The sequence below is a fragment of the Streptomyces sp. NPDC059009 genome (genome assembly GCF_042740175.1).
GTDB lineage: Bacteria > Actinomycetota > Actinomycetes > Streptomycetales > Streptomycetaceae > Streptomyces.
The window spans coordinates 1-56,265 of record NZ_JBHYJB010000032.1 but is presented as its reverse complement, the minus strand read 5'-3'; the positions used below and the strand labels follow the sequence as shown (position 1 = coordinate 56,265).

General features: G+C 71.9%; 49 protein-coding genes (1 of these 49 only partly in view). 22 read left to right on the top strand and 27 right to left on the bottom strand.

The genetic code is table 11. The features are described 5' to 3' along the window. Positions 1-317: the 3' portion of a hypothetical protein gene (locus tag ACFWYM_RS29045; protein ID WP_384843785.1), read on the top strand. 136 nt of this gene lie to the left of the window's left edge; only the last 317 of its 453 coding nucleotides appear in the window; its start codon lies off the left edge, out of view; the stop codon is at positions 315-317. A 138-nt stretch (positions 318-455) separates the two neighbouring features. On the opposite strand, the gene ACFWYM_RS29040 is transcribed toward ACFWYM_RS29045, so the two are convergent. Continuing rightward, positions 456-1,505 carry an alpha-ketoacid dehydrogenase subunit beta gene (locus tag ACFWYM_RS29040; RefSeq protein ID WP_384843585.1) on the bottom strand — a complete coding sequence of 350 codons (1,050 nt, stop codon included), beginning with the start codon at positions 1,503-1,505 and terminating at the stop codon, positions 456-458. 9 nt (positions 1,506-1,514) lie between these two features. Next, on the bottom strand, positions 1,515-2,528 hold the full coding sequence (locus ACFWYM_RS29035) for a thiamine pyrophosphate-dependent dehydrogenase E1 component subunit alpha (protein WP_384843582.1): 1,014 nt from the start codon (positions 2,526-2,528) through the stop codon (positions 1,515-1,517). A 215-nt stretch (positions 2,529-2,743) separates the two neighbouring features. On the opposite strand from ACFWYM_RS29035, the gene ACFWYM_RS29030 reads away from it, so the two are divergent. Further along, a complete protein-coding gene (locus ACFWYM_RS29030; protein ID WP_384843579.1) occupies positions 2,744-4,792 on the top strand; it encodes an ABC transporter ATP-binding protein in 2,049 nt (682 codons plus the stop codon). Here ACFWYM_RS29030 and ACFWYM_RS29025 read toward each other — a convergent pair. The 4 genes from ACFWYM_RS29025 to ACFWYM_RS29010 form a co-directional block, all read right to left on the bottom strand. Beyond that, positions 4,737-4,919 carry a hypothetical protein gene (locus ACFWYM_RS29025; protein WP_384843576.1) on the bottom strand — a complete coding sequence of 61 codons (183 nt, stop codon included), beginning with the start codon at positions 4,917-4,919 and terminating at the stop codon, positions 4,737-4,739. The genes ACFWYM_RS29030 and ACFWYM_RS29025 overlap by 56 nt on opposite strands. Positions 4,920-5,037: 118 nt before the next feature. Then, positions 5,038-5,721 carry a DUF899 domain-containing protein gene (locus tag ACFWYM_RS29020; RefSeq protein WP_384843573.1) on the bottom strand — a complete coding sequence of 228 codons (684 nt, stop codon included), beginning with the start codon at positions 5,719-5,721 and terminating at the stop codon, positions 5,038-5,040. A 148-nt stretch (positions 5,722-5,869) separates the two neighbouring features. Beyond that, positions 5,870-7,078, bottom strand: coding sequence for a cytochrome P450 (locus ACFWYM_RS29015; protein ID WP_384843570.1), 1,209 nt, complete (start codon positions 7,076-7,078; stop codon positions 5,870-5,872). Positions 7,079-7,143: 65 nt separating this feature from the next. Continuing rightward, positions 7,144-8,649 carry an amidohydrolase gene (locus tag ACFWYM_RS29010; protein ID WP_384843567.1) on the bottom strand — a complete coding sequence of 502 codons (1,506 nt, stop codon included), beginning with the start codon at positions 8,647-8,649 and terminating at the stop codon, positions 7,144-7,146. A gap of 107 nt (positions 8,650-8,756) precedes the next feature. Between ACFWYM_RS29010 and ACFWYM_RS29005 the strand changes: the two genes are divergently transcribed. Continuing rightward, positions 8,757-9,719, top strand: coding sequence for an endonuclease/exonuclease/phosphatase family protein (locus ACFWYM_RS29005; protein ID WP_384843565.1), 963 nt, complete (start codon positions 8,757-8,759; stop codon positions 9,717-9,719). Between the two features lie 96 nt (positions 9,720-9,815). Here ACFWYM_RS29005 and ACFWYM_RS29000 read toward each other — a convergent pair whose 3' ends face one another. Beyond that, the gene (locus ACFWYM_RS29000) at positions 9,816-10,880 is read right to left on the bottom strand and encodes a phosphatidylinositol-specific phospholipase C domain-containing protein (RefSeq protein ID WP_384843562.1); all 1,065 of its coding nucleotides are present in this window, start codon (positions 10,878-10,880) and stop codon (positions 9,816-9,818) included. A gap of 222 nt (positions 10,881-11,102) precedes the next feature. On the opposite strand from ACFWYM_RS29000, the gene ACFWYM_RS28995 reads away from it, so the two are divergent. Next, positions 11,103-11,564, top strand: a complete 462-nt coding sequence (locus ACFWYM_RS28995; RefSeq protein WP_384843559.1) for a DUF3574 domain-containing protein — start codon at positions 11,103-11,105, stop codon at positions 11,562-11,564. 51 nt (positions 11,565-11,615) lie between these two features. Here ACFWYM_RS28995 and ACFWYM_RS28990 read toward each other — a convergent pair whose 3' ends face one another. The 4 genes from ACFWYM_RS28990 to ACFWYM_RS28975 all read right to left on the bottom strand — a co-directional run bounded on the left by ACFWYM_RS28990 (position 11,616) and on the right by ACFWYM_RS28975 (position 17,769). After that, entirely contained in the window at positions 11,616-12,464 is an 849-nt protein-coding gene (locus tag ACFWYM_RS28990) for a nucleotidyltransferase domain-containing protein (protein WP_384843556.1), read from the bottom strand. Between the two features lie 18 nt (positions 12,465-12,482). Further along, entirely contained in the window at positions 12,483-12,923 is a 441-nt protein-coding gene (locus ACFWYM_RS28985) for a hypothetical protein (protein ID WP_384843554.1), read from the bottom strand. 50 nt (positions 12,924-12,973) lie between these two features. After that, the gene (locus ACFWYM_RS28980) at positions 12,974-14,707 is read right to left on the bottom strand and encodes an SWIM zinc finger family protein (protein ID WP_384843551.1); all 1,734 of its coding nucleotides are present in this window, start codon (positions 14,705-14,707) and stop codon (positions 12,974-12,976) included. A 140-nt stretch (positions 14,708-14,847) separates the two neighbouring features. Continuing rightward, complete coding sequence (locus tag ACFWYM_RS28975) at positions 14,848-17,769, bottom strand: DEAD/DEAH box helicase (protein WP_384843548.1); 2,922 nt, start codon at positions 17,767-17,769, stop codon at positions 14,848-14,850. A gap of 220 nt (positions 17,770-17,989) precedes the next feature. Here ACFWYM_RS28975 and ACFWYM_RS28970 point away from each other — a divergent pair, with 220 nt between their 5' ends. The 5 genes from ACFWYM_RS28970 to ACFWYM_RS28950 all read left to right on the top strand — a co-directional run bounded on the left by ACFWYM_RS28970 (position 17,990) and on the right by ACFWYM_RS28950 (position 22,275). Beyond that, positions 17,990-18,955: a metallophosphoesterase family protein gene (locus ACFWYM_RS28970; protein WP_384843545.1), complete on the top strand. Its 966-nt coding sequence runs from the start codon at positions 17,990-17,992 to the stop codon at positions 18,953-18,955. Between the two features lie 12 nt (positions 18,956-18,967). Further along, positions 18,968-20,335, top strand: a complete 1,368-nt coding sequence (locus ACFWYM_RS28965) for an MFS transporter (RefSeq protein WP_384843542.1) — start codon at positions 18,968-18,970, stop codon at positions 20,333-20,335. Beyond that, entirely contained in the window at positions 20,332-21,315 is a 984-nt protein-coding gene (locus tag ACFWYM_RS28960; RefSeq protein WP_384843539.1) for a hypothetical protein, read from the top strand. Before ACFWYM_RS28965 ends, ACFWYM_RS28960 begins: the two co-directional genes overlap by 4 nt. Positions 21,316-21,409: 94 nt before the next feature. After that, on the top strand, positions 21,410-21,838 hold the full coding sequence (locus ACFWYM_RS28955; RefSeq protein ID WP_384843536.1) for a RidA family protein: 429 nt from the start codon (positions 21,410-21,412) through the stop codon (positions 21,836-21,838). Continuing rightward, entirely contained in the window at positions 21,835-22,275 is a 441-nt protein-coding gene (locus ACFWYM_RS28950) for a GNAT family N-acetyltransferase (protein ID WP_384843533.1), read from the top strand. The genes ACFWYM_RS28955 and ACFWYM_RS28950 overlap by 4 nt, the downstream gene beginning before the upstream one ends. 34 nt (positions 22,276-22,309) lie before the next feature. Here ACFWYM_RS28950 and ACFWYM_RS28945 read toward each other — a convergent pair whose 3' ends face one another. From ACFWYM_RS28945 to ACFWYM_RS28930, 4 genes are all read right to left on the bottom strand, one after another. Further along, on the bottom strand, positions 22,310-23,287 hold the full coding sequence (locus ACFWYM_RS28945) for a glycoside hydrolase family 6 protein (RefSeq protein WP_384843530.1): 978 nt from the start codon (positions 23,285-23,287) through the stop codon (positions 22,310-22,312). Positions 23,288-23,494: 207 nt separating this feature from the next. Further along, positions 23,495-24,445, bottom strand: a complete 951-nt coding sequence (gene pip, locus ACFWYM_RS28940) for a prolyl aminopeptidase (RefSeq protein WP_384843527.1) — start codon at positions 24,443-24,445, stop codon at positions 23,495-23,497. A gap of 40 nt (positions 24,446-24,485) precedes the next feature. Continuing rightward, positions 24,486-26,012 carry a YfcC family protein gene (locus tag ACFWYM_RS28935; RefSeq protein ID WP_384843526.1) on the bottom strand — a complete coding sequence of 509 codons (1,527 nt, stop codon included), beginning with the start codon at positions 26,010-26,012 and terminating at the stop codon, positions 24,486-24,488. Then, a complete protein-coding gene (locus ACFWYM_RS28930; protein WP_384843523.1) occupies positions 26,009-27,385 on the bottom strand; it encodes a M20/M25/M40 family metallo-hydrolase in 1,377 nt (458 codons plus the stop codon). Before ACFWYM_RS28930 ends, ACFWYM_RS28935 begins: the two co-directional genes overlap by 4 nt. Positions 27,386-27,529: 144 nt before the next feature. Between ACFWYM_RS28930 and ACFWYM_RS28925 the strand changes: the two genes are divergently transcribed. Next, positions 27,530-27,979, top strand: a complete 450-nt coding sequence (locus ACFWYM_RS28925; RefSeq protein ID WP_384843520.1) for an RNA-binding S4 domain-containing protein — start codon at positions 27,530-27,532, stop codon at positions 27,977-27,979. A gap of 84 nt (positions 27,980-28,063) precedes the next feature. Here the strand turns inward: ACFWYM_RS28925 and ACFWYM_RS28920 are convergent, their stop codons facing one another. Both ACFWYM_RS28920 and ACFWYM_RS28915 read right to left on the bottom strand, forming a co-directional pair. Continuing rightward, positions 28,064-28,774 (bottom strand): class I SAM-dependent methyltransferase, encoded by a 711-nt coding sequence (locus tag ACFWYM_RS28920; RefSeq protein ID WP_384843517.1) that lies wholly within the window; start codon positions 28,772-28,774, stop codon positions 28,064-28,066. A 59-nt stretch (positions 28,775-28,833) separates the two neighbouring features. Then, positions 28,834-29,832: an acyltransferase domain-containing protein gene (locus tag ACFWYM_RS28915; protein ID WP_384843514.1), complete on the bottom strand. Its 999-nt coding sequence runs from the start codon at positions 29,830-29,832 to the stop codon at positions 28,834-28,836. Positions 29,833-29,906: 74 nt separating this feature from the next. Between ACFWYM_RS28915 and ACFWYM_RS28910 the strand changes: the two genes are divergently transcribed. Next, positions 29,907-30,098, top strand: a complete 192-nt coding sequence (locus tag ACFWYM_RS28910) for a DUF6343 family protein (protein WP_384843511.1) — start codon at positions 29,907-29,909, stop codon at positions 30,096-30,098. A 201-nt stretch (positions 30,099-30,299) separates the two neighbouring features. On the opposite strand, the gene ACFWYM_RS28905 is transcribed toward ACFWYM_RS28910, so the two are convergent. From ACFWYM_RS28905 to ACFWYM_RS28890, 4 genes are all read right to left on the bottom strand, one after another. Then, positions 30,300-30,662: a tetratricopeptide repeat protein gene (locus tag ACFWYM_RS28905; protein ID WP_384843508.1), complete on the bottom strand. Its 363-nt coding sequence runs from the start codon at positions 30,660-30,662 to the stop codon at positions 30,300-30,302. 78 nt (positions 30,663-30,740) lie between these two features. Continuing rightward, the gene (locus tag ACFWYM_RS28900) at positions 30,741-31,124 is read right to left on the bottom strand and encodes a DUF3592 domain-containing protein (RefSeq protein ID WP_384843506.1); all 384 of its coding nucleotides are present in this window, start codon (positions 31,122-31,124) and stop codon (positions 30,741-30,743) included. Positions 31,125-31,146: 22 nt separating this feature from the next. Continuing rightward, on the bottom strand, positions 31,147-31,749 hold the full coding sequence (coaE, locus tag ACFWYM_RS28895) for a dephospho-CoA kinase (RefSeq protein WP_384843503.1): 603 nt from the start codon (positions 31,747-31,749) through the stop codon (positions 31,147-31,149). Positions 31,750-31,772: 23 nt separating this feature from the next. Beyond that, positions 31,773-32,711 carry a PAC2 family protein gene (locus tag ACFWYM_RS28890; protein WP_384843500.1) on the bottom strand — a complete coding sequence of 313 codons (939 nt, stop codon included), beginning with the start codon at positions 32,709-32,711 and terminating at the stop codon, positions 31,773-31,775. A 214-nt stretch (positions 32,712-32,925) separates the two neighbouring features. Here ACFWYM_RS28890 and ACFWYM_RS28885 point away from each other — a divergent pair, with 214 nt between their 5' ends. Beyond that, the gene (locus ACFWYM_RS28885; RefSeq protein WP_384843498.1) at positions 32,926-33,915 is read left to right on the top strand and encodes a sheath polysaccharide-degrading enzyme; all 990 of its coding nucleotides are present in this window, start codon (positions 32,926-32,928) and stop codon (positions 33,913-33,915) included. 172 nt (positions 33,916-34,087) lie between these two features. Here the strand turns inward: ACFWYM_RS28885 and rpsA are convergent, their stop codons facing one another. Then, on the bottom strand, positions 34,088-35,596 hold the full coding sequence (gene rpsA, locus ACFWYM_RS28880) for a 30S ribosomal protein S1 (protein ID WP_384843495.1): 1,509 nt from the start codon (positions 35,594-35,596) through the stop codon (positions 34,088-34,090). A 336-nt stretch (positions 35,597-35,932) separates the two neighbouring features. Between rpsA and ACFWYM_RS28875 the strand changes: the two genes are divergently transcribed. Further along, positions 35,933-36,763, top strand: coding sequence for a class I SAM-dependent methyltransferase (locus ACFWYM_RS28875; RefSeq protein ID WP_384843782.1), 831 nt, complete (start codon positions 35,933-35,935; stop codon positions 36,761-36,763). Positions 36,764-36,767: 4 nt separating this feature from the next. Beyond that, on the top strand, positions 36,768-39,311 hold the full coding sequence (hrpB, locus tag ACFWYM_RS28870; protein ID WP_384843492.1) for an ATP-dependent helicase HrpB: 2,544 nt from the start codon (positions 36,768-36,770) through the stop codon (positions 39,309-39,311). A 44-nt stretch (positions 39,312-39,355) separates the two neighbouring features. On the opposite strand, the gene ACFWYM_RS28865 is transcribed toward hrpB, so the two are convergent. The 5 genes from ACFWYM_RS28865 to polA all read right to left on the bottom strand — a co-directional run bounded on the left by ACFWYM_RS28865 (position 39,356) and on the right by polA (position 46,551). Beyond that, positions 39,356-40,354, bottom strand: coding sequence for a DUF3068 domain-containing protein (locus tag ACFWYM_RS28865; RefSeq protein ID WP_384843489.1), 999 nt, complete (start codon positions 40,352-40,354; stop codon positions 39,356-39,358). Positions 40,355-40,367: 13 nt separating this feature from the next. Continuing rightward, on the bottom strand, positions 40,368-40,502 hold the full coding sequence (locus ACFWYM_RS28860; RefSeq protein WP_384843486.1) for an SPW_0924 family protein: 135 nt from the start codon (positions 40,500-40,502) through the stop codon (positions 40,368-40,370). A gap of 193 nt (positions 40,503-40,695) precedes the next feature. Then, positions 40,696-42,414, bottom strand: coding sequence for a lytic transglycosylase domain-containing protein (locus tag ACFWYM_RS28855; protein ID WP_384843483.1), 1,719 nt, complete (start codon positions 42,412-42,414; stop codon positions 40,696-40,698). A gap of 171 nt (positions 42,415-42,585) precedes the next feature. Beyond that, the gene (locus ACFWYM_RS28850; protein WP_384843480.1) at positions 42,586-43,575 is read right to left on the bottom strand and encodes a serine hydrolase; all 990 of its coding nucleotides are present in this window, start codon (positions 43,573-43,575) and stop codon (positions 42,586-42,588) included. A 231-nt stretch (positions 43,576-43,806) separates the two neighbouring features. After that, positions 43,807-46,551 carry a DNA polymerase I gene (polA, locus tag ACFWYM_RS28845; protein ID WP_384843478.1) on the bottom strand — a complete coding sequence of 915 codons (2,745 nt, stop codon included), beginning with the start codon at positions 46,549-46,551 and terminating at the stop codon, positions 43,807-43,809. Between the two features lie 122 nt (positions 46,552-46,673). Between polA and ACFWYM_RS28840 the strand changes: the two genes are divergently transcribed. The 8 genes from ACFWYM_RS28840 to ACFWYM_RS28805 all read left to right on the top strand — a co-directional run bounded on the left by ACFWYM_RS28840 (position 46,674) and on the right by ACFWYM_RS28805 (position 56,215). After that, positions 46,674-48,968, top strand: coding sequence for an FdhF/YdeP family oxidoreductase (locus tag ACFWYM_RS28840; protein ID WP_384843475.1), 2,295 nt, complete (start codon positions 46,674-46,676; stop codon positions 48,966-48,968). 77 nt (positions 48,969-49,045) lie between these two features. Continuing rightward, a complete protein-coding gene (locus ACFWYM_RS28835) occupies positions 49,046-49,528 on the top strand; it encodes a PaaI family thioesterase (protein WP_384843472.1) in 483 nt (160 codons plus the stop codon). 146 nt (positions 49,529-49,674) lie between these two features. Beyond that, positions 49,675-50,127 carry a hypothetical protein gene (locus tag ACFWYM_RS28830; RefSeq protein WP_384843469.1) on the top strand — a complete coding sequence of 151 codons (453 nt, stop codon included), beginning with the start codon at positions 49,675-49,677 and terminating at the stop codon, positions 50,125-50,127. Between the two features lie 432 nt (positions 50,128-50,559). Then, complete coding sequence (locus tag ACFWYM_RS28825; RefSeq protein ID WP_384843780.1) at positions 50,560-51,765, top strand: branched-chain amino acid ABC transporter substrate-binding protein; 1,206 nt, start codon at positions 50,560-50,562, stop codon at positions 51,763-51,765. 94 nt (positions 51,766-51,859) lie between these two features. After that, positions 51,860-52,789 (top strand): branched-chain amino acid ABC transporter permease, encoded by a 930-nt coding sequence (locus tag ACFWYM_RS28820; protein WP_384843467.1) that lies wholly within the window; start codon positions 51,860-51,862, stop codon positions 52,787-52,789. Between the two features lie 5 nt (positions 52,790-52,794). After that, on the top strand, positions 52,795-54,588 hold the full coding sequence (locus ACFWYM_RS28815) for a branched-chain amino acid ABC transporter permease (protein ID WP_384843464.1): 1,794 nt from the start codon (positions 52,795-52,797) through the stop codon (positions 54,586-54,588). Positions 54,589-54,593: 5 nt separating this feature from the next. Further along, complete coding sequence (locus ACFWYM_RS28810) at positions 54,594-55,502, top strand: ABC transporter ATP-binding protein (RefSeq protein WP_384843777.1); 909 nt, start codon at positions 54,594-54,596, stop codon at positions 55,500-55,502. Continuing rightward, complete coding sequence (locus tag ACFWYM_RS28805; RefSeq protein ID WP_384843461.1) at positions 55,499-56,215, top strand: ABC transporter ATP-binding protein; 717 nt, start codon at positions 55,499-55,501, stop codon at positions 56,213-56,215. Before ACFWYM_RS28810 ends, ACFWYM_RS28805 begins: the two co-directional genes overlap by 4 nt. The last annotated feature ends 50 nt before the right edge of the window (positions 56,216-56,265 follow it).

The following is a 56,265-nucleotide window of genomic DNA, read 5'->3' as shown; positions in this document are numbered from 1 at the left end:
CGCTGGGCTGTGACGCGGTGGCGGTGCCCAAGGCGTACGGGCCGGAGTTGATGGCCCGCCTGCCCCGGGTGGGCTGCGTGTACGTGGACGGCACCCACTGGTGGTGGATCGTCCCCGCCGACTCGGACGTGGCTCTGGAGTGGCCGCCCGGCGTGCACTACGCCGCGGGCGCCGTCCTTCCCGACCCGCGCACCGCCCCCGTACTCCTGCACCAGCCGGACGAGCCGGTGCCCTACACCCCGCCGCTCCCCCTGTACGTGGCGCTGTGCCGGGCGATGGGGACGACGCCGGGGTGGTCGCAGCCGGTGCGGGCGTGAGCGCGCTCTCTCGTCCGGCACGGCGTCCCGGGCAGCGCGCCTCTCGTGTAACGGAGACCAACTCCCCGTCACACCGGCCCCGTTGACCTCATGGTCGGGGGCGACGCCCTCCCGCAGGCGCCGCCCCGCATCTAGCTTCTACCCATTGCGGCCCGCCTTCCAGCCCATGGCGGCCACAACTGCGGCCGCGACCCGTTCCGCGTCGGGCAGGTAGAGGTCCTCCAGGACCGGGCTGAAGGGCACCGGCGTGTGCGGTGCCGTCACCGTGCCGACGGGCGCGCGCAGGGAGTCGAACGCCTCGCGGGCGACGAGGGCCGCGATGTCCGCCGCCATGCCGCAGCGCGGACCGGCCTCGTCGACGACCACCAACCGCCCCGTGCGCGCCACGGACCGCAGGATCGCCGTCTCGTCGAGCGGGCTCGTGGTGCGCGGGTCGAGCACCTCGCACTCCACCCCCGCCGACTCCGCGAGCCGCTCCGCCGCCGCGAGCGCGACCGGGACCATCCCGCCGAGCGCGACCACCGTCGCGTCGTCGCCCGCACGCACCACCCGCGCCTGCCCGAAGCCGATGGTGTAGCTCTCCTCGGGGACCTCACCGACCGTGTCGTAGAGCGCCTTGTGCTCGCAGAAGATCACCGGGTCGTCGTCCCTGATCGCCTGGGAGAGCAGGCCCTTCGCGTCGTACGGGGACGAGGGCAGCGCCACCTTCAGGCCCGGCACCGCGGTGAACACGGCGTGCAGCGACTGGGAGTGCTGGGCGGCGGCGCGCAGGCCCGCCCCGTACATGGTGCGCACCACCACCGGCGTGACGGCCAGGCCGCCGAACATGTAGCGGAACTTCGCCGCCTGGTTGACGATCTGGTCGAGGCAGACCCCGAGGAAGTCCATGAACATCAGCTCCACGACGGGCCGCAGTCCGCGCGTGGCCGCCCCCACCGCCGCGCCGATGAAGGCGGACTCCGAGATGGGCGTGTCCAACACCCGTCCGGGGAAGCGTGGTTGGAGCCCCTTGGTGACGCCGAGGATGCCGCCCCAGGCGTCGCTCGCGCCGGGTGCGCCCGCCCCGCCCGCGTTGTCCTCGCCGATGACGAGGACCGTGGGGTCGCGCTCCATCTCCTGGGCGAGGGCCTCGTTCAGGGCCTCCCGGTAGGTCAGGGCGCGTGGTGTCGTCCCTGTCGCCTCGGTCATCGCATCCCCCTACCGGTACGAGACATAGACGTCGGTCTCCAGGTCGGCGGCCGTCGGCGGGGGTGCCGCCATGGCCTCGCTGACGGCGTCGTCGACGAGGCGGGCGGCCTCGGCGTCGATCGAGTCGAGCTGTTCCAGGGTGAGTTCCCGGGCGCCCGTGACCTGCTGCCGAAAGCGGGTCAGACAGTCCCGCCCGGACCGGGCGCGCGCCACCTCGTCCGGGGCGCGGTAGGTCTGCGCGTCGCCCTCGAAGTGCCCGTAGTAGCGCTCGAGTCGGACCTCTATGAGGGTGGGTCCGCCGCCCGACCTGGCCCGCGCCACGGCCTGGCCCGCCGCCTCGTACACGGCGAAGAAGTCGGAGCCGTCGACGGACTCCCCGGCGATCCCGAAGGCCGCCGCGCGCGCCGCGATGGAGCCTCCGCCCACCGACCAGCCGGCCGCCGTGGTCTCCGCATAGCCGTTGTTCTCGGCCACGAAGACGGCGGGCAGGTGCCACACCGAGGCGAGGTTGAGGGATTCGAGGGTGGTGCCCTGGTTGCTGCCGCCGTCGCCGAAGAAGGCGACGCCCACGCCGCCGTCCCCCCGCACCTTCGCGGCGAGCGCGGCGCCGCAGATCAGCGGGGGTCCGCCGCCGACGATGCCATTGGCCCCGAGCATGCCCCGGCCGAGGTCGGCGATGTGCATGGAGCCGCCCTTGCCGTGGCAGACCCCAGAGGCCCGGCCGTAGATCTCGGCCATCATCGCCTTCACGTCGACGCCCTTGGCGATGCAGTGGCCGTGCCCGCGGTGGGTGGAGGCGAGGACGTCCCGCGCGTCGTCGAGGTGCGCGCACACCCCGGCGGCGGACGCCTCCTGGCCTGCGTACAGGTGCACGAACCCGGGGATCTCCCCGGCGGCGAACGCCTCGTGCAGCCGCTCCTCGAAGGTGCGGACGGTGCGCATCGTGCGGTACGCGGACAGCAGCGCGGCTGCGTCAGGACGCGGTAATCGGGCGGCCTCGGTTGTCCGAAGTACGTCGGTCACGGGATAACTCCTTTGCCGGTGCGGGTAGGGAGTTGCGTCCATGGTGTGCCATGCGGGCGGGAGGCCGGGCAAGGGTTGCCCGGGGTTGCACGGCTCATGTCACCGCGAGCGCCCCGGGCGTGCTCCGGGTACGCCGTGGCGGAGTGGGCGCGCGCCCTGCCCCCGCCCGGCGGCCACCGCGATAGTGGCCGTCCACTCCGGCGAGCGGAGGTTTGATGGACGAAGCCCACGAAACACCCACCGACCAGCAAGGGAGCACCATCAACACACCACCCCCACCCGGGACTTCGGAGTCCGAACAGCTGCTCTTCGGCGGACCGCTGCGCTACGACACCGGCTGGGCGCAGCACGAGGAGGCGTTCCTGCAGCTGGGTCTGCGCTCGATGCTGCGCCGGCTGCCCGCCCTGCTCGGCGCCAGCTTCCGGCTCGCCTGGCGGGCCGACCGGCAGGCCGCCCGCATCGTCCTCGGCGCCGAGGTGGCCCGCGGGCTCGCCCAGGCGGTGAGCCTGCTCGCGGTCAACAGCGTCCTGGCCCGCCTGATGACGAACGTGCCGATCGCCGACCGGCTGCGCGGCGCGGCGCCCGCCCTCATCACGATGGCCTCGGTGCTGCTCGTCTCGGCGCTGCTGCGCGCCGCGTCGACGTATGCGACGGGCCGTCTGGAGCCGAAGGTCGAACGGGTCGCCACCGAGCAGTACTTGGAGCGCGCCGCGGCCGTGGAGCTCGCCGCCATCGAGGACGAGGCGTTCCACAAGCTCCTGGACACCGCGCAGTACGGGGCGGCCTCGGCCCGCCGCATGATCGCCATCGCGACGCGCGTGGTGAACGCGGCGATCTCGCTGATCGCGGCGGCCAGTGTGCTCACCGTCCTGCACCCGGTCCTGTTACCGCTCCTGGTGACGATGACGCTGCCGAGCGCGTGGAGCGCCCTGACCATCGCCCGGCGCCGCTACCGCTCCTTCCACGCGTGGATCCAGCACGCCCGCGCGGGCCGCCTGATCAGCGGCCTGCTCACGGAGGCGGCCGCGGCGCCGGAGATCCGGGTGCACGGCGTGGGTCCGTTCCTGCTGCGGCACTTCCGCTCGATGTCGGAGGCGGCGGAGACGGAGCAGGCCCGGCTCGCCCGGCTCGCGGCCCGCACCGGCCTGATCGCGGCGGCCTGGACGGGACTCGCGACGGCCGCGACCTACGCCACGCTCGGGCTGCTGCTGCTCGCCGGGGCGATGGCCCTGTCCGTGGCGGGCACCGCCGTCCTCGCGATCCGCAGCGGCTCCGCGAACCTCGACACCCTCGTCCTGGAGATCAACTCCCTGCACGAGGACGCCCTGTTCGTCGGCGATCTGGACCGGCTGTACGTGGAGGCTGCGCGCCGCGCCATCCCGGAGGGCGGCACCGAACTGCCCGCGGAACCACGGGAGATCACGTTCGAGCACGTCACGTTCCGCTACCCGGGCAGCAAGAGCCGCAGGGACGCGCTCAGCGACGTGTCGCTGACCCTGCCCACCGGGAAGATCATCGCGCTCGTCGGGGAGAACGGCTCGGGCAAGACGACGCTGGTGAAGCTGCTCGCCGGGCTCTACGCCCCGCAGCACGGCCGGATCCTGTGGGACGGCGTGGACGCGGCGGACGCGGACCGCCGCCGGCTCGCCGAGCGCATCGCGATGGTGGCGCAGGACTTCAAGCGGTGGCCGTTCACGGCGCGCGTGAACATCGCGATCGGCCGCTCCGACGCGGAGCGCACGGAGGACCGCCTGGGCGCCGCCGTGGCCGAGGCGGGCGCGGGCGACGTCGTCGCGGACCTGCCGCGCGGCCTGGACACGCTGCTCGCCCGCGCCTTCACCGGCGGCCACGAGCTGTCGGGCGGCCAGTGGCAGCGCCTCGGCATCGCACGGGCCGCCTACCGGCGCGGCAGCATCCTCGTCGTGGACGAGCCGACGGCCGCCCTGGACGCCCGCGCCGAGCTCGAAGTCTTCGAGAAGATAAGGGCGTTGGCGGGCACCGGGCAGACCGTCATCCTCATCACGCACCGCCTCGCGTCCGTGCGCCACGCGGACCTCGTGCACGTCCTCGAAGGGGGCCGCGTGGTGGAGTCCGGCACCCCGGACGAGCTGCTCGCCACCGGCGGGGTGTACGCGGAGCTGTACGGGCTCCAGGCGGAGCAGTTCACGAGGCCGGCGCAGGTGCCCGCCGAGGTGCCCGCCGCGGGTGCTACGCCGCCACGGCCTCCTCGGGCTCCCGCACGATCACCAGGAAGGCGTCCGTAGCCAGGTCCATCACCACTTCGGCGTCCCGCCCGGCGCAGCGCAGCTCGTGCGCGCACTCCTCCGCGGGCCACGAACCGCGCGGCCCGCCCGCAGGAAACCGCTGCACCACCACTCGCTCGTTCATCATCACGTTGTCCCTGTCCCCCGTGTCGCTCGGTTCTCTCGTACGAGAACCGTTCTACCGATGAGAACGCACCGAGCCGTCACGAGAGCTCTCAACGTGACCAAACCGACACGGAGTTGAGTCAGTCCTCGTACTCGTCGTGGTATCGCACCCGTGGGCTGCCCGCCGGGGCGCCGAGGCCCGAGGCGCGGCCCGTCGGCATCTCCCACTCCTCCTGCCGCCCGAGCGCCGTGAGGTCGAGCAGGCTGGTGGTGGAGCCGAGTCCGTCCAGGCCGCGGGCGAACGTCGCGTACGTGTGGAAGACGCGGTCGCCGTCCCGCAGGAAGCAGCTGATCGCGGGAACGTCGTGGGGCTCCTCGCGGTACGAGGCGCCGAAGTCGTAGTTGAAGTCGCCGCCGTCGGTCGAGAACCACGGCACCGTCCAGCCCATACGGGACTTGAAGTGCAGGAGCTTGGTGTACGGGGCGCGGGAGACGGCCACGAAGTTCGTGCCCCGGGCCCGCAGGTGCGCGAGGTGCCCGATCTGGTCGAGGAAGCCGGAGCAGCTGGTGCAGCCCGCGTCCCACTCGGGGGCGAACATGAAGTGGTAGACGACGAGTTGGTCCCGGCCGTCGAAGAGGTCGAGCAGCGTGGCCTTGCCGTCGGATCCGTCGAAGTAGTACTCCTTGCCGACCTCGACCATCGGCAGCCCGCGCCGCTCGGCGTTGAGCGCGTCGCGGGCACGGGTGGCGGCCTTCTCCTTGGCGAGCAGCTCGTCCCGTGCGACCTGCCACTCCGCGCGCGAGACGATGCGGGGAAGTCCCATGGTGTGTCTCCTGAACCCTTCGGGGACGTACTCCTTCGAAGGGGTGGACCGGCGGGCTTGCCCGAACTCATCGCTCGCGGCGGAGGAATTCCAAGAACTTTCCCGAAGGCCGAGGACGGCAGACGGCAGACGGCAGACCACGAACTCTTCAGAAGACCACGGGGAGGGCGGTCAGCCCGCGCGCCCGCATCGAGGGCCGCCAGGCCAGCTCGTCCGGCTTCGCGTCGAGGGCGAGGTCCGGGAAGCGTTCGAGGAGCGCGCCGAGGGCGATCTGTGTCTCCAGGCGGGCCAGCGGTGCGCCGAGGCAGTGGTGGACGCCGTGCCCGAGGGTGAGGTGACCGCTCGCGTCCCGGCCGAGGTCGAGCCGGTCGGGGTCCGCGAAGCGGTGCGGGTCGCGGTTGGCCCCGGCGATCGAGAGCAGGACGGTCTCACCGGCGGGCACGGTGACCCCGGCGATGCGCACGTCCTCGACGGGGAAGCGTCGGATGGCGAGCGGCACGGGACCGTCGTAGCGCTGCAACTCCTCGACCGCGGCGGGGAGTCGGGACGGGTCCGCGCGCAGGACGGCGAGCTGTTCGGGGTGGCTGAGCAGGGCGAGGACCGCGTTGCCGATGAGCTGGACCGTGTTCTCGTAACCGGCGAAGAGGATGAGGAACGCGAGCGACATCAGCTCGTCCTCGGTGAGCCGGTCGCCGCCCTCGTCGCGCGCGGCGATCAGGTCGGAGAGCAGGTCGTCGCCGGGGTGGGCGCGCTTGTCGGCGAGCAGCCGCGTGAAGAAGCCGAGGATGGCGCCGACCGCCTCCTTCGCGCGGGCCCCGGCGTCCGGCTGCGCCGGGTCGGGGGCGATCACCGCGTCCCACCACTCCCGGAAGTCGCGCCGGTCCCCCTCGGGCACGCCGAGGAGGTCGCAGATGACGACGATGGGCAGCGGGGCGGCGTACGCGGCGATCAGGTCGGCGCGGCCGAGGGGTGCCATCGCGTCGAGCAGGGCGTCGGCGGTGCGCCGCACGGGGGCGCGCAGCTGCTCGACGCGGCGCCGGGTGAAGGCGCGGGCGACCAGGGACCGGATGCGGGTGTGGTCCGGCGGGTCCATGTTGAGGAGGTTCGCGTCGAGGGCGGGCGGCAGCGCGAGACCCTGGTAACTCCCGGGCAGCGCATGCCTCTTGTCGAGCGAGAGCAGCGGGTTCGCGAGCCCCTCGCGCACGTCCTCGTACCGGGTGACCAGCCAGGCGAGCCGTCCGTCCGTCCCGGTGACGCGCATGACGGGAGCCGTGTCGCGCAGCCGGGCCGTGGTGCCGTACAGGTCGTGGAGGAGGCCGTCGGCGGGGTCTTCGGGGGCGTGGTGCGAGGTGGTCATGTTCCCCACCCTAGGTCGCGCCCTCGGCACCCCGGCCCGCGCCCTCAGCACCTCCGGCCGCCGCCTCAGCTCTCGTACTGCTGGATCCGCCGCCCGTGCCCCCGCTCCACGAGGGCGGGCAGCCGCTCCTCCAACTCCCTTGCGGTCTCCGGCACATCGACGGTCAGCAGCTCCCCGTCCCGCATCAGGATCCGACCGTCGACGATCGTGGTGCGCACGTCGGCGGAGCGGGCGCTGTGCACGAGGGTCGCGGCGAGGTCGTGCACGGGACGGGTGTGCGGTCCGGTGAGGTCGACGAGGATGATGTCGGCGCGGCGCCCGGCCGCGAGGGAGCCGATGTGCCCGCCGAGGCCGACGGCGCGGGCGCTCTGCAGCGTTGCGTGGTGCAGGGCTTGACGGGACGTCAGCCAGGTGGGGTCGCGTTCGGCGTGCTTCTGGGTGAGCGCGGTGAGGGCCATGGACTCCCAGACGTCGAGGGAGTTGTTGGAGGCCGCGCCGTCCGTGGCGAGCCCGACGGGGACGCCGATCCGGGCGAGGGCGCGCACCGGGGTCGGGTCCCAGCCGAAGCGCAGATAGGTGCGGGGCGCCGAGGCCACGGCGACGCGTCCGGCGGCGCGGGTGAGCACGGGCAGGTCGCGCTCCAGGATGCCGGTGCCGTGGGCGATGAGCAGGTCGATGCCGGTGTCGGTGCTGGTCCCGGTGCCGGTGCCGGTGCCGGTGCCGCTTTCGCCGTTACCGTCGCCGTCGCCGTCGCCGTCGAGCAGTCCCGCGCGGGCGAGGACCTCGATGGGGGTGAGGCCGTGCCGGGCCAGGCTCTGCTCGGTCTGGGCGCGGTCCTCGGCGGCGTGCAGATGGACCGGCAGGCCGTGTTCGCGGGCGAGTCGGGCGGTCGCGGCGAGGTCGGCGTCGTCCACGGTGTACGGGGCGTGCGGCGCCAGACACGTCGTGACGCGCCCGCCGGCGTCCCCACGCCTGCGCAGCGCGAAGTCCAGCGAGGCGGCGCGCCCCTCGGGCCCCTGCGAGGAGAAGAACGCCTGCCCGAGCAGCGCCCGCATCCCGCTCTCGGCCACCACGTCGGCGACGGCGTCCATCGCGAAGTAGTGGTCGGCGAAGCAGGTGACGCCGCCCCGGATCAGCTCGGCGCAGGCGAGCCGCGCGCCGAGCGTCACGTCGCGCTCGGTGAGGTTCGACTCGACGGGCCAGATCAGCTCGTTGAACCAGGTGTCGATCGGCACGTCCTCGGCGAGTCCGCGCAGGGCCACCATCGGGCTGTGCGTATGGCAGTTGACGAGTCCGGGGAGGGCGACCAGGCCGCGGCCGTCGAGGTGCTCTACGGCGTCCGGGGTGTCCGGGGCGTGTGGGGTGTCCCGGGTGTCCGGGGTGTCCGGGGCATCCCGGTTCCCGGGGGCGGGCGGCGCGTCGCCCCCGGCTGTCACCGATTCGATCACCCCGTCCCGTACGACGACGGTGGCGTCCTCGACGAAGCCGACGCGCTCCTCGGCGTCGTGCACGAGGGCCGTGCAGCCCGTGATGACGAGGTCGGCGGGGCCGGGTGCGGGATGCGGCGTCATGCGCTCACGGTACTGGGGCTACGCATCCGCGCCGCCCGGCTGGGCGGCGGGCGCGTTCGCGAGCACTCTGGCGGTGCGGCGGTCAACTACCGGACAGGGGACCCGACATGCTCATCGGCACCTGGAACCTGGAGAACCTCTACCGGCCCGGCGGCGCGTTCGGGCCCAAGGACAAGGTCACGTACGAGCGGAAGCTGACCTCGCTCGCAGCGATGCTGCGCGCCCTCGACCCGGTGCTCCTGGGGGTGCAGGAGGTCGGCGAACCGGCGGCCCTCGACGACCTCCTGGGCCTCCTCGACGGCACCTGGCACGCCACGCTCTCCCAGCACCCGGACGCCCGGGGCATCCGCGTCGGCTTCCTCAGCCGCACCCCGCTCGCCGTCCTCGCCGACGAGCCCGCCTTCCCCGCTCCCCTGCGCCCGGTCCAGACGGACGACTCCACGACGGACGTGGCGCGGCTCAGCCGGGGCGCGCTCTCGGTGAGCCTGCTGACGCGGGCCATCGCCCTGGACGCGACCGTCTGCCACCTCAAGTCGAAGCTGCTGTCCTATCCGGGCGGCCGGTTCCAGCCGCACGACGAGGGCGAGCGGGCCAGGTTCGGCGCGTACGCGCTGTTCCGCAGGGCCGCCGAGGCGACGGCGGTGCGCGGCCTCGCCGACCGGATGCTGCACGGCGACGGCCGCGAGCACTCCTGCGTGGTCCTCGGCGACCTCAACGACGAGGCGGCCGCCGCGACCACGCAGATCCTGCTCGGCCCGCCCGGCTCGGAGCTCGGCACCCCCGGCTTCGAGCACCCGGACAAGGGCGACCTGTTCCGCCTCTGGAACGTGGCCGAGCTGATCCCGCCGGGCCGCCGCTTCTCCCGGGTGCACTCCGGGCGCCGTGAGCTGATCGACCATGTCCTGGTCAGCAAGCGGCTGTTGGGGCAGGTGACGGAGGCGGGCACGGGCGCCCCGGACGCGCCGGTCGCCCCCGAGCTGCCGTCGGTGACCGACGAGCCGCAGGAGCGGCGGGACGCGCCCGCGTCGGACCACGCGCCCGTGTGGATCAGGGTCCGGCCCCCGGTCTGAGCCCGCACCGGACGCGGCTCGGCCCCGGCTCGACCCGGCTCGGCCGCGGACTGCTTCCTCAACCACGGACTGCTTCCTCAACCGCGGGCTGCTTCCTCAGCCGCGCGGCAGGACGGAGCCGAGCACGCCGGGCAGCGGATACCAGTCGGCCGACACGACGCTGGCGTTGGCGCGCGCGAGCAGCGCGACGCGCTCGCGCGCCTGGGCCTCGGTCGGGTGGACCCCGTCGATGGCCGGGGGCACGTTCTGGGCGTCGGTCATCACGAGGAGGTAGCGCCGGTCGAGGTACCAGCGGGTGTCGATGGTGCCGTTCGCGTACGTGGCGGCGTCCCCGTCGAAGACGACGAACCAGGGCCTGATCGAGGCGTCCTCGTACCGCGTACGGGGATCCCCCGCCGCCGCGCCGAGCACCGCGGGGAACGCGGCGGCGTCCCCGATCCGCCCCGCGCTCGCGAGGTCACGCAGATGCGTGGCGTACTCACGGTCGGTCCACAGCTTGTCGGCGGGGTTGCCCTGCTCGACGGTGCCCGGGATGAGGTCGAAGACGAACTTCCCGGCGAGCGCGCTGCGCGAGGGCCAGCCGTCCGCGCGCACGGCCTCGTCGAGGGTGGCGTGCCGCCCCGCGGTGAGGTCGGCGGGCCGGTACAGGGCGTCCCCGAGCTTGCTCCGCAGCAGCGCGTCCAGCTCGGCGGGCCCGCGCCCGTTCCTGGCCTGGAACCCGTCCTTCATCTCGACCTTGACCAGGATCGGCCGGTGCCCGGGGTGGGCGTCGTGCCAGGCCCGCAGGTCCGCGAGGCATCCGTCGAGCCGCTGGTCGCGGGGCTTGGTGCGCAGCTCGCCGGGACCGGCGGCGTTCTCGCAGTTGTTGTCGTTCCCGATCGGGTTGCTGTGCGAGACGCGCCAGCCGCCGCCGAACACATTGGTCCACACGTCGAGTTCGAGCATCCCGGCGCCGGAGTCGAGGGCGTCGGCGAGGTAGGGGTACTTGGCCTTCTCGTAGGCGTTGTGCATGCCGACGGCGGTGGTGGCGGAGTAGGCGTCGTCGGCGGCACGGGTGCGGGTTGCGGTGGCTGCGGTGGCCTCCGCCGGTCCGGGCAAGAGCGTGGCGCCCGCCGCCGCGAGGGCGACGAGAACCGCTCCCGTACGTGTACGTGTGGTCATGCGCACCGTGCGTCTCCTCCGCCTCACGGGATGGTTCAAGTCCCGTGCAACGTACGGGAGTCGGGTGACGCGTGGGAAGACGACGGCTTACCACCAGGGGGGAGGAATCCGGTCGTGCTCCGGCGATCACGGATGCGGGGTGCCCGGCCTCCTCTAGCGTGTGCGCTCGCACCGCACCGGCGTGTCAGTACGCGCGTCACCACCAGGAAAGGGAACCGCCCCATGGCCCTCACCCTCACGCTCACCGGCCCCCGCATCGCCGCCCTCGCCACGACCGCGGTCCTGGCGATCGGAACCCCGACGGCATACGCCGCGCTGGACTCCGACTCGGGTTCGGCGACGGCGAAGCGGGGCGCGCCCTACGTCGAGACCCGCCTCTTCTTCGGCACGGAACGCCCCGACGGCGGCCCCGCGGTGACGGACAAGCAGTTCATGTCGTTCGTCAACGAGGAGGTCACGCCGAGCTTCCCCGACGGGCTGACCGTGCAGAACGGCCGCGGCCAGTGGCGGGACTCCAACGGAAAGATCGAGCGCGAGCGTTCGTACGAGCTGATCCTGATGTACCCGACGGCCGAGGCCGCCAAGAGGGATCCTCAGATCGAGACGATCCGCAAGGAGTACCGGCGGATGTACGCGCAGGACTCGGTGGCGAGGTCGGACGACCGGACGCGGGTGGACTTCTGACCTGCTGGTCCTCGCCGGACTCCCCTTACTGGTCCCCTTGGACCGCCGCTCCTACTGGACCCCTTGGACCGCCGCCTCGAACAGGGCCCGCGCCTCGTCGACGGTGGCGGTCAGCTCCTCCGCCCCCGGGTTCTCACCCATCCCCGCAAGGACGGCGTCGACCCCGCGCAGCCCGGCCCGCTCCAACAGCCGCTTCTCGTTGGTGACCCACTCCCCGCGCGCGGCGAGCACCGCGTGGGCGCACTCCAGGGCGGCGACGGCGAGCGCCCCCGAGACCTCGGTGCGCTGCCCGCGCGGGGCGCTGTTGTCGCGCGCGTACTGGAGGGTCTGCCGGGCCCGCTCCCACCACACGCCGGGCGCGGCTTCACGGAGGGCCTTCGGATAGCCGTCGATCACGGGCAGCTCCCCCGCGCCCCGCAGCACGCGGTTGACGGCCAGCTCGGCGACGAGGAGACAGCCGGGGATCCCGGCGAGGTGGAACATCAGCGGCTCCCACCGGAACCGCCCCTGCTCCGCCTCCGCCAACTCCCGCTCGACGGCGTCGAGATCGCGGTAGTGCACATCGACGCGGCGCCCGTCGACGGCGAGCCAGGCACCCCCGTTGAAGACGCCCCCGCCCCATGCGCCGAGCTCGGAGACCTCGCCTTCCCACCCGATGGCTCGCAGATCGGCGGGGTCGAAGGGGGCAGAGGAAGCGGAGGGAGCGGAGGAAGCGAAGGTCTCGGCTCGCTGCCCCGCGCCCCGGTAGTAGACGGCAAGATCCCAGTCGCTGGCGTCGGTGTGGGTCCCCTGGGCGCGGGACCCGCCGAGGGTGACGGCGCGGACGCCGGGGAGGGCGGCGAGGCGGTCGGCCACGTGGTCGAGGAAGTCGGCGTCGTCCGCCCAAGTCCTTTTGTTCATACGCGGATTCTCACGCGCTCACTGCCGCGGCGGCCGCCCAATATTCACGTTGCTGAACGTGTGCCCCTGAAACACCGTGCCGTGCTGCACTCCACCGCTGACGGTGTTGTGCACGTCCCCGCCGCCCTGAGCCTGCTCGCCGCTCCCCAACTCGTCCAACAACGCCCGCAGTTCACGAGCCGCCTCCGGGTCGGCCCGCAGCGTCCGGCGCATCCGGCTCCGCCACTCCGCCAGGACGTCGGCCTGGGCGTCCTCGTCCTCGGCGTCGCGCGCGGCGACCAGCTCGTCCCTGGCCTCGTCCAGCTCCCCGGCGACCCCGGCGCCGTCCGCGTCGCCCTCACGCCCCCGGGCCAGCACTCGGGCCATCCGGTCCCGCACCCGCGTCCAGCCGTCGGTCACCATCTGCTGCACCAGGGCGGTCGCGCCGGCGGTGGCCAGGGCGGTCAACTCCGGGTCCATGGGGACTCCTTCGGCTCGGCCTCGGCTTCAGCTTCGGCTCAGCGGGCGTCTCACTCGCCACCGTATCCCGCCTCGCCCCTCGCGAGCAGTCCGTTCAGGACCCGCACCAGGTCTTCCCCGGCCTCCCCCTCCGGCCACCAGTCCTCCACCCCCGTCTCGCCGCGGTACGGATACCAGCGTCCGTCCCGCCCATAGCGCAGCTGCACCGAACCACCCTCGTCCGTCAGCCAGTTGTGCCGGACCGTCATGCGGGGCAGGCCCGCCGCGGCGAGGGTGGAGCGGGCGCGGTCGAAGGGTCCTGCGGGCGGGGCCCAGGGGGATTCGAGGGTGGCGAGCCCCTCTTCGCCGCCCTGCCTCCAGGCCGCTGCCGCGCGGGTGAGGTCGGTGGGGGTGCGGCCCACCGAGCGGGCCAGCTCGGCGAAGGGGCGGCTGAAGCTGCGGCGGCCGGTGAGGCCGGGGTGGGAGGCGGCCAGGCGGACCGCGTCGTGCCAGGGGTCGGGGGTGGCGAAGGGGGCGGTGCCTGCGGTGAGGTACGCGTGGGCGCGGGCCACCGCGTCCGTGGCGAGGAACTCCAGGGCGGCGGGGGCGGGGCCGCCCGCGACGTCCGGGTAGGCGGGGGCGGTGCCCGGGTGGGCGGGGGGTTCGAGGGGCGGCGGGAGCGGGGGGCGGTAGTCCGTGGCGAGGGCGGTGCGGGCGGGGGTGCCGGGGAGGGTGAGGGTGGTGGGGGCGTCGGAGGTGGGGACGTCTGAGGTGGGGACGCTGGGGGAGGATGCCGTGGGCGTGGAGGCCGAGGGAGTCGCTGTCGAGGGAGTCGCGGTCGGGGGCGTGGCTGTCAGGCGCGCGCCTGGCGAAGGCGCGCCTGCCGGGGACGCAGCTACCGAAGACACACCTACCGGAGGCCCAGCTACCGGAGACACGCCTACTGGGGACACAGCTACCGAAGACTCAGCTGCCGGGGACGTGCCTACCCGAGGCACGGCCGACGGGGACGCGGCCGCCGGAGGCATGGCTGCCGGAGACGTAGCTGCCATGGGCCCGGCCGCCGGAGACCCGACTGCCAGAGACTCCCCCACCGGAGACGCGGCCGCCACGGGCTCGCCCGCCGGAGACGCGGCGGGCAAGGCCGCAGCCGACGGCGACCCGGCTGCCCGGGTCCTGGCGTCCGCGGCCCTGGCCTGCTCCTCCGCCGCCGACCTCACCGCGTTGCGGTGCGCCAACTCCTCCAGGACGTCCGCCTCCTCGCCACCGCGCAGGAGCAGCAGGACGAAGGGGTCGGCGTCCAGGAGGCGGGCCGTCTGGTAGGCGAGGGCGGCCGCGTGCTTGCAGGGGTGGCCGCGGTCCGGGCAGGTGCAGGAAGGCTCCAACTCCCTTGCGGTGGGCAGGAGTTTGACGTCGGCCCGGACCGCCGCCCCGTTCAGGGCCTGCGGCACCTCCTTGTCGAGGAGGGCCAGCGTGTGGGCGGGGTTCTCGGTCACCACGTCCAGGAGGCGGGTCCAGCCCTCGGGGGTGAGGGTGCGCAGGCGGAGCTCGGCGCGGTAGGGACGGGGGCGGCTGCCGTGGACGTACGCCACGATGCGGCCGGGCGCGACGGTGATCGTGTCCACCGCGCCCTCCCGCGCATACGTGCGCCCGCGCGCAAGGCGGGCCTGGTCCAGGGCGCTCTCCTCCAGCGCGTCGATCCAGGCGTTGCCCCACCAGGAGGTCGAGAAGGGCGACTTGGGGTCCGCGCGCGGAGGCAGCGGCGGGAACACGCGTCCGCTGCCCATGCGGCTCGTCTCGCTCATGCCGTTGGCCCGCCCGAGGCCGTGCGGGCCCGAGCCGGTGCCGCGACCGGGACCGCGACCGAGGCCGGGGCCACGACCGGGGCCGGGGCCACGACCGGGGCCGGGGCCGGGGCCGGAGCCCACTTCCGAACCGGCGCCGTTCATGTCGCCCTCCGCAGTGACACCAGGTCCGCCAGCTCCGCGTCCGACAGCTCGGTCAGGGCCGCTTCGGCGCCGTCGCCCAGGATCGCGTCCGCCAGCGCCTGCTTGGCCGCGAGGAGTTCGGCGATGCGGTCCTCCACGGTGCCCTCGGTGATGAGGCGGTGGACCTGGACGGGCTGGGTCTGGCCGATGCGGTAGGCGCGGTCGGTGGCCTGCTCCTCCACGGCCGGGTTCCACCAGCGGTCGTAGTGGATGACGTGGCCCGCCCGGGTGAGGTTCAGGCCCGTGCCGGCCGCCTTGAGGGAGAGCAGGAACACAGGACTCTCGCCCGACTGGAAGCGGTCGACCATCTCCTGCCGTCGCGCCACCGGCGTGCCGCCGTGCAGGAGTTGGTGGGTGATCCCGCGCGCGGACAGGTGCGTTTCGAGGAGGCGGGCCATCTCCACGTACTGCGTGAAGATCAGGGTGGAGCCGTCTTCGGAGAGGATCGTGTCGAGGAGCTCGTCCAGGAGCTCCAGCTTCCCCGAGCGCGGGGCGCCCGCGCGCGTGGTGAGCGCGCCGTCCTTCAGGTACTGCGCCGGGTGGTTGCAGATCTGCTTCAGCGCCATCAGGAGCTTCATGACCAGGCCGCGGCGCGCCATGCCGTCCGACGCCTCGATGCGCGCGAGCGTCTCGCGCACCACCGCCTCGTAGAGCGACGCCTGTTCGCGGGTGAGCGGCGCGGGGTGGTCGGTCTCGGTCTTCGGCGGCAGCTCGGGGGCGATGCCGGGGTCGGACTTCTTGCGGCGCAGGAGGAAGGGGCGGACCAGGCGGGCCAGGCGCTCCGTCGCCGCGTCGGCCTCGTCCGAGGGCACCGTGCCGCCGCCCTCCACCAGGCGCGCGTGCCGGGACCGGAACGCCTTGAGGGGGCCGAGCAGTCCGGGCGTCGTCCAGTCCAGGAGGGCCCACAGCTCGGAGAGGTTGTTCTCCACGGGCGTGCCGGTGAGGGCCACGCGCGCGGGCGACGGGATGGTGCGGAGCGCCTTCGCGGTGGCGGCGTGCGGGTTCTTGACGTGCTGCGCCTCGTCCGCGACCACCAACCCCCAGTCCCGCCCGGCCAGTTCGGGCGCGCTCGTGCGCATCGTGCCGTACGTCGTGAGCACGAAGCCGCCGGTCACCGGCTCCAGGCTGCGGTCCGCGCCGTGGTAGCGGTGGACCGGGACGCCGGGCGCGAACCGCTCGATCTCCCGCTGCCAGTTGCCGAGCAGCGACGCCGGGCAGACCACGAGCGTCGGCTCGGGCCGCGCGCGGCGCAGGTGCAGGGCGATCAGCGTGACCGTCTTGCCGAGGCCCATGTCGTCGGCGAGACAGCAGCCGAGGCCGAGGGACGTCATGCGGTCCAGCCAGTCCAGGCCCCGGAGTTGATAGTCCCGGAGGGTCGCGGCGAGGCCGGGCGGGGGCTGTGTCGCACCCAGGGTGCCCGGCTCGGCGGTGACGCGGTCGCGGAGGCGGGCCAGGGCGCCCACGGGCACGACCCGCACCCGCTCGCCGTCCACGTCGGCGGCGCCGGTGAGCGCCACGGACAGGGCGTCGACCGGGTCCAGGAGACCGAGGTCCCGCTTGCGCGCCTTGCGGACGAGGTCGGGGTCGACCAGGACCCACTGGTCGCGGAGCCGGACGACGGGGCGGTGCGCCTCCGCGAGGAGGTCGAGCTCCGCCTCGGTCAGCGGCTCGGCGTCCGCCCCGATCGCCACCTCCCAGCGGAACTGGAGCAGTTCCTCCGTCTTGAAGAAGTCGAAGTTGTCCGCGGAGGTGCCGGGCGCCGCCCGCACCACGGCGGTCGCGGTGAGCCCGCGCGTGAGGTCGCGCGGCCAGTGGACGGTGACCCCGGCGGCGGCGAGCCTGCTCGCGGCGGCGCCCAGCAGCTCGTACAACTCCTGCTCGCCCAGCGGCAGTACGTCGGGCCGGGGCCGCTCCAGGATCCGGCCGAGCGGCGGCCAGACGCGGGCGGCGCGGCGCACGGCGAGCAGCGTGTCGACGCGGGCCCGGGGCCCGAAGTGGTCGGCGCCCGCCCAGAGCGCGGCGGCGTCCACGACCAGCGTCGGGTCGGCGAGGCTGTGCACCTGGAGCACGGCGGCGGCGACGCTTCGCCCCTCGGCACCGCTCCGCCGCTCCTCCCCGCCGTCCCTCTCCTCCCGGTCGTCCCCCTCGGCGTCGAACACCTCCGACGCCTTCAGGTCAAGGCGCAGCGAGATCCGCACGCCCGCGTCCGCCCCCGCCGCGACCTCGGCGGCCCAGTCCCGCGCGCCGGGCAGCCGCTGGGGCGCCCGGGCCGCGAAGGGGACGCCCGCTCCGGTGCGGGAGGTGAGGGCGCCCGCGGCGTGTTCGGCGGCCGGGGTGCGGGGCAGGCAGTCGGCCACCGCGTCGACGAACGCCCGGACCAGCGCGGTCGGTTCGGGCAGGAGCAGCGGCCTGCTGCCGGGCAGCGGCACCGCGTGCGACGCGGCGGGCAGCGCCGCGGCGATGGCGCGCAGGTGCGCGGCGTCCGCCGCGTCCAGCGGTCCGGCCCGCCACGCGTCCACGTCCCCGGCGGTGAGCCCGGGCAGGAGCTTGCCGCGCGCCGCGAGGTGCAGGGCGTGCCGGGCGACCGCGGCCCAGCAGGCGGTGCCGGGGTGCGGGCGGGCGGCGCCGAGGAGCAGCGGCAGGGCGTCGGCGACGGGCAGGAACAGGGCGGGCACGGTGCGCCTGCGCACGCCCTTGCCGTGCGGCCTGACGACGGTGAGCTCCCCCTCGTGCGCTCCCTCGTACGCTCCCTCGGACCCGCCCGCCGAAAGCACCTCACCGAGCACCTCACCCAGCGGCTCACCGTCCGGCCGCCAGAACGCCAGCCGCCCCTCCCGCGGCACCTCGGCCGGAAGGAAGACGGCGGCGCACGAACTCAACGACCGCACATCCCTCACCTCCCTGACCGGCACAAGTAACTCTCGGGCAACCCTAGGTCAGCACACTGACAACGCCGCCCCGCCAGCTCCCCGGCGCCGCCGTCAGCCTCCAGTAGGAAACTTTCCTAACAATTCTCGCCCGCACTTATTGACGCGCACATGCCGCATCGACAGGATGCCTCCCGAGAACGGCACCCCCACGCCGACCCCAGGAGACGACATGTCCCCCACGCGTCACCGCTCCAAGAACCCCGTGAAGAACCCCCGCATCGGCATCCCCGTGGCTGCGGGTGCCGCCCTCGCCCTCGTCGGCGGCGCCCTCCTCTGGTCCCCGGCGGAGAAGGCCGACGCCGCGCCCACGAAGGGCGCGCAGGCGCAGCGGGCCGCCGGTTTCACCGCCGTCGCCGCCGGCGACATCGCCGAGCAGTGCACCGCCGACGACAGCGGCTGCAAGCACCCCCAGACCGCGGCCCTCGTCAAGAAGATCAACCCGTCCTTCGTGATGACCATGGGCGACAACCAGTACGACGACGCCCGCCTGAAGGACTTCGAGGAGTACTACGACACCACCTGGGGCGCCTTCAAGGACAAGACGCACCCCATCCCGGGCAACCACGAGACGTACGACCCGGACGGCGAACTCGAGGGCTACAAGTCCTACTTCGGAGACGTCGCCTACCCCCAGGGCAAGCCCTACTACAGCTACGACCAGGGCAACTGGCACTTCATCGCCCTGAACTCCAACAGCTTCGACGACTCCGCGCAGATCGACTGGCTCAAGAAGGACCTCGCCGCCAACTCCGGCAAGTGCGTGGCCGCCTACTGGCACCACCCGCTCTTCTCCTCCGGAGAGCACGGCAACGACCCGGTCAGCCGCCCCGTCTGGAAACTCCTCTACGACAACAAGGCCGAGCTCGTCCTCAACGGCCACGACCACCACTACGAGCGCTTCGCCCCGCAGAACCCCGACGGCAAGGCCGACAAGAACGGCCTCGTCGAGCTCCTCGGCGGCATGGGCGGCGCCAACCCGTACAAGATCGAAGAGGTGCAGCCCAACAGCGAGAAGCGGCTCACGAAGACCTTCGGAGTGGTGAAGCTCAACTTCACGGACACCGGGTTCTCCTGGGAGCTGGTCGGCACCGACGGGAAGACGAAGGACACCAGCCCGTCGTACGCCTGCCACTGATCGGACCGGGACATGTACCTGTCCACCACCGACGCCGTCGCCCAGGCCACACAGGCGAAGCGGGCCAAGGGGGCCAAAGAGGCCACGGAGGCGCAGCAGGACGAGGCCGGGCGGAAGGGGCGGGTCCGCGTCGCCGGGCCCGTCCTCGCCCTCGGCGCCGTCAGCCTCGTCACCGACATCTCCTCGGAGATGGTCTCGGCGGTCCTGCCGCTGTACTTCGTCGTCGGACTCGGCCTCTCCCCCTTGCAGTTCGGCTTCCTCGACGGGCTCTACAACGGCGCCACCGCGGTCGTGCGGCTCCTCGGCGGATACGCCGCCGACCGCGGCGGGCGGCACAAGCTCGTCGCGGGCTCCGGCTATCTGCTCTCCGCCCTGTCCCGGCTCGGGCTGCTCCTCGCGGGCGGTGCGACGGCCGGGATCGGCGCGGCCATCGCGGCGGACCGGATCGGCAAGGGCGTGCGCACGGCGCCGCGCGACGCGCTGATCTCGCTGAGCAGCCCGCCCGACGGACTGGGCCGCGCCTTCGGCGTGCACCGGGCGATGGACACGACGGGCGCGCTGCTCGGCCCGCTCGCCGCGTTCGCGCTCCTGTGGGCCACCGCCGACGCGTACGACGCCGTCTTCGTCGTCAGCTTCTGCGTGGGCCTGATCGGCGTGCTGATGCTCGTCGCCTTCGTGCCGGGCCGCGACCGGCTGCCCCCGCCGAGCACGCCGGCAGCCCGCCGGGGCAAGGCACTTGAGCTGCTGCGCGTGCCCGCGTTCCGGCGGGTCTTCGCGGCCGCCGCACTGCTCGGCGCCGCCACCATCGGCGACGCCTTCCTGTATCTGCTGCTGCAGCGGCGCCTGGACTTCGCGGAGAGCTGGTTCCCGCTCCTTCCGCTCGGCACGGCCGCGGTCTATCTGCTGCTCGCCGTGCCCGTGGGCCGCCTCGCCGACCGCACCGGCCGGCGCCTGCCGTTCCTCGCCGGGCACGCGGCGCTGCTCGGCGGGTACACGCTGCTGCTCACCCCCGCAGGCGGTCAACTCCTCCTCATCGGCGTGCTGTTGCTGCTCGGCGTCTTCTACGCGGCCACCGACGGCGTCCTGATGGCCCTCGCCGCGCCCGTCCTGCCCGAGGGGCGGCGGGCGGGCGGCATGGCCGTCCTGCAGACCGGCCAGGCCCTCAGCCGCCTGCTCGCCGCCGCCGGGTTCGGCGCGGCGTGGACGCTGTGGGGCGTGAGCGCGGCCATGGCCTGCGCGGCCCTCGCGCTCGCCGTGGCCCTGTCCGGGGCCGCGCTCCTGCTGCCCCGCACGGAACCGACGGAAAAGACGGAACCGACGGAAAAGACGGGATCGACGGAAAAGACGGGATCGACGGAACCGAAAGAAGGGCAGGCATGACCCTCCGCTCCCGGATCATCGCCGTCGCCGCGGCCGCCGCCGTCCTCCTGGGCGTCGCCGTCGCCTACACGGTGCGCGCCGCCCAGCAGGCCGAACCGGCCACCACCGCCTCGGAGTTCGCCCTCGACGACAGCCATCTCTACTTCCGCAGTACGGGTGCCGGGCCGGGCCGCGTCGCCCGGCTGCCCCTCTCGGAGCGCAGCACACGCCGCACCACCGACGGCCCGTCCTGCGAGCGCTTCTACGCCGCCGCCCGCACCGCCCTGTGCCTCCAGCGCCGCCCCGGCATCCCGCCCCGCTCGTACGCGGTCGTGCTCGACTCCCGGCTGCGCGAGAAGCGGCGCATCGCGCTCACCGGCATCCCCAACCGGGCCCGGGTCTCGGCATCGGGGCGGATGCTGTCGTGGACGATGTTCGCGACCGGCGACTCGTACGCGGGCTCGTCCTTCTCCACGCGTACGTCGATCCTGGACACCCGCACCGGATACCTCATCAAGAACATGGAGGAGATCCCCCTCACCCTCGGCGGGCACCGCTACCACGCCCCCGACGTCAACTACTGGGGCGTGACGTTCGCCAAGGACGACAACACCTTCTATGCGACCGTCTCCACGAAGGGAAAGACCCACCTCGTCCAGGGCGACATGAAGAAGTGGGCCGCACACGACCTGCGCACGAACGTCGAGTGCCCGTCCCTCTCCCCCGACAACACCCGCATCGCCTTCAAGAAGCGGGTGCGGAAGGGGACTTCGGACCCCTGGCGGCTCCACGTCCTCGACCTGCGCACCCTGCGCGAACACCCCGTCGCCGAACGGCACAGCGTCGACGACCAGGCCGCCTGGCTCGACGACGACACCCTCGCCTACGCCCTGCCGGGGCGCTCCGGCCGCAAGAGCGACATCTGGACGGTACCGGCGGACGGTTCGGGCACGCCCGAGCTGCGGGTGCCGGACGGGAGTTCACCGGCGGCGGTGCGCTGAGGAAGAAGCCGGGAAGGCCGCTGCGGAAGCCGCCGCACAGGCCACTGCGGAAAATGAGGTGCGGCGGCGGGCCCGGCATGTCCAGGATGGGGTCATGTCTGCCTCCCCGGCCCCGCGCACCGTCGTCCCGTCCCTCTTCCCGCCTCCCGGATACGCCCACGCCGCCGTCGTCGAGGCGGGCACCCGCCTCGCGTTCATGGCCGGTTCCGTACCGCTGGACGCGGACGGCAACCTGATCGGTGCGGGCGATCCGGCGGCCCAGACCCGCCAGGTGATCGCCAATCTGGACGAGGCGCTGCGCGCGATCGGCAGCGACCCGTCCCAGGTGGTGGCCTCCACGGTGTACGTGGTGGGGGACGAACCGGGCGTGCTCAGCGAGGTCTGGGAGGTCGTCCGCGCCTCCGGCCTGCTCACCGAGGTCCCGCACACCTCGACACTCCTGGGCGTCACCGTCCTCGGCTACCCCGGTCAGCTCGTCGAGATCACGGCGACCGCCGTCGTACCGGAGGCGGCGGCGCGATGACGACGCTGCGCGCTGCCACGGTCACGGACGCCCCCGCCGTCGCCGACGTCTATCTGGCGTCGTTCGACGCCGCCCTGCCGTCCGTGCGCCGCGCCCATACCGACGACGAGGTGCGCGCCTACATCCGTGACGTCGTGGTGCCGAGGGGCAGCACCTGGGTCGCGGAGGAGGCGGGCGCCGTCGTCGGCCTGATGGTGCTCGACGGCACGCTGCTCAACCAGCTGTATCTGGCGCCGAGTTGGCGCGGCCACGGCATCGGCGACCGCTTCGTGGCGCTCGCCAAGGAGCTCAGCCCGGCCGGGCTCGACCTGTGGACCTTCCAGGTCAACGGGCCCGCCCACCGCTTCTACGAGCGCCATGGCTTCGTCGCGGACCGGTGGACGGACGGGGACAACGAGGAGGGCGAGCCGGACGTGCACTACACCTGGCAGCCCTGAGGCGGGGCAGGCGCTGAGCGGGGGCTCGGCCCGCTCAGCCCCGGGCCCGGCTCGCGAGCCCCAGCGCGTACTGCGGCCACCAGCGCCCGGCGGGCGGCCCGCCCCGGCAGGTCCCGTCGGACTCGCCGGGCCGCTTGATCCACAGGTAGGCGTCGGCGGCCCGGTCGCCGGTGCGGGTGGTGGGCGGGGCGCCGAGGGCACGGCCCGGCGGGTTGCACCAGGACTGGGGGCCCGCGTAGGGGCCGTTGCCGTTGCGGCTGGTGTCGATCACATAGTGCTTGCCGCCGCCCAGCGCCTTGGCGAGGCGCCGCGCGTACGCCGAAGTGGCCCGGGTCGTCTGGTAGTTGGAGACGTTCAGGGCGAAGCCGTCGGCCTGCGCGATGCCCGCGGCGCGCAGCGGGCCGACCAGGCGCCGCTCGTCGGGGATCCAGCTGGCGTTGCCCGCGTCGAGGTAGACCTTGGTGTGCGGGTGCCGCTTGATGCGCCGTACGGCGTAGGCGAGCAGCCCGAACCGCTCGCGCGGGTCCGCCCGGGTGCACCCGGCCTCGGTCTGCGCGACGGCGTCCGGCTCCACGACGACGTACGCGCCCCGGGTGCCGAGCCCGGAGGCGAACCCGTCGATCCACCGGCGGTAGGCGGCGGCGCTGTGGGCGCCGCCCGCCGAGTAGTCGCCGCAGTCGCGGTGCGGGATGAAGTAGGTGACGAGGACGGCGGTGCGGTGCGCCGTGGCGGCGGCCTCGACGTAGCGGCGGACGACGGCGCCCGGCCGGTTCTTGTTCAGCCACTCGGCCTGCGGGCGGCGCGCGATGCGCTCGACGAGACGGGCGTCGGCGCCCCGCTTCTGGGCGCGCCAGACGGCGGCCTGGTGGGAGGCGGCGGTGTGCGGGTTCACCCAGAACGCGACGGGGGCGCCGCCGGCTTCGGCGCCGGCGGCGGGGGCGCAGGTGGTGACGAGGGCGAGGGCGGTGACCGCGAGGCGGAGGAGGCGGGGACGGGCGAGGAGGTGGGGCACCTGTGACTCCCGGGGACTCGGGGTGTTTCCGGGAGTGTGGGCTCGGGGCGCCTCGGCAGCGGGTCACAGCGGCTGTCGGGCGCCTGAAGATCACCCCGACGGCGGGGGGAGATCGAGCCTGTCCGGCGATCGAGGACGAGCCCGAAGGGCGATCAAAGCCCGCCCCGGGAGAGGGCACCCCCGACTCGAAGATGACCAAGGACCAGCTCAGCCGCGGTAGCGGTCCGTGGCCCGGACCAGCTCCGCCGCGATCCCCGCCGCCCCCGCGTTGTGCCCCACATCGGACACCAGCACCAGCTCACTCCCCGGCCACGCCCCCGCGAGCCGCCACGGAATGCCCAGCAGGTTCCCGAAGTCCAGGGCGCCCTGCACCAGCGTGCCGGGGATGCCCGCGAGGGAGCCCGCGTCGCGCAGGATCACCTCGTCGCCGCCGAGCCAGTGGTCGTGGGCCCAGTAGTGGGTGACGATGCGGACGAACGCCTCGCGGAAGACGGGGTCCTCGTAGCGGGGCACGGACCGCGGCGGGGCGGAGGCGAAGGCGGTCTCCCAGTCCGTCCAGGCCCGCGCGGCAGCGGCCCGTACCGCCGCGTCCGGCGACTCCATGAGCGCGCCGTAGGCCGCCGCCAGGTCGCCGTCCCGCGCGTCCTCAGGCACCGCGTCCCGGAAGTCCGCCCACGCCTCGGGGAAGATCCGGCCGAGCCCCCGCGTCATGAGGTCGACCTCCGCCCGGCTCCCGGTCGCGAGGCCGGTGAGGACGAGTTCACTGACGCGCTCGGGGAACGTCTGCGCGTACCGCAGGCCGAGCACGGACCCCCACGAGGCGCCCCACACCAGCCACCGCTCGATGCCCAAGTGCCGCCGCAGCAGCTCCAGATCGGCCAGCAGGTGCCGGGTCGTGTTGAGGCTCATGTCGGTCGCGGGGTCGCTCGCGTGCGGCGTGGAGCGGCCGCAGCCGCGCTGGTCGAGGAGGACGATGCGGTACGCGTCCGGGTCGAAGTAGCGGCGGAAGTGCGGCGTGCAGCCGGAGCCGGGCCCGCCGTGCAGGACGACGGCGGGCCTGCCCACCGGGTTGCCGCAGACCTCCCAGTACACGCGGTTGCCGTCGCCGACGTCGAGCATGCCGTGGTCGAAGGGTTCGATGTCCGGATAGAGGCCCATCGGCGCACCCTAACCCCCGCTCCCGGCCGCCCGCCCCGGCTCAGGTCATGGCTGCGCCGAGGCCCACGAACACGCAGATCAGCACGAGCAGGATCGCGAGCAGCGGCCAGACGAACCGCAGGTACTTGTTGTAGCCGACCTTCGCCAGGGCGACGCCACCGATGGTGACCGCGGTGGTCGGCACCCACAGGTTCATCCAGCCGCTCGCCGCCGCCCACGCGGTGACGACGACCGCGCGCGAGACGTCGGCGAAGTCCGCGAGGGGCGCGAGGATCGGCATGGCGAGGGTGGCGTGGCCGGAGGTGGAGGGGATCAGGAAGGCCAGCGGCAGGTTCACGAGGAAGACGATGATCGCGAAGAGGCCCGACGAGGTGCCCTTCACGACGCCCTCGATGGCGTCGAGGACCGTGTCCGTGATCTTCGAGTTGTTCATGATGACCGTGACGCCGCGCGCCAGCAGGATGACGAGCGCCGGGGACACGAAGTCGGCGGCGCCCTGGATGATCGTCGAGCTGAGCTTCTGCTCGCCGAGCCGCGCCACCACGCCCACCAGGACGGCCGCGCACAGGAAGAGCGCCGCCAACTGCGGGAAGGACCAGTCCAGTTCGAAGCTGTAGGGCTTGGCGTCGGCGTTGCCGGTGAGCGCGCTGGACCAGGGCACCACCGAGAAGATCATGAAGGCGAAGACGAGCCCCATGACGACGAGCACCGACTTGTGGGTGCTGGTCAGCTGCGGCGCCTCGCCGGTCTCGGCGGCGGCCTGCTCCCGGTCGCCGGGCAGGAAGCCGGAGAGGGAGCGCTCCGGATCCTTCTGTACGCGCTTCGCGTACCGGATGACGTACGCGACCGTGACCCCCGTCAGCACGACCCACATGACGAAGCGCAGCGCGATGCCGTCACCCAGGGAGATCCCGGCGGCCGAGGAGGCGACGCCGGTCGCGAAGGGGTTGACCGTGGAGCACAGCACCCCGATGCCCGCGCCGAGGATGATCGCGCCCACCGCGGTCATCCGGTCGTAGCCGAGCGCCAGCATCAGCGGCACGATCAGGCCGTAGAAGCCGAGCGTCTCCTCCGCGAAGCCCTCCACCGTGCCGAGGACGGAGAAGACCACCATGATGCCCGCGATGAGCAGCGCGCCGCGCTCGCGCAGCCGGTGCGCGAGGCGCTCGATGCCCCGGTCGAGCGCGCCGGTCGCGAAGACGACGGTGATGAACGACCCGATGGCGAGCACGAACAGGAAGACGCCCGCACTGCCGTACAGGGAGCCGGAGTTGTCCGGCGCGACCAGGGAGGTCTTCTCGTCCTGGATGCCGTAGAGGCCGTTGACCGGTGCGAGGAAGAGGTCGTTGAGGCGGTCGACGAACGACTGGTCGTTGCTGACCCGGTGGTAGGTGCCCTCGACGGGGGCGCCGGATTCGTTGCGGTCGTACTGCCCGGAGGGGATGAGGAAGGCGAGCAGCCAGACCGCGACGGTGACGACGGCCAGCACGGTCAGGGCGCTGGGAAAGGTGAACTTCCGCTTCCCTGACGGCTTTTCGGGGGCGGGGGTCTCGGTGTCGGTGCTCACGAGCGGCCTCCCGCCTCGAACCCGGCGGCGTACTCCCGCACGAAGGCGCACATCGCGACGACCGTGTTGCGCAGCTCCGAGAAGAGGACGCGCTCGTTCGGGGCGTGCAGGTTGCACATGCTGTCCTGGGCGCCGAAGAGCAGCACCTCGGCGCCGGGCGCGGCCTTCGCGAGCCCGTTGACCAGTGGGATGGAGCCGCCGGTCGCCACGTACGCGGCGTCCTTGCCCCAGGCTTCCTTGAGGGCGGCGAGCGCGGCGCGGTAGGCGGGGCCGCCGGTGACCGCCTCGTAGCCGGGTCCGGTGTCGCCGGGGGTGACGGTGAGCGGGACCCCGAAGGGCTTGAGGGAGCGCAGGTGCTCGACGAGCCTGCGCTGCGCCTCCTTGGGGTCCTGCTGGGGGTGGAAGCGCAGGTTCAGCTTGGCCCGCGCAGACGGCACCACCGCCGACGCCGCGCCCTCGACGCTCGGCGCGTCCAGGCCGATGACGGTGATCGCGGGCCCGCTCCACAGCCGCTCCCCGAGGCTGCCGCTGCCGATGAGCGGCACCCCGTCGCGCACCCCGGCGAGCGAGCGGAACTCGTCCTCGGTGTAGGTGGTGCCGGTCCAGTCCTCGCGCCGCAGCCCCTCCACGGCGACGTCGCCGTGCACGTCGTGGAGGGTGGCGAGGGCCTTCAGGAGGGCGAGCAGGGCGTCGGGGGCGGCGCCGCCGAACTCGCCGCTGTGGCGCGGCTCTTCGAGGGTGCGGGCCTCGACGACGACCTCGCAGGCGCCGCGGAGTCCGGTGGTGAGGGTGGGGGTGCCGGGGCGGAGGTTGCCGAGGTCGGCGATGACCATGGCGTCACAGGCGAACCGGGCGGCGTCGGTGGGCGGGTAGTCGTCGAAGGGGCTGCCGTACTCCTCCTGCCCCTCGAAGACGATCTTGATGCCGACGGGCGGGCGGCCCTGGAAGGCCCGCAGCATTCCGAGGTGCGCGATGACGTTGGACTTGTCGTCCGCGATGCCCCGCGCGCGCAGTCCGCCCTCGATCGGCGTCGGTTCGAAGGGCGGCGACTGCCAGAGGGCCTCGTCGCCGGGCGGCTGGACGTCGTAGTGCGAGTAGAGCAGGACGGTCGGGGCGTCCGGGCTCGGCGGCGGGATCTCGCCGAAGATCACGGGCGCGGTGTCGGGCAGGTCGATCCGGTCGACGCGCTCGACGCCGACGTCCCGGAGGAGGCCGACGAGCAGGTCGTGGGCCTCGTGCACGGGCTCGGGCGGGAAGCCGGGGAAGGCGATCGAGGGGATCGCGGCGAGGCGTTCCAGGTCGGCACGCAACCCGTCCATCAGTCCGTCGACGGTGACTTCGAGCTCTTCGGGCTTCAGCTCTTCCGGCTTCATGGGCAGCACCCCTGCGTTCGAGTTCGGGCGGTGGCATGGCGTTTGCCTTTTGCGGTGATTAGCCCGAATTATCGAGTGCGGGGGTGGAGGGATCCGGACGGCTCGCCGGGGCCCCGGAGCGCCCGGCTGAGTATGGTCGGGGGCATGGCTTCGGAGACTTCGGGCGGCGCGAACACGGACTCGAGCGGCGGCAGCGTGCGCGTGGACAGCTGGATCTGGTCCGTACGCCTCGTCAAGACGCGCTCGATGGGCGCCGCCGCGTGCAAGGGCGGCCATGTGCGGGTCAACGGGGAGCGGGTGAAGCCCGCCTACGGCGTGCACGTGGGCGACGAGGTGCGGCTGCGGCAGGCGGGCGGCCGGGAGCGGGTCGTCGTCGTGAAGCGCGTGATCCGCAAGCGGGTCGGGGCGCCGGTGGCCGTGGAGTGCTACGTCGACAACAGCCCGCCGCCCCCGCCGCGTGCGGCGGTGGCCCCGGCCGGGGTGCGGGACCGGGGCGCGGGCCGCCCGACGAAGCGGGACCGGCGGGAGATGGAGCGGCTGCGGGGTGCCGGTACGGGCCCCGGTCCGGGCGCCCGGCCGGGCCCCGGCATGTGATCAACGACGGGCCGCGACGAGCCGCGCGGGCACGCCGATCGCGTACGGCGCGCGGACCGAACTCATCGCACCCGCCCCCCCGGGTCAGTCGGCCGCGACCGCCCGGACCCAGATCCCGTCCTCCGTCAGGTAGGTGTCGACCTTCAGGCCCGACTCGGCCAGGGCCGTCTCGAACTGCTCCTTCGTGAGCGGCCTGGCCAGGAACGTCTGGGTCCAGACGGCGTCCGGGAAGATGTACTCCGCGCGGACCGAGTTCACCCCGTCCCCGACCGGGTCCGCGGAGACGATGCGCACCGTGTACCCGCCGCGGTCGACGCGCTCACGCGGCAGGTTCGTGTGGTAGTCCGCGCCCTCGCGCTGGATCAACACCACGCCGCCGTCGGCCACATGGCGCCGGCACGCGTCCAGCAGGCCGCGCCGCACCTCGACCTCGGCCGTGTGCACGAGGAACGACCCGAGCATCACGACGTCGAAGGTCTCGCCGAGGTCGAGCGACTCGATCGGGGAGCAGACCGTGCGCTCCACCTGCACGCCGTCCAGCGCCTCGACCTTCTCCAGCATCTCCGCGGACTCGTCCACCGCGGTCACGCGGAAGCCGCGCTCCAGGAGCGGGCGCGTCACGCGGCCCGCGCCACTGCCCAGTTCGAGGATGTGCGCCCCGGCGGGCACCGCGGCCTCGATCACATCCGGTTCGTCGCCCACGGTCAGGCGCTCGTAGAGATCCACCGCGCAGCCGTCCGGAGTGATCGCCCCGGGGCCCGTACCCTCATGTCCCGTACGCATCTCAGTGCTCATGACCCGCCAACGAGGCGTGCCACAGGCCCAGTTCCCGCCCCCGGCCCCGCTCCCGCCCGCTACAGCGGGAACCAGCCATGCCCGCCGTACCAGTGGCCGCCCGCCCGCAGATGGTCCCCGACCGCCCGCTCCAGCCGGGTACGGCGCGGCAGTTCCGTGACGGGCAGCTCGGGATCGCCGAAGACGAAGGCCACCGGCCCCTGGTCGTCGGGCTCCGTCTCCCGCCGCACTGTCCGAAAACGGTCCTGGAAGCGGACGATGTTGGACTCCGGCGGCAGATGGTCGCGCAACTGCGGGTCGAGCAGCCAGGAGTGGCACGTGGCCACCGCATAGTGCCGCTCCGGGTGGTGCCGGGCGAAGAACTCCCGCGCGCGGGACAGCGATTGGTCGCACGCCTCTGGGGTCAGCGGCCCCAGGAAGTCGGGTATGTGCAGGTTCAGACAGAGATCCCCTTCCGACGCCACCCCGGCCTCCGCCAGCGCCGCGCCGGTACGCGCGCCGAGCGTGGCGTGCTGGAACTGCAGCCGCCCCAGCTGGTACAGCAGCCCGCGCAGATGCAGCACCAGCCACGACGGCACCAGCACCCCTACGGATCCATACCGTCTGCGGTGCAGCGCCAGGTTCCGCCCGATGTCCGCGAACGTGCTCCGCGCGACCTCGTCCGGAACCCCGATGCCCCGGTGGTACGCGCGCGTGTACGGCAACGCGGCCACCAGGACGTACGCGGCGAAGCACCGCCCGAACGCGCCGAGTTCCGCCGGGAGTTGCGGCAGGAAGCGCGGCGGCACCGCCTCCTCCCCCATCCCGCGCACCACCGCGCCCACGCACCGCCGCAGCAGCCACCACGCCCCCGGGTCGTCCGCGAACCGGCGGCGCAGCGCGAGGAGTTCGGCGATGTCCTCGTGCGGCACGGCGAGCTCCAGGAGTACGTCGGCCAGGTCGGCGCCGTCCGGCAGCGCCACGTCCTCGGGCAGGTCCGGGTCGTCCGGCAGCCCCCGCAGCCACGCCGCGAGCGCCTCGTCCGCCTTCAGCACGTCCAGCAGGCCCTGCTCCGCCATGCGCCACCCGTCCTATCCTGAGAGGGAGGAAGTGAACTCTCATGTCACCTCACGCACGCACAGGCAGTGAACCGGTGACCGCACGCAGTCCGCTGCGCATGCGCTTCTGGTTCAGCGTATGGGGCCTGCTCTGGGCGGCCGGGGGCACCGTGCTCTTCGCCCTGGCGGGCCGCCCCGGCTGGGCGGCCGCCTTCGGGGCGCTGCTCCTTGTCGTCACCGCCGACCTCGCGGTGATCGTCCACCACCTTCATGAGGACCGGGGCTAGGGCCTGTCCGGCGGATCAGGCCGCATGATTCCGAGCTGTGCCGTCCGTCGCCGGTGAGCGGGCTGTGGTGCGTCGAGATGCAAGGCGGAGGAGGGCGACAACGCGGAGCGTTGGCAACCGACGACAACGCCGCAGATCGGCGTGGAACAGCCCGCGACCGCGGCAAGATCCGCCGGACAGGTCCTAGGCCGTCGTGTCCGGCTACTCCTCGAAGCGGGCCGCCGCCAGGTACTCCGGCTGCGGGTCGAGCGCGGCCGCGAGCCGGAAGTGGCGGCGGGCCTGCTCGGGCTTCGAGGCGCGCTCATAGGTGCGGGCCAGGGCGAAGTGCGCGAACGCGTTGTCCGGCTCGCGCTCCAGGACGATGGTGAACTCCAGCTCGGCGGCGCGCAGTTGGGCGGCGGCGAAGAAGGCACGGGCGCGCAGCAGCCGCGCCGCGGTGTGCTCCGGGTACGCCGCGATGACCGTGTCGAGCAGCTTCACGGCGCCGCGGGGGTCACGGGCGGCCAGCAGCTGCTCCGCCGCGCGGTAGTCGATGACGTGCGTCTCCGGGGTGATGTCGGGCACGCCGGTACTCCTTCCCTCACTGCGCTCTCGTCACGCTCAACGCACTGCGTACGCCGGTGTATTCCGTGGCGCTCCGGCTCAGCCGGCCACGGCGGCGAGCACGGCGCCCAGGACGATGAGCGCGGCGCCCGCGACCACGAAGGCCCGGTCGGCCGCCCTGCGCTCCCGGCCGAGCAGCACCGTCTCGGTCGGGTCCTGCCCGTCGTACGCGAGACGTACGTGATCGCCCGCCTGGAGGGGCCACTTCCGGGTCGGCGGCACCGGGGAGACGACCTCCACGACCCGGCCGTCCTCCGTCTCGAACTGCAGCAGCGGCCGGTCCGCCCCCGGCTGCACCTCCTTGACCAGCGCCTCCGCGACGACGCCCGACTCCGTGATGGCCCGGGTGCGCCGCAGCCCGTAGGCCCCCGCGAGCAGCGCGACGAGCCCGCCCAGGGCGGTGATCAGTGCCAGTACGCCCACTCCCCCGCCTCCCCGCCCCGTCCTACGCGGCCCGCGCCCGGCGCACGAGCTCCGCCCACACGGCGTCGACGCGCTCGCCGAGCCCCTCCAGAGGGCCGTCGTTGTCGATGACGACGTCGGCGATCTCCAGGCGCTTCTCGCGGGTGGCCTGGGCGGCCATCCGCGCGCGGGCGTCCTCCTCGGTCATCCCGCGCTGCCGCACGAGGCGGTCCAGCTGGGTCTCGGGGCGGGCGTCGACGACGACCACGAGGTCGTAGAGCGGCGCCAGGCCGTTCTCCGCGAGCAGCGGCACGTCGTGCACGACGACGGCGTCGGGGGCCGCGGCCCGCTCCAGCTCCGCCGAGCGGGCCCCGACCAGGGGGTGCACGATCGCGTTCAGGGCGGCGAGCCGCTCCGCGTCGGCGAAGACGACCGACCCCAGCTTGGGGCGGTCCAGGGAGCCGTCCGCGGCGAGCACGTCCGGGCCGAAAGCCTCAACGACGGCGGCGAGCCCGGGAGTTTTGGGCTCCACCACCTCACGGGCGATCCTGTCCGCGTCGATCAGGACCGCGCCGCGCTCCACCAGGAGCCGCGACACCTCGCTCTTGCCCGCGCCGATTCCGCCGGTCAAACCCACTTTCAGCATGAGCGGCAGCTTAGGCCCTGCTGTTAGGCGTCGCCCTCGCGTTCCGCGAGGAACCTCTCGAATTCCTGGCCGATCTCGTCCGCCGACGGGATGTCCAGGGGCTCGGCGAGCATGTTGCCGCGCTCCTGGGCGCCCGCCGCCGCGTCGTACTGGTGCTCAAGTCCCTGCACGAGCGCGACCAGTTCCTCGTCGCCCTCCTGGATCTGCCGGTCGATCTCCGTCTGCGTGCGGTGCGCCTCGGTGCGCAGCGAGTGCGCGGCGGTGGGCAGCACCAGGCCGGTGGCGGCCGTGATGGCCTCCAGGACGGTCAGCGCGGCGTCCGGGTAGGCGGAGCGCGCGATGTAGTGCGGGACGTGCGCGGCGACGCCGAGGACGTCGTGGCCCGCCTCCAGGAGGCGGTACTCGACGAGGGACGCCGCGCTGCCGGGCACCTGCGCCTCATCGAAGGGGCTGCGGTGGCCGGGCACCAGGTCGGTGCGGTTGCCGTGCGGGGTGAGGCCCACGGGCCGGGTGTGCGGGACGCCCATCGGGATGCCGTGGAAGTTCACCGAGAGCCGCACGCCGAGGCGCTCCACGATCTGCTGGACGGCCGCGGCGAAGCGCTCCCACTCGATGTCCGGCTCGGGTCCGGACAGCAGCAGGAAGGGTGCGCCCGTGGCGTCCTGAAGCAGCCGCACGTCGAGCGTGGGCACCTCATAGTCCGTCCAGCGGTCCCGCTTGAAGGTGAGCAGCGGGCGGCGGGCGCGGTAGTCGACGAGACGGTCGTGATCGAAGCGGGCCACGACCTGGCCCGGGAGGCTGTCCGTCAGTCTCTCGACGATCTGGTCGCCGGTCTCACCGGCGTCGATGTACCCGTCGAAGTGGTAGAGCATGACAAGTCCGGCCGACTCCTGGGCGAGTGCCATGTCGACGACGGCGAGACCCTTCGGCTCCCATGCGTACAAACCCTGCGGATCATGCACTGTGACCGCTCCTCCTCGTGTTCGTAGAGAAGAACGCGGGGCGGGGCGCGCCCATTCCCCGACGCGCCCCCTTCACAGCGTCCACTTACCTGACCCCCACCCCGTCTTGACGCGGCCATGCCGTGCCCCTACGTTCATGTTCCCGCCCGCAGTTCATGTCACTGAACCCTCGCTCGGGCAGAACCGAGCGAACAGACGGGAAGGCCACCCCCACATGCGCACGCGACGCATTCGAAACACCCTGCTCACGGCCGTGTTCACGGCGGCAGCCGGCTCCGGGACCCTCACGGCGGCGGCCATGGCGACCCCCGCCCCGGAGTCAGCCGGCGCGGCGGGCACGATCGAGGTATCCACCTCCGCGGAGCTCAAGTCGGCCCTGGCGAGCGCCACTTCGGGCGACACGATCCACCTCGCGGACGGCACCTACTCCGGCAACTTCAAGGCCACGAAGGCCGCGAGCCAGGACTCCCGCATCACCCTGACCGGCTCCGCCGAGGCGGTCCTCACGGCGGGCAGCGGCTACGGCCTGCACCTCGACGGCGCCTCGTACTGGACGGTCAAGGGCATCACCGTCACGGGCGGCCAGAAGGGCATCATGATCGACTCGGCGCGGGGCGTCGTCGTGGACTCCGTCACGGTCCACGGCCTCGACATGGAGGGCGTCCACTTCCGCAAGTCGAGCAGCGACGGCGTCATCAAGAACTCCCGTATCTACGACACCGGGAACGACGACCGGGGCATGGGAGAAGGCGTCTACGTGGGCTCCGCGAACACGCTCTCCGACAAGAGCGACAACGTCCAGATACTCGGCAACACGATCGGCCCGGACGTGGGCGGCGAATCCGTCGACCTCAAGGAGGGCACGACCGGCGGCAAGGTCTCCGGCAACACCTTCGACGGCAAGGGCCTCACCGGCAACAACTACGACGACTCCTGGGTCGACGTGAAGGGCAACGACTACGTCATCGAGAACAACACCGGCAAGAACACCACGAACAACGGCTACGAGACCCACACCCAGCAGTCCGGCTGGGGCTGCGGCACGGTGTTCCGCGCCAACAAGTCCGACCTGACGGGCGCATCGGGCGACAAGCAACTGGCGATCAACGTGACGAACAACAGCGGCAGTTGCGCGACGAAGGTCTACGCGAGCAACACGGTGACGGGCGGCAAGGGCCTGACGAACATAGAGGTGACCCCGTAGCTCCCCCTTCCGCAGAGGGCCGCCTACAGGGGCGCGGGGAACTGCGCGACAAGCCACGGCGGCCCGGGCCAAGGCGCCGAAGGCTACGAGGCGGCAGAGGCCGAAAACACTGTGGGCCCCACCTCCGAAGAGGTGGGGCCCACAGTGTCAGTTACTGCCTAGCGGCGAGCGTTCAGCTCTGGCCGCCGGCCAGCTTCTCGCGAAGCGCGGCAAGCGCCTCGTCCGAGGCCAGCGCACCGGAGTTGTCGTCCGACTCCGCGGAGGAGTACGAACCGCCACCCTGGCCGCCCGCGGCCGGAGCCGCACCGGCCGCGTCGCCGCCCTCGGCCGCCGCCTGGGCGTCGGCCTCGCGGGACTTGATGACCTGGGCCTGGTGCTGCTCGAAGCGCTGCTGCGCCTCGGCGTACTGGGTCTCCCAAGCCTCGCGCTGGGTCTCGAAGCCCTCGAGCCAGTCGTTGGTCTCGGGGTCGAAGCCCTCGGGGTAGATGTAGTTGCCCTGGTCGTCGTAGGACGCGGCCATGCCGTACAGGGTCGGGTCGAACTCGACGGCCGACGGGTCGGCACCGAAGGACTCGTTGGCCTGCTTCAGGGACAGCGAGATCCGGCGACGCTCGAGGTCGATGTCGATGACCTTGACGAAGATCTCGTCGTTGACCTGGACGACCTGCTCCGGGATCTCCACGTGGCGCTCGGCCAGCTCGGAGATGTGGACCAGACCCTCGATGCCCTCGTCGACGCGGACGAACGCACCGAACGGAACGAGCTTCGTGACCTTACCCGGGACGACCTGACCGATCTGGTGGGTCCGGGCGAACTGCTGCCACGGGTCTTCCTGCGTGGCCTTCAGCGACAGGGAGACGCGCTCGCGGTCCATGTCGACGTCGAGGACCTCGACGGTGACTTCCTGGCCGACCTCGACAACCTCGGACGGGTGGTCGATGTGCTTCCAGGACAGCTCGGAGACGTGGACGAGACCGTCGACGCCACCCAGGTCCACGAAGGCACCGAAGTTGACGATCGAGGAGACGACGCCGGAGCGGACCTGACCCTTCTGCAGGGTCGTGAGGAACGTCTGGCGGACCTCGGACTGGGTCTGCTCGAGCCAGGCGCGGCGGGACAGGACCACGTTGTTGCGGTTCTTGTCCAGCTCGATGATCTTGGCCTCGAGCTCCTTGCCCACGTAAGGCTGGAGGTCGCGGACGCGGCGCATCTCAACAAGGGAGGCCGGCAGGAAGCCACGGAGGCCGATGTCGAGGATGAGACCACCCTTGACGACCTCGATGACGGTACCGGTGACGATGCCGTCCTCTTCCTTGATCTTCTCGATCGTGCCCCAGGCACGCTCGTACTGAGCGCGCTTCTTGGACAGGATGAGGCGGCCTTCCTTGTCCTCCTTCTGGAGAACCAGGGCCTCGATCTCGTCACCGACGGCGACGACCTCGTTCGGGTCGACGTCGTGCTTGATGGAGAGCTCGCGGCTGGGGATGACGCCTTCGGTCTTGTAACCGATGTCGAGCAGGACCTCGTCCCGGTCGACCTTCACGATGACGCCGTCGACGATGTCGCCGTCGTTGAAGTACTTGATCGTCTCGTCGATCGCGGCGAGGAAGGCTTCCTCGTTACCGATGTCGTTGACCGCTACCTGCGGAGTGGTGGCGGTGGTCTCGGTGCTGCTCGTCATGTGGGAAAGGGCTCCGGTACGGACATTGAAGTCGTAGGTACTGCTTACGCCGGAGCCCGTTTCGCTCTGCAGAAGCCGGACAGCCTAGGAAGCGCCGACCTGAAGATCCAGGATGGCGCCTCGACAACCGAGGGGACATACAACAGACGCGAGCGCAGCCTGCTATGTCTGAGGAACGCAGGCTCGCAGCGCAACTTGTAGCATACGGGGGCTGCCGGACAGGGTCAATGCGCGAAGGCGCACACCCGGGGGCGGACCACCGCATACCCGGCACAAAACTTGTTACATGAGGCCACATGGGCCGCACTGCGCTCTGTGGACCGGAAGATCACGACGATGGAGCCGATCATCCAAGAGTCCGAGCCGACCGAGCCGCCCGAGCCGGAAGCCACGCGGCGTGACGCAGATGTCACCGAGAGCAGTCGCGCCAACCGCGGCTGGTGGGACCGGAACGCGGACGAGTACCAGATCGAGCACGGCACGTTCCTCGGGGACGACCGTTTCGTGTGGGGCCCCGAAGGGCTCGACGAGGTGGAGGCGGAGCTGCTGGGTCCGCCCGAGGACCTCAAGGGCAAGGACGTCCTGGAGATCGGCGCGGGCGCCGCGCAGTGCTCGCGCTGGCTGGCCTCGCAGGGCGCGCGCCCGGTGGCGCTCGACCTCTCGCACCGCCAGCTCCAGCACGCGCTGCGCATCGGCGGGGGCGTGCCGCTGGTGCAGGCCGACGCGGGCGTCCTGCCGTTCCGCGACGGCTCGTTCGACCTGGCGTGCTCGGCCTACGGAGCGCTGCCCTTCGTTGCCGACCCGGTGCTCGTCCTCAAAGAAGTGCATCGGGTGCTGCGGCCCGGCGGCCGGTTCGTGTTCTCCGTGACGCACCCCGTCCGCTGGGCGTTCCCCGACGAGCCGGGCCCCGAGGGGCTCTCCGTGTCGGCGTCCTACTTCGACCGCACTCCTTATGTGGAGCAGGACGAGGACGGGAACGCCGTGTACGTGGAGCATCACCGGACCGTGGGCGACCGGGTGCGGGACGTGGTGGCCGGGGGCTTCAGGCTGGTCGATCTCGTGGAGCCGCAGTGGCCCGCGTGGAACACCCAGGAGTGGGGCGGCTGGTCGCCGCTGCGCGGCAACCTGATCCCCGGCACGGCGATCTTCGTCTGCGTGCGGGACTGAGGGCGTGACCGGCCGGCCTCGCGACGCCCTGCTGAACCTGCCCGTCCGCTCGGCGCTGCCCGCGCTGCGGTCGGCCCTGGACGCGGACGGTGCCGCGGTGCTCGTGGCGCCGCCCGGCACCGGCAAGACGACGCTGGTGCCGCTCGTCCTCGCCGGGCTCCTGGAAGGTCCGCACGAGGGCGCCGCCGAGCGCCGTGTGGTCGTCGCCGAGCCGCGGCGGATCGCCGCGCGGGCGGCGGCGCGGCGGATGGCGTGGCTGCTCGGCGAGAAGGTGGGCGAGCGCGTCGGGTACACGGTGCGCGGCGAGCGGGCCGTGGGTCCACGCACGCGCGTGGAGGTCGTCACGACCGGCGTGCTCCTTCAACGTCTGCAGCGGGACCAGGAGTTGAGCGGTGTGGATGCCGTGCTCCTGGACGAGGTGCACGAGCGGCATCTGGACGCGGACACGGCCACGGCGTTCCTGTGGGACGTGCGGGAGACGCTCCGGCCCGATCTCGAGCTGGTCGCGGCGTCGGCGACGACCGACGCGCAGGGCTGGGCGCGGCTGCTCGGGGGTGCGCGGGTCGTCGAGGCCGAGGGGATCGCGCACCCGGTGGACGTGGTGTGGGCGCCGCCCCCGCGCGCGGTGCGGCCGCCGCACGGAATGCGCGTCGACCCGGCGCTCCTGACGCATGTGGCATCGGTGGTGCGGCGGGCGCTCGCAGAGCGCGACGGCGACGTGCTGTGCTTCCTGCCGGGCGTCGGTGAGATCGCGCGCGTGGCCGGTCGGCTGGGCGGCCTCGGGGACGTCGAGGTGCTCCAGGTGCACGGGCGGGCGCCGGCCGCCGTGCAGGACGCGGTGCTCGCTCCGGGGACGGGGCGGCGGGTGGTCCTGGCGACGTCGGTGGCGGAGTCGTCCCTGACGGTGCCCGGGGTGCGGGTGGTCGTGGACGCGGGTCTGGCGCGGGAGCCGCGCGTGGATCACGCGCGCGGGCTGAGCGCGCTGACGACCGTACGGGCTTCGCGGGCGGCGGCCCGGCAGCGGGCGGGCCGGGCCGGGCGGGAGGCGCCGGGCGTGGTCTACCGGTGCTGGGCCGAGGCCGAGGACGTTCGGCTCCCGGCCTTTCCGGCGCCGGAGATCCAGGTGGCCGACCTGACGGCGTTCGCGCTGCAGACGGCGTGCTGGGGCGCTCCCGACGCGTCCGGGCTCGCTCTGCTGGACGCGCCGCCCGCCGGGGCGCTGGCGGCGGCCCGCTCCGTCCTTGCGGCGGTCGGCGCGGTGGACGCCGCGTCGGGCCGCGTCACCGGGCGGGGCACGCGCCTGGCCCGTGTGGGGCTCCATCCCCGGCTTGCGCGGGCCCTGTTGGACGCGGCGCCCGTCGTGGGCGCGCGGCGGGCGGCGGAGGTGGTGGCCCTCCTGAGCGAGGAGCCGCCGCGGGAGTACGGGGACGACCTGGCCACCGCGTGGCGGGCCGCCCGGCGGGGCGGGGACGGGTACGCCGCCCGCTGGCGGGCCGAGGTGCGCAGGCTGAGCTCGGCCGTGCCCGGCGGCGGGGACGGCAGGACCGGCCCGGGCGAGGACCAGGCGGCGGGGCTCGTGGCCGCCCTCGCCTACCCCGAGCGGGTGGCTAAGGCGCAGCGGGACGGGACGTATCTGATGGTCAACGGCACGCGCGCGGAGGTGCGTTCGGGCTCCGGGCTCACGGGCGCCGCGTGGGTCGCCGTGGCCGTGGCCGACCGGCCGGTGGGCGCCGGGCACGCGCGTGTGCAGCTCGCCGGGCACATCGACGAGGACGTGGCACGGGATGCGGCCGCCTCGCTGCATGAGGACCGCGACGAGGTCGTCTGGGACGGCGGCGCCCTGGTGGCCCGGCACGTGGAACGGCTCGGCGCCGTCGAGCTGGCGGTGCGCCCGCTGAAGGACCCCGACCCCGCCCTCGTACGAGAAGCCCTCCTGGAGGGGTTGCGGGAGGAGGGGACGGGGCTGCTCAACTGGTCGCGCGGGGCGCGGGAGTTGCGGGAGCGGCTGGCGTTCCTGCACCACCATGCGGGGGCGCCCTGGCCCGACGTATCGGAAGTGGCGCTGCACGCGCGTGTGGACGAGTGGCTGGAGCCGGAGCTGTCGCGGGCGCGGCGCCGGGCCGACCTGGGGCGCATCGACGCGGGGCAGGCGCTCGCGCGGCTGCTGCCGTGGGCGTCCGGGGACGCGGCGCGCCTGGACGAGCTGGCGCCGGAGCGGGTGGAGGTGCCGAGCGGGTCCAGGATCCGGATCGACTACGCCACCCCCGAACAGCCCGTCCTGGCCGTGAAGTTGCAGGAGCTGTTCGGCCTCCAGGAGACGCCGCGCGTCTGCGGAGTGCCCCTTCTGGTGCATCTGCTGTCCCCGGCGGGCCGCCCGGCCGCCGTCACCGCCGATCTGGCGTCGTTCTGGCGCGAGGGGTACCGGGCGGTGCGGTCCGAGCTGCGCGGCCGCTACCCGAAGCACCCGTGGCCGGACGACCCGGCGACCGCCGAGCCGACCCGGCACACGAAGGCGCGTCAGCAGGCTCAACAGGGCAGGCGGGCTTAGGCGTTCGGGCCCTCAGCCCTTCTGGCCCTCAGGCGTTCTGGCCCTCAGGCGTTGACGGGTTCCGGCTCCGGGTCGTGGTCCGCCTGCTCGGTGGGCTCGCCCGGCCTGCGGCTGCGGGCCTCCAGCCACAGGGACAGCGCCAGGAGCAGGACGCCGAGGATCAGGAAGCCCCAGGGCAGGTACGAGGTGAGCAGGAGCACCAGGACGCGCTGGGACTTGACCTGGTCGACGATGTCCTTGATGTAGTCCTCGCGCATCTTCACGTGCCCGTTGAACACGGTGACCTTGTCCCGGTCGCCGAGGAGGGAGCCGCCGCGCAGCTCGTTGTTCATGATCTCTTCGCCGTAGACGGGCGCGCCGGTGGTCGGTTCGACCCAGAACTTGCGGGTCGTGGTGTACCAGCGGGTCGTGCCGGACGCGGCGAGCGACTTCGCGGTGACGCCCTTGACCGGCATCGTCTTGGGGTAGGGCACCTTCTGCCACGGGATGGTCTGCTCGAAGTAGTAGACCTTCAAGCCGCGGAAGTTCCGGGTGCCCTTGTAGTGGATGGGCTTGGTGACGCGGGCCTGTGCGTCGTAGTACTCGTAGTCCCGCTTCTCCGTCAGGAAGGGCCACTTGAACTCGATGCCTTCGCGCTTGACGGTGTCGCCGTCGACGGCCTCGGTGTTCGTGTGGACGGGGGCCTGGCTGTGGGCGTCGAAGATGTACCGCTCGGGGATCTTGGAGACCATCTTGCCCTGGGGGTCCACGACATAGGAGAGCGCGTCCCAGACGACGACGTCGCGGCCCGCGGTCTTCTCGACCTTCTCGGACTCCTCGACGTTGCCCTTGAGGGTCTGCACGATCGTGACCTTGGGGACCTTCTTCGCCTTCATGGAGGCGTAGTCGATGAGGGTCGGGTTCTTCGCCTCCAGGACGGCGTTCTGGTACTGGTTCGGCGGGATCTTCGCCAGGCGCGGGAAGGCGTACCACCGCATCAGCGGGGACAGGGCCGTGAAGAACACGGCGAACGCGAGCAGGATCAGGCTGGCCTTGCGGCGCACGCTGGGGCCCTCCCTACGGGTGCTTGGGGACGGTGGTGAGCAGCGGCTTCGGTGACGTCTCGCCGGGAGGCGCCCCGATGGCCGTGATCGTGAAGATCAGGGCGAGGGCGACCACGAGGCCGCCGGCGGCGGCGATGAGGGCACGCATGCGGGCCTCCCGTTGACGGCGTGAAGTGATGGCGTGCACCAGGAGCGTGAGCTCATGGCGCGAACACGGAACCTGATAGGTCGTCAGGGCGGGCACCGTAGCAACGCCGGGGCGAGATGAGAACACGTTGCACACAGCGGACCGCCCCCGCTGCCGGGTGCGGCAACGAGGGCGGTCCCCAAGGGTGTTCGGCTCAGGCAGCGGCCACCTTCAGTTCCACGGTGACCGTGGCGCCGCCGGCCGTGGTGACGCGCAGGAAGTACGTGCCCGCCGCGTCGTCCGCGTACATCTTCGGCAGCAGCAGCGCGCCGTCCTTGTCGGTCTTCAGGCCCTTGAGGGTGCGCACCGGCTTGCCGTCCGCGTCCTTGAAGTAGGGGCCCTTGGCGGCGGCCGCCGCGTCGGCGGCGGCGTCGGCAGAGGCGACGAACGTGGCGGTGGCCGCGACGCCGTCGGCGGCCTCGCCCTTGTAGGTCGCCTTCAGCTCCACCTGGTCCGCGAAGGTGCCGCCGGGCACGCAGGTCAGCGCCTTGTCGCCGGTCCGCGCGAGGGCGTCGGCCTGCCGCTCGATGACCGTCGCCTTGTAGTCGAGACCGGGCAGCGAGCGGCCCACGACGGTGGCCCGGACGGTGAACTCGCCCGTCTTCTCGCCCGCCTTGATCTCCGGCGCCGTGGCCCGGCCGGTGGCGCTGGTGGCGAGCGTGACGCTGGTGGCGCCGCCCGCAAAGCGCGCGTCGGTGTCGCCGACGATCGCGAACTTCACCTTGGCCTTCGCCACCGGCGTGCCCGAGGCCCGCTCCGCGCGCACCGTGACGCGCTCCGCGAAGGCGTCGCCCGCCTGCGCGGTGAGCTTGCCGGTGCCGCCGTCCTTGAGGCGGGCCACCGACTCGGTGGGGGTGGGCGTCGGGTTCGGGGTGGGTGTCTCTGAGCCGCCGCCGCCCGGCTTGGGCGGAGTGGGCTTGGGAGTCGGGGTGCCGCCGGGCTTGCCGGAGTCGCCCGGCTTCGGGCTCGGTTTGCCGCTCGGCTTGCCGCTCGGCTTGGTGGGCTTCGGGGTCGGCGTGGGGGTGGGCTTCGCGCTCGCGCCGCCGCCGGAGAGGTCGCCGTCGTCCGGGAGGCCGCCCGTGCCGTCGGGAATCTCGTGGGTGCCCTTGCGGTAGTACTCCAGCCACGTCAGGACCGTGTTCAGGTACTCCTGCGAGTGGTTGTAGCTGAGGATCGCCGCGTGCAGTCCGGGCTTGGTGGACAGGTCGCGGCCGTCCGCGCACAGATAGCGGCCCGCGGCGAGCGCGGCGTCGTAGATGTTGTTCGGGTCCTTCTTGCCGTCTCCGTTGCCGTCCTGGGCCCAGGTGTTCCACGTCGACGGGATGAACTGCATGGGGCCGACCGCGCGGTCGTGCGTGCTGTCTCCGTCGTACGCGCCGTCGTCGGTGTCGGTGATCTTCGCGAAGCCGTTGCCGTCCAGGACCGGGCCGAGGATCGGCGTGAGCGTCGTGCCGTCCTTGGTGACGCGCCCGCCGCGCGCCTGGCCCGACTCCACCTTGCCGATGGCGGCGAGGAGTTCCCAGGGCAGCCGGCAGCCCGGCTTGGACTCGGCGAGGGACGCCTCGGCCTTCTTGTAGGCGTCGAGGAGCGTCGCGGGCAGGCCCGCCTCGGGGTCCCGGCCGCCGGTGGCGGGGTCACCTATGACGGGGTTGGACGGCGTGGTGTTCAGGGGTGGAAGGTCCGTGTAGTACGGGGAGTTGCCCGTCGCGGAGTCCTCCGCGGGCGGGGGCGTGGACTCGGACGTGGCCCGCTCGTCGCGGGGTGTGTTCGTCACGCCCGGTGCCTGCGACGCGGCGAGCGCCGCCACCGCAGCCGCCGCCACCGCGGTCGTCACCGCGCCCCTGCGCAGCCGCCTGCCGAATACCGCCGCCATGTCCGTGCACCCCTCCCGCCGACGCCTTGGCCCGCCGCCGCCCGCACACGCGTGCGCCCCATACGGCGACCCAGGCGACACTACGTCAACTTTCGGCGCCCAGGCACCCCGTCGTGCCCGTTTTTAACCGGTTGGCCAGGTCACCGTCGCACGCTACGGGCAATGCCACAGTTATGGCTCGGGGTTGTTGTCAAGAGGTGACGAAGTGTCCGGAATCGCACCCGGAACCGACCCGTCGGAAATCTCACTGATCTCGCTCTGCGGAGTCAGCCCCTGGCCCGCCGCACGGCCCTTGTTCAGCGCACGGTGCACCGCCTGCGCGATCCGCTCGATGGTCCGCACCCCGTACGCCATCGTCGGGTTGTCGTGGGAGAGGACCGCAAGCCGGTAGGTGCGCCCGCCCCCGGTGAACGCGCCGACGCTGTGCACCCGCCAGCCGTGCGTGGCCCGCGGCAGCCAGCCGTTCTTCAGGTGCGCGGTGATGCCGCGCGGCATGCCCGCGGGCACCCCCCAGCGCTGGTCCCGCCGCACCTGGCTCAGCAGATTCAGACCGTACGCACGTGAGCTCGCGCGCAGCACGTCACGGGCGCCGGTGAGCACACCGAGAAGACGCAGCTGGTCGGCGGCCGTCGTCCGGGTCAGGCCCCAATAGCCGTCGTAACCAAGCGTGGTGGCGGTCGTGCCGACGCGGCGCAGGAACCGGGAGAGCGTGGTGTGACCCAGGTCGGTCCAGAGCCGCCAGGCCGCCCCGTTGTCCGAACGCATGATCATGGGGCGGGCGTTGCGCTGCTCCCAGCCGGTGAGCTTGCGCCGCCAGGACTCCGCGCGGCGCAGGGCGGTCTCCAGGATCAGGACCTTCGCCACGCTCGCCGCGTCGTAGCGGCGCTGCCCGGAGAGGTCGCAGGTGAGACCGGTGCGGTCGTCGTGGAGGGAGACCGAGACGGTGCCGGATCTGTGGGCGAGGGCGGCCTTGAGGTCGCGGGAGAGGTCCTTGGCCAAGGTGGGGTCCTTGGCCGCCGTGCAGGGGGCCGCGAGAGCGGATCCCTGGGTGCCCTGGCCCGTGCTCGCGGCGGCGGCGGTCGCCGGGGGTACGGGGGTGAGCAGGGCCGAGGTCAGGGCTGCGGCCACGGGGGTGCGCCAATGGCGCGGGTGTATGCCCATGCGGTCATCGTGGCCGGGGGTGCGAGGGGTGGGCTCGGGGGCGGGGGCCACCTGGGTGACCTGCCTTTTTTGATTCCCCGAGCCCGCCCCTTCCCGAAACCATGGGCTGCGCCCCTGGACCCCGACCTGGGGCGCCCTTCCCGGGGCTTCGCCCCTAGACCCCCATCGGCCTGAACGGCCTCGTCCTCAAACGCCGGACGGGCTGAATACCTCGCCGGACAGGGTGAGAACTCAGTGCGCCGCCGACTCCCAGTCCTGGCCCACGCCCACCGAGACGTCCAGCGGGGCCCTGAGGTCCGCCGCTCCCGCCATCTCCTTGCGGACGATCTGCTCCACCTTCTCGCGCTCCCCCGGCGCGATCTCCAGGACGATTTCGTCGTGGACCTGGAGGAGCATGCGGGACGTGAGCTTCGCCTTGGTGAGGGCGCGGTCCACGTTCAGCATCGCGATCTTGACGATGTCCGCCGCCGTGCCCTGGATCGGGGCGTTCAGAGCCATGCGCTCGGCCATCTCGCGGCGCTGGCGGTTGTCGCTGTTCAGATCCGGGAGGTAGCGGCGGCGGCCCAGCATCGTCTCCGTGTAGCCCGTGGCGCGGGCCTCGTCGACGGCACGGCGCAGGTAGTCGCGCACCCCGCCGAAGCGCTCGAAGTACGTGTCCATCAGGGCCCGTGCCTCGCCCGCGTCGATGTTCAGCTGCTGGGAGAGGCCGAACGCCGACAGACCGTAGGCCAGGCCGTACGACATCGCCTTGATCTTGCGGCGCATCTCCGCGTCGACCGCCGAGCGCTCCACACCGAAGACCTGCGAGGCGACCGTGGTGTGCAGGTCCTCGCCGGAGGTGAACGCCTCGATGAGGCCCTCGTCCTCGGAGAGGTGCGCCATGACGCGCAGCTCGATCTGGCTGTAGTCGGCCGTCATGAGGGACTCGAAGCCCTCACCGACGACGAAGCCGCGGCGGATCGCACGGCCCTCGTCCGTGCGCACCGGGATGTTCTGGAGGTTGGGGTCCGTGGAGGACAGACGGCCCGTCGCCGCCACCGTCTGGTTGAACGTGGTGTGGATGCGGCCGTCCACCGCGATCGTCTTGATGAGGCCCTCGACCGTGACGCGGAGCTTCGCCTGCTCGCGGTGACGGAGCATGATCACCGGGAGTTCGTTCTCCGTCTGCGCCGCGAGCCAGGCCAGGGCGTCGGCGTCCGTGGTGTAGCCGGTCTTGGTCTTCTTCGTCTTCGGGAGGTTCAGCTCACCGAAGAGGACCTCCTGGAGCTGCTTGGGCGAGCCCAGGTTGAACTCGTGGCCCGCCGCGGCGTGCGCCTCCTTCACGGCCTGCTGCACGGCGCCCGCGAACTGCTGCTCCATCGACTCCAGATGGGCGCGGTCCGCCGCGATGCCGTGCCGCTCCAGGCGGGCCAGGAGCGTGGAGGTCGGCAGCTCGATGTCCGCCAACAGGTCCGCCGCGCCGACCTCTTGGAGCTTCTCCCCGAAGGCCGTGCCCAGGTCCAGGACCGTGCGGGCCTGCAGCATCAGCGACTCGGCCTCGGCCTGGTCGTCCTCCTCCGTACCGAAGGCCAGCTGGCCGTCGGCCGCGGCGGCGGGGGCCAGCTCACGGCCCAGGTACTCCAGGGACAGCGCGTCCAGGGCGAAGGAGCGGCGGCCCGGCTTCACCAGGTAGGCGGCGAGCGCGGTGTCCATGGTGACGCCGTCGACGCTCCAGCCGTGCTCCGCGAAGACCCGCATGACGCCCTTGGCGTTGTTGAGGACCTTCGGCTTCTTCGCGTCCGAGATCCAGGCGGCGAACGCCTTCTCGTCGGCCTCGTCCAGGGACGACGGGTCGAACCAGGCCGCCGCGCCCCCGGCGGCGGCCAGCGCCACCTCCGTGACCGAGCCGGTGCCGAGCTGCCAGGTGTCGACCGTGGCCAGACCCAGGACCGCCGTGCCGTGCTCGGCCAGCCACGGGGCGAGCTCACCGCCGCCCAGCACCGCGCCGTCCAGCTCGATGCCGTCGGCCACCGGGGCGGCGTCCTCCGCCTCCTCCGCGCCCGGGTCGACCGCCAGCAGGCGCTCGCGCAGGGAGGGGTTGCGGATCTCCAGGGTGTCCAGGACCAGGGCGAGAGCCGTGCGGTCGTACGGGGCGCGCGCCAAGCCGTCGACGGACTTGGGCAGTTCGACGTCGCGCACCATCTCCGTGAGCCGGCGGTTCAGCTTCACGGCCTCGATGTGGTCGCGGAAGTTCTGCCCGGCCTTGCCCTTGACCTCCTCGGCGCGCTCCACGAGATCCGCGAACGAACCGAACTGGTTGATCCACTTCGCGGCCGTCTTCTCGCCGACGCCGGGGATGCCCGGGAGGTTGTCCGACGGGTCGCCGCGCAGCGCCGCGAAGTCCGGGTACTGGCTGGGCGTGAGCCCGTACTTCTCCTGGACCTTCTCCGGCGTGAAGCGGGTCAGCTCGGAGACGCCCTTGGTGGGGTACAGCACCGTCACGTGGTCGGTGATCAGCTGGAAGGAGTCCCGGTCGCCGGTGACGATCAGGACCTCGAAGCCCGCGGCCTCGGCCTGCGTGGCGAGCGTCGCGATGATGTCGTCCGCCTCGAAGCCGTCCACGGCGAAGCGCTGCGCGTGCATCGCGTCCAGCACCTCGCCGATCAGCTCGACCTGGCCCTTGAACTCGTCGGGCGTCTTGGAGCGGTTCGCCTTGTAGTCGCTGAACTCCTCGGAGCGCCACGTCTTGCGGGAGACGTCGAACGCCACCGCGAAGTGCGTGGGCGCCTCGTCGCGCAGCGTGTTCGCCAGCATCGACGCGAAGCCGTAGATCGCGTTCGTCGGCTGGCCCGTCGCCGTCGTGAAGTTCTCCGCGGGCAGCGCGAAGAACGCCCGGTACGCCAGGGAGTGCCCGTCCATCAGGAGCAGGCGCGGACGGTCACCGCCCGTGGTCTTCGTCGCGGACTCGGACTTCTTCTTCGATGCTGTTTCTGCCACGTGTCCGATCCTGCCAGACCCCACTGACAGTCCCGCCCCACCGGCCCGCACAGGAGCTCTGTCGGTGGCACGTGGGAGGATCGCACACGTACCTCACGCAGGCGCTCGAGGAGGAGCCGACCATGGCAAGCAAGCCGCCCAAGGGCGATCCGGTCCAGGACGCGCCGCAGGTGAGCGAGGTGCAGCACTCCGCGGTGGGCCTGCCCGGCGTCGCCCACGCCCTGAAGATCTCCCGGCAGCAGATGGGCGTGCGCCGCACCGCGCTCACGCTGCTGCGCGTCAACCAGAAGGACGGCTTCGGCTGCCCGGGCTGCGCCTGGCCCGAGCCGGAGCACCGGCACACCGCCGAGTTCTGCGAGAACGGCGCGAAGGCCGTCGCCGAAGAGGCCACCCTGCGCCGCGTCACCCCCGACTTCTTCGCCGCGCACCCCGTCGCAGACCTCGCGACCCGCAGCGGCTACTGGCTGGGCCAGCAGGGCCGCCTCACCCACCCCATGTACCTGGCCGAGGGCGCCGAGCACTACGAGGCGATCCCCTGGGAGCGGGCCTTCGACATCGTCGCCGAGGAAATCGCCGCCCTGGACAGCCCGGACGAGTCCGTCTTCTACACCTCGGGCCGCACCAGCAACGAGGCCGCGTTCCTCTACCAGCTGTTCGCCCGCGAGCTCGGCACGAACAACCTCCCCGACTGCTCGAACATGTGCCACGAGTCGTCCGGCTCCGCGCTCACGGAGACCATCGGCATCGGCAAGGGCAGCGTCTCCCTCGAAGACCTCTACAAGTCGGACCTGATCATCGTCGCCGGGCAGAACCCCGGCACGAACCACCCGCGCATGCTCTCCGCCCTGGAGAAGGCGAAGAACAACGGCGCGAAGATCATCACGGTCAACCCGCTGCCCGAAGCGGGCATGGAGCGCTTCAAGAACCCGCAGACGCCGCACGGCATGCTCAAGGGCACCGCCCTGACCGACCTCTTCCTGCAGATCCGCCTCGGCGGCGACCAGGCCCTCTTCCGCCTCCTCAACAAGCTCGTCCTGGAGACGGAAGGAGCCGTCGACGAGGAGTTCGTCCGCGAACACACCCACGGCTACGAGGAGTTCACCGCGGCCGCCCGCGCCGCCGACTGGGACGAGACGCTCGCCGCGACCGGCCTCGAGCGGGCACAGATCGAACAGGCCCTGCGGCTGGTCCTCGCCTCCAAGCGCACCGTCGTGTGCTGGGCCATGGGCCTCACCCAGCACAAGCACTCCGTGCCGACGATCCGCGAAGTCGTCAACTTCCTCCTGCTGCGCGGCAACATCGGCCGCCCCGGCGCCGGCGTCTGCCCCGTGCGCGGCCACTCGAACGTGCAGGGCGACCGCACCATGGGCATCTTCGAGCGGCCCGCACCCGCCTTCCTCGACGCCCTGGAGAAGGAGTTCGGCTTCGCACCGCCCCGCCACCACGGCCTGGACGTCGTACGGGCCATCCGCGCACTGCGCGACGGCGAGGCGAAGGTCTTCTTCGCGATGGGCGGCAACTTCGTCGCGGCCACCCCCGACACCGACGTCACCGAGGCCGCGATGCGCCGCGCCCGCCTCACCGTGCACGTCTCCACGAAACTCAACCGCTCGCACGCCGTCACCGGCGCGCGCGCCCTGATCCTGCCCACCCTCGGCCGCACCGAGCGCGACCTCCAGGTCGGCCCGAACGGGAAAAGCACAGAGCAGTTCGTGACCGTCGAGGACTCCATGGGCATGGTCCACGCCTCCCGCGGCCGCCTGGAGCCCGCAAGCCCCCACCTGCTGTCCGAGCCCGCCATCGTGTGCCGCCTCGCCCGCACCGTCCTCGGCCCCGAATCGGCCACGCCCTGGGAGGAGTTCGAGAAGGACTACGCGACGGTGCGCGACCGCATCGCGCGCGTGGTGCCCGGCTTCGAGGACTTCAACAAGAAGGTCGCACACCCCGGAGGCTTCACCCTCCCCCACGCCCCGCGCGACGAACGCCGCTTCCCCACCGCCACCGGCAAGGCCAACTTCACCGCCGCGCGCGTGGAGTTCCCCGAGGTCCCCGAGGGCCGCCTGCTGCTGCAGACGCTGCGCTCCCACGACCAGTACAACACCACCATCTACGGCCTCGACGACCGCTACCGGGGCATCAAGAACGGCCGCCGGGTCGTCCTCGTCCACCCCGACGACGCGACCGCCCTCGGGCTCGCCGACGGCTCGTACGCGGACCTCGTCAGCGAGTGGCAGGACGGCGTGGAGCGGCGCGCCCCCGGCTTCCGCGTCGTGCACTACCCGACGGCCCGCGGCTGCGCCGCCGCCTACTACCCGGAGACCAACGTCCTGGTGCCGCTCGACGCCACCGCCGACACCAGCAACACCCCCGCCAGCAAGTCCGTCGTCGTACGCCTGGAACAATCAGCGACCGACTGAGCGTTTGCTCAGCGACTTCGGTCAACGGTTGGCCACGGTGGCCAACGCTGTCAGCACGACGAACGGAGCCGGGCCCCATGGGCGAGCAGCACCACGTGAAGTTCCCGCAAGAGGTCCTCGACGAGTACGCCGCGCTCGGCGTCGACCTGCCCGCCCTCTTCTCCGCGGGCCACCTCGGCACCCGCATGGGCATCCAGATCCTCGAAGCGTCCGCGGACCGCGTCGTCGGCACCATGCCCGTCGAGGGCAACACCCAGCCGTACGGGCTGCTGCACGGCGGCGCCTCCGCCGTCCTCGCCGAGACCCTCGGCTCCGTCGGCTCCATGCTCCACGGCGGCATCACCAAGCTCGCCGTCGGCGTCGACCTGAACTGCACCCACCACCGCGGCGCCCGCTCCGGCCTCGTCACCGGCGTCGCCACCCCCGTCCACCGCGGCCGCTCCACCGCCACGTACGAGATCGTCATCACCGACGAGCACGACAAGCGGGTCTGCAGCGCCCGCCTGACCTGCCTGCTGCGCGACGCCCCCACGGGCGGAGCCACCGCCGCCATCGCCTGACCGGGCCACCGGAGCCCCAGAACACCCGGAGCCCGCCACCAAGCGGGGCGCACCCCTCAACTTGTGCGCCCCGCACGGCCCTTGCCGCCCCTCGCCCGCGATCGCTACCTTCACGCCATGGGCGCCAAGGGGGACCGGGGGACCGCATGAGGGTCGAGGGGGACCGAGCGCCACGCCGGACGAGGTGGACCCTCGCCGCCGCCCTCACCACCGCGCTCGCCCTGCCCGCCGCGCTCACCGCCTGCGACAGCGGCACCTCACACTCCGCCGCCACCGCCACGCCGAAACCGTCCGCACACACGACGTCCCCGGCGCAGATCTGCACCAACAAAGTCGCCTACTGGGCCAGGCAAGTACTCGTCGACGCACCGAACTCCGGCCGCGACTACATGCAAAAGGGCCTCTCCAACGGCGAGAACAACATCCTCGTCGCCGCCGTCTCCGCCGCGAAGGCCGAGCGCAAACGCCACGGACTCGCCTCCGCAAGGAAGTTGATCGACCGTCAGGTCTCGGCGGCCTGCATCGAGCGCAACCGCAACGGCCCGCACTCCGGCAACCCCTGGAACCCCTCAGAACCGGCCAATTCTCACTCTGCGTAACAAGCGCGCCATCGCCCGGACCCCGGCGCGCAACCCCGCACGACCGCCCCGCCCCACCCCTCCCCGCCCCGGACGAGGCCATTCCGCGCCCCCTCCCCGCCGGCCGATGTCAGTACCAAGATCCCCTCAAGCCCCTTAGCGGAACTGGCTGTTCTCACCACGTGAAACACGGACGTCGACAGGAGAGGCCCGCCGTGCCCGCCACGCACCACCCCCGTTTCACCTCGGATAACAAGAAAGTCACATCCTTCCCCTAGCTCCTCCCCGCGCCCTCCACCTGCGCTTAGAGTCACCGCCAGTCACCGCGCCGCCGGGCGCACACTGAATTGCACGGCCCTGTACCACCACCAGTACGGCCCGGCGATCTCAACGGCCCCTCCACCAGGCGAGGGCGCCGCGCCAGGGAAAGGACCAATCGTGCGAAACCGTTCCGTGCTCATCCTCACCACGGTGCTGACCACCGGGGCACTCACCCTCACCGCCTGCGGGTCGCGCGACGACGACAACAAGAGCAGCGACAACGGAGGCGGCAAAACCGTCGTCATCGGCTTCGACGCGCCCCTCACCGGTGACCTCTCCGCGCTCGGCATCGGCATGCGCAACTCCGCCGAACTCGCCGTCAAGCAGGCCAACGAGCAGAAGCTCGTCGACGGCGTGACCTTCAAGCTCGACCCCCAGGACGACCAGGGCCAGCCCTCCGTCGGCGGCACCAACGCCCAGAAGTTCATCAGCAACAAGGACGTCCTCGGCGTCGTCGGCCCGCTGAACTCCAGCGTCTCCCAGTCGATGCAGAAGCCCTTCAACGACAACGGCCTCACCCAGGTCTCCCCGGCCAACACCGGCACCGAGCTCACCCAGGGCAACGGCTGGAAGACCGGCAAGAAGGCCCGCCCCTTCAAGACCTTCTTCCGCACCGCCACCACCGACCAGGTCCAGGGCCAGTTCGCCGCGCAGTACCTCTACACCAAGGCGAAGATCAAAAAGGTCTACCTGATCGACGACCAGAAGACCTACGGCGCCGGCCTCGCCGCGTCCTTCAAGGCGACGTACACGAAGATCGGCGGCAAGATCGTCGGCTCCGACCACGTCAACCAGGAAGACCGCGACTTCAAGTCCGTGGCCGGCAAGGTCAAGAGCACCGGCGCCGAAGCCGTCTACTACGGCGGCGAATACCCCGCCGCCGCCCCGCTCAGCCAGCAGCTCAAGGAGAGCGGCGCCAAGATCCCGCTCATGGGCGGCGACGGCATGAAGAGCGAGCAGTTCCCGAAGATCAACAAGAAGGCCGAAGGCGACCTCGGCACCTCCGTCGGCGCCCCCGTCGAAAAGCTCCCCTCCGCCAAGAAGTTCATCGAGGACTACAACAAGGCGTACAAGGAAGACATGGAGACCTACGGCGCCGGCACCTACGACGCCACCTGGTCCATCATCCAGGCCGTCAAGCTCGCCGCCGACGGAGGCAAGACCCCCGACCGCGCAGGCGTCCTCGAAGCCATGAGCAAGGTCCAGTTCGACGGCGTCACCGGCAAGGTCTCGTTCGACAAGTACGGCGACACGACGAACACGATGATGACCGCCTACCAGATCAAGGGCAACAAGTGGACGCCCAAGTTCTACGAGGCGTACAAGCCCCTCAGCTGACCGCACACGCAGCACTCCACTGATCAAGGCCGCGCGGGAGCGCCAAGAGCGCTCCCGCGCGGTGCCTTATCCGACACCCAACGGAGGCCCTGCGGTGCACGAACTGCCGCAACAGCTGGCCAATGGACTCATCCTCGGCGCGATGTACGGACTCATCGCGATCGGCTACACGATGGTCTACGGAATCGTCCAGCTCATCAACTTCGCCCACGGCGAGATATTCATGATCGGGGGCTTCGGCGCCCTCACCATCTACCTCTGGCTCCCCGCCGGCTTCTCCCTGCTCGCCGCGATCCCCCTCATGATCATCGGCGGCGTCATCTGCTCCGTCGCCGTCGGCACCGCAGCCGAACGCTTCGCCTACCGGCCCCTGCGCGGCGCCCCCCGCCTCGCCCCCCTCATCACCGCCATCGGCCTCTCCATCCTCCTCCAGCAAGCCGTCTGGAAGTGGTACCCCGACGCCAAGAAGGACCGTTCCTTCCCGCAGTTCGAAGGCGACCCCGTCCACATCCTCGGCGCCGACATCCAACGCGGCGACTTCTTCATCATCATCGCCGCCCCCCTCTGCATGCTCGCCCTCGCCTACTACGTCAACAAGACGCGCACCGGCCGCGGCATGCAGGCCACCGCCCAGGACCCCGACACCGCCAAGCTCATGGGCATCAACACCGACCGCATCATCGTCATGGCCTTCGCCATCGGCGCCGCGTTCGCCGCCGTCGCAGCCGTCGGATACGGCCTCCACAACGGCCAAGTCGGCTTCAAAATGGGCTTCATCATGGGCCTCAAAGCCTTCACCGCCGCCGTACTCGGCGGCATCGGCAACATCTACGGCGCCATGCTCGGCGGCATCGTCCTCGGCGTAGCCGAAGCCCTCGCCACCGGCTACATGGCCGACGTCCCCGGCATGGAACAGTTCGGCGGCGGCTCCTGGAAGGACGTCTGGGCCTTCGCCCTCCTCATCCTCGTCCTCCTCCTCAGGCCCCAAGGGCTACTCGGCGAACGCGTCGCGGACAGGGCGTGATACCCATGACCACACAGCACACCAAAACCCCCGCGGCCACACCCACCTCGGCACTCCCCCTGCCCGAAGGCCCCGCCCGCATCGCCGTCCTCGCCGGCTCCGCCATCGCCCTCATCGGCACCTTCCTCGCCTGGACCTGGACCGACGCCTTCCCCGGCGACCTCACCATCAGCGGCTACCCCGGCGGCCTCCAAGTCGTCACCCTCACCGGCGCCGCCCTCACCCTGCTCTTCGCCCTCTCCGGCTACGGCATCCGCGGCCTGACCTGGCTCACCCCCGGCGGCAAAAACAGCCCCGTCGTCCTCCTCTCCCTCGGCGTCCTCGGCACCACCGGCTACACCATGGGCGCCATCTCCGAACACCTCGGCGGCATCGTCAACCTCGAACCCGGCGCCTGGATCTCCGGCATCGGAGCCCTCATCGCCTTCATCGGCGCCCTCGGACTCCCCTCCGACCTCCCCGCCGACGAAGACACCACCAACCCCTGGCAGCGCTTCCGCCACAGCCTCAAGGCACCCGGCCCCCAGCGCGCCAAAGAACTCCCCGCCTGGCTCGAAATCCTCATCATCGCCATCTCGTTCGGCATCGGCCTCTACGTCTTCGCCTACGGCATCGAGGCATACTCCGAACTCTTCATCGGCTTCCTCATCACCACCGCCTTCGGCGCCACCGCACTCGCCCGCGCCGGACTCCTCCCCCGCCTCAACGCACTCACCACCAAACACCGCAACGTCACCCTCACCGCCGCCATCGTCGCCGCGGCCCTGTTCCCCTTCACCCAGAGCGACTCCTCCTACGCCCTCATCGGCGTCAACATCCTGATCTTCGCCACCGTCGCCCTCGGCCTCAACGTCGTCGTCGGCCTCGCCGGACTCCTCGACCTCGGATACGTCGCCTTCCTCGGCGTCGGCGCCTACACCGCCGCCCTCGTCTCCGGCTCACCCGACTCCACCATCGGCGTCCAATTCCCCTTCTGGGCCGCCGTACTCACCGGCGCCGCCGCCTCCCTCACCTTCGGCGTCATCATCGGCGCCCCCACCCTGCGGCTGCGCGGCGACTACCTCGCCATCGTCACCCTCGGCTTCGGTGAAATCTTCCGCATCACCATGAACAACCTCAGCGGAAGCTCCGGCCCCAACGTCACCAACGGCGCCCGCGGCATCCCCAACATCCCCGACCTCGAAATCTTCGGATACAACCTCGGCCTCGAACACGACGTCCTCGGCTTCACCCTCAGCAGGCCCGCCAACTACTACCTGCTGATGCTCCTCTTCACCGCCGTCGTCGTCCTCGTCTTCCGCCGCTCCGGAGAATCCCGCATCGGCCGCGCCTGGGTCGCCATCCGCGAAGACGAAACAGCAGCAACAGCCATGGGCATCAACGGCTTCCGCGTCAAACTCATCGCCTTCGCACTCGGCGCCACCCTCGCCGGATTCGCCGGCAGCGTCCAGGCCCACGTCTCCTACAGCATCACCCCCGAGCAATACCTCTTCGCCAACACCGTGCCCCCCAACTCCGCATTCCTCCTCGCCGCCGTCATCCTCGGCGGCATGGGCACCGTCAGCGGCCCCCTCATCGGCGCCGCACTGCTCTACCTCATCCCCGCCAAACTGGAATTCCTCGAGGACTACCAGCTCCTCCTGTTCGGCCTCGCCCTCATCCTGCTCATGCGCTTCCGGCCCGAAGGACTCGTCGCCAACAAGCGCGCCCAGCTCGAATACCACGAGACCGACCAACTCGACGTACCAGAACAGCGGTTGCCGCAAGACACCGTCGGCGCCACCAAGGCGGGGGCGTGACCACCATGACGACTACAACCACGGCCACCACCGTCCTCGACGCCAGCGGCGTCACCATGCGCTTCGGCGGCCTCACCGCCGTACGCGACGTCGACCTCACCGTCAACAGCGGCGAAATCGTCGGCCTCATCGGCCCCAACGGCGCGGGGAAGACGACGTTCTTCAACTGCCTCACCGGGCTCTACGTCCCGACCGAGGGGAGGGTTTCCTATAAGGGAACCGTCCTCCCGCCCAAACCCCACCTCGTCACCAACGCCGGCATCGCCCGCACCTTCCAGAACATCCGGCTCTTCGCCAACATGACCGTCCTGGAAAACGTGCTCGTCGGCCGCCATACGAGGACCAAAGAGGGGTTGTGGTCCGCGTTGCTGCGCGGCCCCGGCTTCAAGAAGGCGGAAGCCGCGTCGCATGCGCGGGCCATGGAGCTCTTGGAGTTCATCGGCCTCGCCCACAAGGCCGACCACCTCAGCCGGAACCTGCCGTACGGCGAACAGCGGAAACTTGAGATCGCCCGAGCACTGGCAAGCGAACCGGGACTCCTGCTGCTCGACGAGCCCACAGCAGGAATGAACCCCCAAGAAACGCGCGCCACCGAAGAATTGGTCTTCTCCATACGAGACCAAGGCATCGCCGTCCTCGTCATCGAGCACGACATGCGCTTCATCTTCAACCTCTGCGACCGCGTCGCCGTCCTCGTCCAAGGCGAAAAACTCGTCGAAGGCACCTCCGACGTCGTCCAGGCCGACGAACGCGTCGTCGCCGCGTACCTGGGCACGCCCTTCGAGGGCGCACCGGGAGACGCCGAAGTCGCAGAGGTCGAAGCCGCCGAGGCCGAAGCGGCGGACGCCGCGAACTCCTCGAACTCCTCGAACTCCGCGGAGAGCAACACCGGTTCGGAAGGAAAGACCCTGTGACCGCACTCCTGGAAGTCGAGGACCTCAGGGTCGCCTACGGCAAGATCGAAGCCGTCAAAGGCATCTCCTTCAGCGTCGAAGCCGGCCAAGTCGTCACCCTCATCGGCACGAACGGCGCAGGCAAGACGACGACGCTCCGCACCCTGTCCGGACTACTGAAGCCCTCGTCAGGGAAGATCACCTTCGAAGGGCAACCCCTCACAGGGATACCCGCCCACAAAATCGTCGCCCTCGGACTCGCCCACTCCCCCGAAGGCCGACACATCTTCCCCCGCCTCACCATCACCGAAAACCTCCAACTCGGCGCCTACCTGCGCGACGACAAGGCGGGCATCGAGAAGGACATCCAGCGGGCGTATGACTTGTTCCCGATTCTCGGCGAACGGAGAAAGCAGGCAGCCGGAACGCTTTCGGGCGGCGAGCAGCAAATGCTCGCCATGGGACGGGCGTTGATGTCCCAGCCCAAACTGCTCATGCTCGACGAACCCTCCATGGGCCTCTCCCCGATCATGATGCAGAAAATCATGCAGACGATCAGCGAGCTCAAGTCCCAGGGCACCACGATCCTGCTCGTCGAGCAGAACGCCCAGGCCGCGCTGTCGCTCGCCGACCACGGCCACGTCATGGAAGTCGGCAGCATCGTCCTCTCCGGAACGGGACAGGACCTGCTCCACGACGAGTCCGTGCGGAAGGCGTACCTCGGCGAGGACTGAGGCGTTCTCGGCTCATATACGAGGAGGGCGGCACCCCCGTGATGGGGTGC

Bases quoted from the DNA above. Each gene is read 5' to 3' on its own strand.
- ACFWYM_RS28830 (WP_384843469.1), top strand. From the start codon at position 49,675: ATGAGGGTCGAGGGGGACCGAGCGCCACGCCGGACGAGGTGGACCCTC.
- ACFWYM_RS28920 (WP_384843517.1), bottom strand. From the start codon at position 28,774: ATGAGCACTGAGATGCGTACGGGACATGAGGGTACGGGCCCCGGGGCG.
- ACFWYM_RS28985 (WP_384843554.1), bottom strand. From the start codon at position 12,923: ATGGACCCGGAGTTGACCGCCCTGGCCACCGCCGGCGCGACCGCCCTG.
- pip (WP_384843527.1), bottom strand. From the start codon at position 24,445: ATGGGCCTCTATCCGGACATCGAACCCTTCGACCACGGCATGCTCGAC.
- ACFWYM_RS28925 (WP_384843520.1), top strand. From the start codon at position 27,530: ATGGCTTCGGAGACTTCGGGCGGCGCGAACACGGACTCGAGCGGCGGC.
- ACFWYM_RS28970 (WP_384843545.1), top strand. From the start codon at position 17,990: ATGTCCCCCACGCGTCACCGCTCCAAGAACCCCGTGAAGAACCCCCGC.
- ACFWYM_RS28840 (WP_384843475.1), top strand. From the start codon at position 46,674: ATGGCAAGCAAGCCGCCCAAGGGCGATCCGGTCCAGGACGCGCCGCAG.
- ACFWYM_RS28960 (WP_384843539.1), top strand. From the start codon at position 20,332: ATGACCCTCCGCTCCCGGATCATCGCCGTCGCCGCGGCCGCCGCCGTC.
- ACFWYM_RS29010 (WP_384843567.1), bottom strand. From the start codon at position 8,649: ATGACGCCGCATCCCGCACCCGGCCCCGCCGACCTCGTCATCACGGGC.
- ACFWYM_RS28930 (WP_384843523.1), bottom strand. From the start codon at position 27,385: ATGAAGCCGGAAGAGCTGAAGCCCGAAGAGCTCGAAGTCACCGTCGAC.
- ACFWYM_RS28950 (WP_384843533.1), top strand. From the start codon at position 21,835: ATGACGACGCTGCGCGCTGCCACGGTCACGGACGCCCCCGCCGTCGCC.
- ACFWYM_RS28990 (WP_384843556.1), bottom strand. From the start codon at position 12,464: ATGAACAAAAGGACTTGGGCGGACGACGCCGACTTCCTCGACCACGTG.
- rpsA (WP_384843495.1), bottom strand. From the start codon at position 35,596: ATGACGAGCAGCACCGAGACCACCGCCACCACTCCGCAGGTAGCGGTC.
- ACFWYM_RS29020 (WP_384843573.1), bottom strand. From the start codon at position 5,721: ATGGGACTTCCCCGCATCGTCTCGCGCGCGGAGTGGCAGGTCGCACGG.
- ACFWYM_RS28995 (WP_384843559.1), top strand. From the start codon at position 11,103: ATGGCCCTCACCCTCACGCTCACCGGCCCCCGCATCGCCGCCCTCGCC.
- coaE (WP_384843503.1), bottom strand. From the start codon at position 31,749: ATGCTGAAAGTGGGTTTGACCGGCGGAATCGGCGCGGGCAAGAGCGAG.
- ACFWYM_RS28860 (WP_384843486.1), bottom strand. From the start codon at position 40,502: ATGCGTGCCCTCATCGCCGCCGCCGGCGGCCTCGTGGTCGCCCTCGCC.
- ACFWYM_RS29025 (WP_384843576.1), bottom strand. From the start codon at position 4,919: ATGATGAACGAGCGAGTGGTGGTGCAGCGGTTTCCTGCGGGCGGGCCG.
- ACFWYM_RS29015 (WP_384843570.1), bottom strand. From the start codon at position 7,078: ATGACCACCTCGCACCACGCCCCCGAAGACCCCGCCGACGGCCTCCTC.
- ACFWYM_RS29040 (WP_384843585.1), bottom strand. From the start codon at position 1,505: ATGACCGAGGCGACAGGGACGACACCACGCGCCCTGACCTACCGGGAG.
- ACFWYM_RS29000 (WP_384843562.1), bottom strand. From the start codon at position 10,880: ATGACCACACGTACACGTACGGGAGCGGTTCTCGTCGCCCTCGCGGCG.
- ACFWYM_RS28850 (WP_384843480.1), bottom strand. From the start codon at position 43,575: ATGGGCATACACCCGCGCCATTGGCGCACCCCCGTGGCCGCAGCCCTG.
- ACFWYM_RS29005 (WP_384843565.1), top strand. From the start codon at position 8,757: ATGCTCATCGGCACCTGGAACCTGGAGAACCTCTACCGGCCCGGCGGC.
- ACFWYM_RS28810 (WP_384843777.1), top strand. From the start codon at position 54,594: ATGACGACTACAACCACGGCCACCACCGTCCTCGACGCCAGCGGCGTC.
- ACFWYM_RS29030 (WP_384843579.1), top strand. From the start codon at position 2,744: ATGGACGAAGCCCACGAAACACCCACCGACCAGCAAGGGAGCACCATC.
- ACFWYM_RS28885 (WP_384843498.1), top strand. From the start codon at position 32,926: ATGCGCACGCGACGCATTCGAAACACCCTGCTCACGGCCGTGTTCACG.
- ACFWYM_RS28955 (WP_384843536.1), top strand. From the start codon at position 21,410: ATGTCTGCCTCCCCGGCCCCGCGCACCGTCGTCCCGTCCCTCTTCCCG.
- ACFWYM_RS28980 (WP_384843551.1), bottom strand. From the start codon at position 14,707: ATGAGCGAGACGAGCCGCATGGGCAGCGGACGCGTGTTCCCGCCGCTG.
- ACFWYM_RS28835 (WP_384843472.1), top strand. From the start codon at position 49,046: ATGGGCGAGCAGCACCACGTGAAGTTCCCGCAAGAGGTCCTCGACGAG.
- ACFWYM_RS28875 (WP_384843782.1), top strand. From the start codon at position 35,933: ATGGAGCCGATCATCCAAGAGTCCGAGCCGACCGAGCCGCCCGAGCCG.
- ACFWYM_RS28915 (WP_384843514.1), bottom strand. From the start codon at position 29,832: ATGGCGGAGCAGGGCCTGCTGGACGTGCTGAAGGCGGACGAGGCGCTC.
- ACFWYM_RS28855 (WP_384843483.1), bottom strand. From the start codon at position 42,414: ATGGCGGCGGTATTCGGCAGGCGGCTGCGCAGGGGCGCGGTGACGACC.
- ACFWYM_RS28815 (WP_384843464.1), top strand. From the start codon at position 52,795: ATGACCACACAGCACACCAAAACCCCCGCGGCCACACCCACCTCGGCA.
- ACFWYM_RS28965 (WP_384843542.1), top strand. From the start codon at position 18,968: ATGTACCTGTCCACCACCGACGCCGTCGCCCAGGCCACACAGGCGAAG.